The sequence below is a fragment of the Halodesulfovibrio marinisediminis DSM 17456 genome (assembly GCF_900129975.1).
Lineage (GTDB): Bacteria > Desulfobacterota > Desulfovibrionia > Desulfovibrionales > Desulfovibrionaceae > Halodesulfovibrio > Halodesulfovibrio marinisediminis.
The window spans coordinates 57,672-105,687 of sequence record NZ_FSRG01000009.1 but is presented as its reverse complement, the minus strand read 5'-3'; the positions used below and the strand labels follow the sequence as shown (position 1 = coordinate 105,687).

Here is a 48,016-nt window from a genome sequence, read left to right as displayed (position 1 = left end):
CGATCAGGTAAAGGCGTCGGGCTTGTTTTGCCTACACTTCTGAGCTGGAAAGAAAGCCTCATTGCCCTCGATATTAAGGGGGAAAACTGGGCACTCACTGCCGGATGGAGACAAAAGCAAGGGCACAGAGTGTTACGCTTTGAGCCGACAGACGAAACCGCCAGCGGTGCGCGTTTCAATCCGCTGCAAGAAATCCGCTTACACACTGCCCACGCGATCGCAGACACGCAGAACATCGCCAGCATGATCGTTGATCCAGACGGCAAAGGGTTAAAAGACTACTGGAACAAAGCCGCCTTTGCCCTTCTTGGCGGAGCTATTTTACATTGTCTGATTGTGACTCTTCAGAACAAAAAGCGCATTGCAAACCTAAGCGACCTTGGATTGATGCTCGCTGATCCAGAGAAAGATAACGCAATTCTCTTTCAAGAAATGCTTGTTGCTGAACATGCAACCTTCCTGCAGGAGGCACTCGGAGCAAGCAAAGAAGAAGCATTAAGCGTTCAACGCTTCATTGCATCCTCAGCTCGTGAAATGCTCAACAAGGCTGATAACGAGCTGTCCGGTGTCGTTTCAACCGCCGTTGCAAACCTAGCCTTGTATCGAGATCCGATCGTTGCAGCCAACACGGCTGAGTGCGACTTTCGTATTGATGATCTGATGAACTATGAGGCTCCGGTATCACTCTACTTGGTAATCCGCCCTTCAGATATCGATCGTCTTCGACCGTTAATCCGCCTTATCCTCAACATCATTCTGCGTCGTCTTACTGAAGACATGGAGTTTGAGGACGGACGTTCTGTTGCCGGCTACAAGCATCAGCTCCTGCTTATGATGGATGAGTTTACGTCCCTCGGTCGTCTGGAAATCTTCGAGCGCTCTCTTGCTTTCATGGGTGGTTTCGGCCTGAAAGCTTATTTCATCGTGCAGGACCTAACGCAGCTCCACGCAGCGTACTCCAAAGATGAAAGCATCATGAGTAACTGCCACGTGCGAATCGCTTATGCTCCCAACAAAGTTGAAACAGCGAAGGTGCTTTCTGACATGACCGGTAAAACAACAGTTGTCACAAAGAAAACATCTCTCTCCGGAAGCCGCTCCGGACACCTTGGCCGAGCCAGTGTGAGTGTAGGTGAAACTGGCCGTGCCCTTCTTACTCCGGACGAATGCATGAGGCTTCCTGGCGCAAAAAAAGACGCCAACATGCAGATCATTGAAGCCGGCGACATGCTCGTTTTCCCAGCCGGCTTTCCGCCAATCTACGGCAGACAGATCCTCTACTTCCTTGATCCTGTCTTCTCAGAACGAGCAAAGGTGAAGGCACCGCTGGCCTCCGATCGTCTTGTTCCGGAGAAAAAGAAGGCTGAAGAAAAAAGCGGATCTCCAGTTGTCTACACGGTAGAGCCAGCCACAACAAAAGCCTCTGAACCGGACGTTCCAGAGTGCAACGTGGAACATGAACCAGTCTTTGAAAAAGAGCCAACCTACGACGGTGAAGAACCGGATTTCGATGATCTTGGAATTGAAGAACCGGACTTTGAGGAGGAATCATGCGCGTAACTCTGTTCTTTGTTTGTGGCGTCACACTCCTTCTCACTAGTACCTTTCATTTGGGATATCGGATCAACCTCACCCACTCTGAGCCAATCGGACTCTACAAACTGGAAAGCGCTCCGCCGGCACGAGGTGACTTGGCAACCTTCTGCCTCCCCCCGGAGAATTCCTACAACGCTGTTTCAGCAGAACGAAACTATCTTGGCACAAGTGCTCTCTGCCCTTCAGGTCAAAAGCCTCTTTTAAAGGAAGTCTCGGGACTGGCCGGAGACTCAGTCACAGTTCATTCAAGCTTGATTCAAGTGAATGACATGCTCTTCATTCTCACAAGCCGAACACGCGACAGCCAAGGCCGGAAGCTGCCTCGCAAACTCCACAACGGAGTCATCCCTGAAGGAAAAGCGCTTCTGCTCTCCACCCACAACAAGAATAGTTTTGACAGCAGATATTTTGGTCTTGTGGATGCATCAAAGCTCCGCAAAGTAATTCCCATTTTCACCTTTAACTAATTGGAGTCAATCATGACAATTACCACAGAACAGTACCTACACGAAGCGGCATTGCAGTCTGACTCAGACGCAACTGAGCTGGCTGAATTCAATGAAGGCGTTCCTGTTGATCCGGACGTAGCCGATCACATGGGCGCGTTTGAAGAGGTAGCGCTGCGCTTCAAGGATCTGGACAAGCCACTTAATCGTGAGCTGCTGGAAAAAACCCTCAAAGAAATGAGGTAATCGTGTATGTCTGCCAAAAGAAAAACATTCCATCAGGAGTTTGCAGAGCAGATTATCGACGACTTAAAAAAAGGCACTGCGCCTTGGCAAAAGCCGTGGAAAGCCGGCGAATTCCATCCACCGTTCAATCCCATCTCTGGCACCGTCTACAGCGGTGTTAACTTTGTCTCACTTGCACGTGAAGGCATGGAAGACCCGCGCTTTGTAACGTTCAACCAAGCCAACGCCGAAGGTTTGCGTATCAAAAAAGGATCTAAATCCCGTCCTGTCGTCTTCTGGCAGTTTACAAAAGAAGAAAATGTCCTCGATGACGACGGCAAGCCAATTCTGGATGAGGAAGGAAAACAGCAGAAAGAAACGTTTCTGCTTGAACGCCCTATTCTACGCTTTGCAAGCGTGTTCCACGCCACACAAGTCGAAGGAATGCCGGAGTGGAAAGGACAGGATGTTAGCTGGAATCCGCACGAACGTAGTGAAGCGATTCTCGAAGGCTCCGGCGCATCCATTAGCCACGACCAGCGCGACCGCGCATTCTTCTCTTACACATTAGACAAAATCAAACTTCCTCCCAAAGACAAATTTGATTCTCAGGACAAATACTATGCGACGGCTCTTCATGAATTAGGTCACTGGACTGGTCATGAAAAACGCTGGAAAGGCAGTGAACGAACCTTCGGCCCAAAAGGCACTCAGGAGTATGCCAGAGAGGAATTGAATGCTGAAATCGCCAGCTGGATGGTCAGCATGGAAGTCGGTCTTGAATATGATCGCGGCCGACACCTCGCCTACGTAGACAGCTGGATTCAGGCTCTCGAGAAAGATCCTTACGAGATTATGCGCGCCTGCCAGACCGCAGAACGCATCAAAGGTCATATGCTCGGCTTTGAAAAGGGTATCAAAATGGAAGACCAGAAAGAAAAAAACATCACAAAAGAAAAGGTCAAAGAGCAAGAGCCTGAGCAAACTCTTAGCCAACTGGCTAAAGAAAAGACTTACCTTGCTGTCCCATATTCTCAAAAGAACACAGCCAAGAAGCTTGGAGCCAAATGGGATGGCAGAAAAAAAAGCTGGTACGCTCCGGAAGGCTCAGATCTGACATCACTCAGCCAATGGCTTCCTGACGGAAAACAAAAAGAAGAAAAGCCTCAGATGGCTCCTGAACAGGAGTTTGCTCAAGCATTGCGTGAGGCCGGTCTGATCGTGGAGGGCCTGCCTATCATGAACGGCGAACTTCAGCGAGTCCGCGTTGAAGGCGGCAAGCAAAACAAAAAAGACGGTGCGTATACCGGTTATCTAGACGGTCGCCCTGCCGGCTTTATTGAAAACCATAAAACCGGTCTACGAACAAACTGGAAAGCAAACGGACACAAGCTTTCTCCTGAAGCAATGGCCAAAATAAAAGCCAACGCTGCTATGAGGCAGGAGGCTCGCGACTTAGAGCGCAGAGAAGCACAGGAACAAGCCGCAAAACGTGCGTATGCCAAATGGAGAAACGCGAAAGGCTGGGCACCAGAAGATCAGCCGTACCTCAAAAAGAAAGGGGTAAAAAGTCACGGCACTAAAATCGACATGCACGGCAACTTGCTTATCCCAGGTCGCGACTCGAGCGGTCGAATCCAAACAATGCAAACCATTACCCCAGAAGGAAAACTCTTCGAGTCTGGAGCCAAGAAACAAGGCGCGTTCCACCTTATCTCGCACTATTCAGGCACAAACCCAAAACAGCCACTTCTTATTGCCGAAGGCTATGCCACGGCTGCGAGCATCCACGAAGCAACGCACAAGCCAGTCGCAGTAGCATTCGACGCTGGGAACCTCGAACCAGTGGCAAAAGAACTGAAAAAAGCCTTTCCTGACGCGCCATTCGTGTTTGTTGCAGACGATGACCATACCCAGAAAAAAAATCCTGGTATCAGCAAGGCTCGCGCAGCAGCAAAATCTGTAGGTGGAGTTGTTGTTAAACCAAAGCTGACTGAAGCAGAGAAAGCAAAAGGACTCACCGACTTCAACGACATTCACCAAGAGCGCGGTTTAAACGCACTAAAAGTTGAGTTGAATGCCGGTATTCGCAAAGCGCTCAGCAAAACACAAAGTCAGGAACTCATCCCGCAATAACACTTCAGCGTCCCGCAACTCTGCGGGACGCTCCTCTCCCCTCTATCCCACCAAACTAAAAAGGATACATCATGCGATTATTCATAGCTGAAAAACCCTCTCTTGGCCGAGCTATTGCCGAAGGACTAGGCAGCCCTCAAAAAAACGAAGGCTACATTACTTGCGGAGACGACACCGTGACATGGTGCTTCGGACATTTGCTCGAGCTTGCAAACCCAGATGACTACAAGCCTGAATGGAAGAAATGGGATGCAAACGCACTCCCGATCATACCTGACGAATGGAAGGTTCTTCCGCGCAAAGGTGTTGCTAAGCAGCTCAACGTCATCAAAAAGCTTCTGAAGAAAGCTGACGTTGTCGTCAACGCCGGTGATCCGGATCGTGAAGGTCAGCTGCTCGTTGATGAAGTGCTTGAGCATTTTGGATACGTGGGAAATGTTCAACGAATCTGGCTTGCATCCCTTGATGAAAAATCTGTTACAACTGCACTCAGCTCTCTGAAGGACAATAAGGACTTCGCCACGCTCTCACATGCAGCGCTTGCCCGTTCCAGAGCCGACTGGCTGACAGGGATTAATGCTACGCGAGCAATGACATTGCTTGGCCGATCTAAAGGAATGCAGGGTGTGTTATCTCTTGGCCGAGTACAAACTCCTACCCTAAACTTGATCGTCACACGCGACAAAACAATCTCTAATTTTAAGCCACAAAAATACGCGGTCGTTCAAGCTACATTGAATCACGAAAATGGATCTTTCAAAGCCCAGCTCCAGCCCTCTGAAGACATGACGGGATTAGACGAAGAAGGCCGTCTCATTGATACGGCAAAAGCTGAAGCAATTGCAAAAGAGGCGGCAAACCAGACAGGAACGATCGTTGAAGCGACTTCGCAGAAAAAGACCGTTCATCCACCGCTGCCGCATTGCCTATCCTCTCTGCAGAAGGCTGCTTCAGCAAAATTCGGCATGTCGGCCAAAGAGGTCCTGGACATTGCCCAACGTCTCTATGAAAAAAAGCTGACAACATACCCACGTTCTGATTGCCGCTACCTTCCTGAAGAACAATTTGACGATGCTCAACGCATTCTTCAGGCGCTCTCCTCTGCTCCAGTATTTGAAACAGCAAATCCTCAACTGAAATCAAAAGCCTGGAACACAAAAAAAGTGACAGCGCACCACGGGATCATTCCAACCGGACAAGTGCTGGCAGATCTTCCGGAAAAAGACGCTAAACTCTTTGAGCTGATCAGTACGACCTACGCACTCCAGTTTCATCCTCCTCTCATTTATGAAGCCAAAAAGATTGTGTCCGAAGTTGCTGGGTACCTTTGGTCTACGACAGGTCAGACAACGCTCGAAGCCGGCTGGACAACGTTTGACAAACAACCGGATGAACAAGCGCTGTCGGCAGTTAAAAAGGCTGATGAAGTGTCTTGTACGGAATCAAAAGTTGAGATGAAACAAACAAAGCCCCCTGCAAAATTTACAGAGGGCACACTCATCGCAGCTATGGCTAGCATTCACCGCTTTATCGATGACACAGAAGCAAAGAAGACGCTAAAAGAAAATGAAGGCATCGGTACCGAAGCCACACGCGCCGGCATTATCGAAACACTGAAACAACGCGGTTACATCAAAACCGATAAAAAGAATCTTATCTCAACCGAACTCGGCCAACACATTATCACCCTTACCCCTGAACAATTGAAAGATCCGATCACAACAGCGCTCTGGGAATCTCGCCTAAGCGCGATCGCAGCCGGCACGGAACAATTCGACACCTTCATGTCAGATCAAGCGCACCTACTGCCAGTCCTCATTACGCCAATAACTGAATCAGCCGGCACAGGGCTACAAGGGCATCCCTGCCCAGAATGCGGTAAAACACTCAGAAGGCTTCCTTCCAAAAAAGAAAAAGGTAAATTCTTCTGGGCCTGCTTTGAACACGACAAGCCTGTGTTTCTTCCAGACATAAAAGGAAAGCCTGGAACAAAACAAACAAAAACAAAACTTCTTCAAGCCCCATGCCCTGAAGAAGGCTGCGACAAAGTAATGCGCCGTTTTGAATCAAAGAAAAAGAAAGGCACGTTCTTTTGGGTCTGCGAGAACAAGGAGCATCCGCTAAGAAGTGATGATAATGAGACGCCTGGTGAGGCGATTAGGATGTAGAAAAATATTAATAGAAAAGCGGGAAGACATTCCTTCCCGCTTTCATGCCTGTTCAACTTATTGCTATGTTTTTAAGAAAGGTTGGTATTTCAGAATATTCATCAACCCAAATTGTCTTGAGCCCAAGATTTCTTGCGTCTTGTTCCTCAAAAATTTTTGCCATCCCGTCAAGAGCTTCGGTCGATGATAAAGATTTTTTAATGATATAATGCGCTGGAGAGGAACTTCCCTTTTTACGATTCGCGACATCAAGCAAACGGCGAAGATTAGGGTCAGTGAAGCTAAGTCCAATAAAGAGGCAGGTGTTTTCATTCAACTTAATTAGCTGAATCAAATTTGACCAACTAAAAGGTTCAATAAATTGAGTGTGATAGGAGTCTTCGCTGAAAACAATATCTATATCTTTAGGTAGCGGCCCAGCCTTAGGTAGATACCCATGAACATGATATATAGGCAACTCATTTGGACCATGAGTCATACCTTCTTTATAAATGGTTCTATAGGGTACATTTTCCCTTTTAAGATTTTCTTCAATTAACGAGTCAAAATTAAACGTAATAATAGAATCAAGTGATCTTGACGCTCTTTGTGGGCGGGAAAGATCAACTATCGAGTCAATTAGAGCACACCGTTCTGTTTTTTTTAAGTACAGCGAATTTCTTACTTCTTGAAGAAAATTATCACCAAAATGATTTTTCAGATACTTTCCGAGAATTAAGGAAGAAGGTGCATAGTCCTTTTGAAAATCAAACACAGAAGCCTCATCAAAAGGAATTGAACGGGCTTCTGAAGCATTCCTTATCATCGAGCTCAGAAGTCTAAATAAAAGATCGTCCCAAGTGGGTATACCTGCCCCAATCGATACTCCGGCTCCACAAACCAGAGTAAGCCTTCCTGTTTTTAATTTTTTACTCAATTCCTTGGAATAATGTAAGGTATTTTGTTCCTTAGCCCCTGAGGCACTCTCAAAAACATCCTTTTTTTCCCCTGTTGACAACGACTGAATTAATTTTTCAATTACCCCGTCAGAGCTTGTTGAATCTAAGTAATCATAGTTCGTCAAATAAGAAGGCATAGGAGAAGAATCCAATTTAATTGGAATAATTTTCTTTTCATTAGTTGAAAAGTCCTGGATAGCCATTGATTCTACCTCATGCCTAATCCATTTGCTCTTAAGAGTTGCCCAACTAATTAAAACAATTAAAGCATCCGCACTTTGTATATATCTATTCAGTTTTTGAGCAAAACTCTTACTCGAATTAACTTTACCCGTAGCTTTAATGATCTTGTGGCCAGCTTTAATTAAAGCATTCTCCAACAGCGCAGCATAGTGCCTATCTTCTGAGGCATAACTCATAAAAATATTCAAATCATAAAACCTTTATCTAGGATATTAAAAACTAATGAGAAAGAAAGCAGAACATCACTGTTTAATAGAAAATACAACGTATAAACGATTACATTTTTAGGCTCATAATTTATAACCACTTATAAACAAAATTTTTATTAGTTGAGAACCCGCTTCCCACAACATTTTCCTGTTAAATAGCCCACACCGCACGTTTTAAGTGTGCCTCTAAAAACAATCACAACTACGCCTACTTTTTGTTGACTTCCAACTGAAACTCCAAATTGCTAAAATTTAGCAATAACCTGTAAAGCATTACAAGTATGAGTTGCTAGTTTCACTCTTTTTCCTTTAGCTTTAAGACGGTATGCTTCCCCGTAGCGATTGAACAACTATCTTCCTAAAAACTAAGCACAACTTTTAAGTAAACAAATCACATCACCAAACCGCTGCTTCTCAACAGGAAGCAATCTCTCCAGTTGTTCGATATCTTTACAACAAGCTTGTGCAGGAGCTTTTTTAGGGAGCTTAAGGGCATATGACATAAGCTTTGCTCCAAGCCAATCCAGCCTAGTAGATTCATCCTCATAGGCTGCAGCTGAAAGCAGAATCGCGTATAGCCCCGCCTTTGCGTCCTCTGGACAGTCATAATATGGAGCTTCTGCTATAAGCCCCTTACAAAGTGACTCCGCTAATTCTGTTGAAGTTTGGGTTCCAGCTATACCAGCAAGAGAGTGCAAGACAAAAAAGTACCTTCTTTTTTCATCGTATTCAGAATACCGAATTGGTTTCTCTGAAATAGATTGAACAAGTTCCTCCAAGCCTTTCTCATCAAATCTACTGTAAAAAGTTAATGTTATTAGCTTAACAGCTTCTATTTCACTTCTAGAAGTCACAAATTTGCTAATAACATTATTAATAGCTTCATACGCTTTTTCAAACTCCCCTGTTACATACTTCCATTTCTGGTGTCCTTCTAAGGGCCCACAACAGTATGCTTTTATATGGGTTTGCTCAGACAAAGATTCAAAATAGGTTTCAACTTTCTTTTTGTGCTTTTGGCTAAAGCCAACTTTAGAAGAGTCGTTACAAAGAATATTTAATTGTCCTATTAATTCAGCATGCAAGGAGTAGGCGGAGAGGTCGATACGCATCCAAAGTGGCTCTTTATAGAAGTTTAAAAAATCACAGGTAGTAATCCCTGCAGATAAACTTCCACACCACTCCGTAAATTTCTTATGATCAACATAATTTTTCACAATTTTCAGTAAAGCCTGACAATGAACAAAAGCTGCTAAACGCTTCCAGTAAACAGGACAATCGAAAAGTTCTTCTTGTGTGTCGATTACCTTCAAGCAAAAACTCAATAGTTGTGGAAAAATATCATAGAATTGACAATCCACTCCTATCTCATAGCTTTCAGAACATAAGCGTTCGATGGCTTCGTCCATAAAACGACTATAGACACAGTCAGAATTTTTGCGCGCACTTACAATAGACAGTAACGCTAATAGCTCTATTGGAGTAAGATCATCTTTCTTATCTTCAATCCAATTGATAAAAAATGAATCTCCCAAGTACTCATAACACGCCGGAACGACAACATCATTTCTTACCGCAGCAGCTAAGCAATAACTCAATACTCTTTGTGGATCTTGCTTTAATAATGAGTCATGCAGTGGAAGAAGTGTATCACTTAAGTACTCATCAAAGTTTGCGGCATTAGTTACAGGTCCAATTAACATTTCATAATACTGTCTTGAGGATGGAAATAGTAAATCACTACTAATAGCCTCTCCAGCTTGAAGGCGTTTTTCAACTTTAGAAAAAAAGTTACCTGGAGCGTTGCTAATAATATCTATCAAATCTAGCATGTTACCTAATAAAGTGTGATTTTTTCCAACAAGTTCACGAAGTTCAACTAATTTGGGTGGGGTAAAAACACACATCGATGATGCGTTATTAATAGCTGATAGCCGTTCTGCAGAATTTTTAGACAGGTATACTAAGCCAGTGACATCTACTATTGGTTCATCACTATCTTTACTAAATCGTAACACTCCCTCTTCTTGATATCTTACTTCAACTGAGTCACCCTCTAAAGTTTCAATTAGATACGTCCTGTCTGTTTTTTCAACAGATTGATATGCTTTTACTAACGTTTTATGTGAGATTGTTCCAACTTGGTGTACCAGAAACCTTAAATGACAAAATGTTATTATTTCTTCTTGCCTATAAATCCGGTTGGCAAGCTCTTCAGGAACATTAGCCAAAGCATCTAATATGAGCTGCCGTTTATAAAACAGCAGTTCATCATCAGCAACTTCATTTTCAACAAGTAATTGCTTAGAATATTGAACAAAAGACTCTGCGACTTTCTTTGAAAAAGCATCAAGTATAGAAGCATTGGCAGGCAATAGCTTATTGAATATTTCTTGTTGAACCCAACGGCACCAAAGCTTAAACCTATCCAACTTACATTTTCTTGGCTTAAGAAATAATGGCTGAAGCACTCTCTCTACGATCAGTTCAAGTTGCTTTACTTGATCATCTTCAAACTCCTTAACCCTAGAAATCGGTGGGAAGATGTACTGTAGAACCCAAGAGGCTCGGGCATAGACGTCTTCATCCTTGCTTAAAGAAGCCCCCCAAATAGAATGAAGCAAATTCAAACTAGATATAAGGCAATTATCAAAAATATAAAGTCTTTCTTTCTTAGTTAGAAAGCTACTTCCTAATAAGAAATTAACACTTTCACGTGTTCTTTTTATTTTGGCATTTTCTCTTAACTTACCATCATGCATTTTGCAGTTTGAAATCTCACGAAAAAGCTCATCATGATCAAGAGGGAAAGGACCCCATCCACTCTCATAAAGAGATTTTTTGGCTTTTAGAAAGTCCTTATTCGTTACTTGTCCTTGTGCTTTCAAAATAAGAAGCAAGTCATAGGCATTAAGAATCGGAAGATTATTTTCAATATCTGATACCCAACCATAGGAATGCAAAAATCTATCGTCGAATGCTACAGCATCTAACTCACGCGCACCACTTAACGTATGGATTACGGCATTCACAACACCACCATAACGCTGTGCTCTTATATCATCTTCTGAAAAGTTACGTGGCATAAATTGCACTTTTTGGTACGCAAGAGCCTTTTGCAAAATTTTTCGTATGTTTTTAAGAGACCTACAAATTTTCTGTGTATGGTTCTCTAAAGCTAAGTATCCCCGCCATTCCTCGTAAATATGAGGATGAATAAAAACCTCCAAATCTGAATTGACTACTGCATCTATCAACTGCATTTGATGAAGGTAATCAACTGACAGTCTGTCTAAGTAGATAGGAACATCGTCAAAGTTTGTTGTCACTACACCATCTTCGATTTTCCCCCCATTACGTTCAAGAAAATCTAGAGCCTCTTTATAGATATCATCATCTATCTCAGCAGAGCGAAACAACCACTCAACGAGACAATATAAAGGCAAAATCCTGTCTTTGTATTCCCCTAATTCAGCTTCTTTATCCATTAATGACCCACTTTGATAAATTTTACCAGGATGGACAAAAAAACCTTTTCTTTGAGCAGCAGAAACAAGCAATTGAGCATCTTCAAGCCCTACTTCATGCAAAAGAAAATCTGGCACAGCAAAACCATCAACGGACAATACTCTATCCGACAAGATCCCTATTAGCTGTTTTGATTTTTCAATCACAGAAGGTTGATGGTGAGTTACGTAGCCGTGCTCACGATGCAATATAAACATAATATTAGGGGCAACCATCACAGTCTCAAAGTAATCAATTACATCATTCAAAATTCCCATCTGATACAACAACATAATTGTTGTAATATCTAACGATATCTTTTTAATCTTTGCTTTGGTAGCATGTTGCAATAAGGAAATGGCAGGACAAAGTCCTCTGTAACGAACATCACACTTTTGAGAAACAAGATAGTAGTTTGACAAGGGGAGTGAGAATTCTTCGACAAAAAAATGAACTGGAATTTCAGCTAACTGAAAAGACTTGGCCATTCGTTGACGATCATTACCACTTTGCTCGACAAATGAAACAACTTCAGATAGCGGGACTTTTTTAATCAACGAACTTTCACAGTCCATTTCGGCAGCGATATGAATCCATCTTGATGCTAAGTCATCATGTCCTGCCAACGATGCGATTCTATGTGCACCGATTAACACTTCTTGAGTGTCAGATGATTTTTTTACAGCCGCTGTAGCCAATTTGACTGCTTCTTCTTGAGCCGTATGAACAACAGCGTTACCCATAAAAAGTAAAAACGAGGCTGAATATAGAGAAAGTTCAGGCAACTCTCGTATAACAATCGAAGTCACCCTATCCCATTCACCAAGAGTCAAAGCAATATTGATCTCAAGCCAAACAGTTTGTTCTGTTTTGTCACAATATTCTAATTGGGGGAAAAATCGTTTGGCATCAACAATTCTCCCTAAATCATATAGGCACGACGCCTTATAGAATTGCAACATGGGAGACATTTTTACCAACTCAGGGCACTTGTCCAAAAACTTCAAAAGAGATTCATTACCTCTTCCATTTCGCCATGCACACTGAACATAAGCAAGAGCATTTTTTACCTTAGACTCCACTCTATATAGCTCAAGGGTGTATCTTTCCAGTTCATCAAAATTATTTGAATCCTGTAGCGCTTTGATAAGATTTTCTAAATTAACAATCGTTCCATTGTTAGAATAATTATTAAGAGCCTTCTCTACAGGTGTATCCCCTGTCACATCTTCAAATTTCAATTCCAGTTGAGCTAAAACATCATCAGGTACCAAATCGCGATAGTTGACAAGAGCTGACTTAGCTTTTGAAATTTCCCTACTGTTTATATAGCAATCAATAAGTCTTGGAGAAAAAAAACTTTTATCCTTATCAGATAAATCGATCCAATAGTCTTCAATTTCTTGGATCACAGTGCTGTACAATTCACGATGATTACCTACAGCAGTATGCTGTGACAGTTCTTCAACAGTAAACCTTCTAACACGCATAATGTCTTCAAAATACTTATCAAATCGTTCCCAATCTACTTGAATAGAAAACACAAGAATATGCTCTAGCCAAATAAGATCTTGAGGAAATTCTTTAAATTTTGACTGCAGTCGCTCTCGCTCCTTAGAGGACTGTTTTGGATCTATTAGACGCAACAAACTCTGAATATAGTCAAGTTCTGCTAGAAAATCGCCTAGACGTAATTGTCTCGCCTGATTAAAAGCTTTTTTAAAATAACAAGATGCCAGTTCTAAATACTTTGATTGTTCCCCCCCCTCACCGGCATGTTTAACTACTTCAATCAATCTTCCATCCAAAATTGAGGGATGGAAGCACTCAGAGAACATTTGGCACAATGCAAAATTGCCAATCATACAATTCATAGCAGGATATTTTTCAAAATTTTTCAAAAAATTACTCTGCAGAAACAACTGTATTTGTTCGCAACGCCTGTTCTTAATTAATAGCGGTAAGAGATTTAACCATCCAGCTAAGTTAAAAGTTTCATCACCCATCTCCAATGAATCAAACCAGTCTAAGGCTTCATCTTCGCTCCTGTAATTCATAAGAATAAACAACAAACAACCATATGCGTCTGCTGTCTTATCTTTCTGTAATATCCCGATGGCCTCATCAACCGTGCCTAATGAAATAGCAATTAATGCTTTTAATATTGATATGTTATTTTGAGTTTCTTTCGTGCCTGACAAATACTCCTTTGCTAACTCAATACGACCTGCACTAGCTTCTATTCGAGCAATCCAATACTCAATATCCTCTTTTATATCTGCCGCTGCAGCTAGCCTCCCTGTTTTTGAAACATCTTTTTCTAATCTCTTAAGCCAATCTAAAGTGGTTGAAGTAGAAACGCAGAAGCGACTCTCAAGTATCCTCTTTAATTCTTTCTTCGCATCTTCCGAATGATGAGCTTGGATTGAAACTGCAGACGTTAATGGCCAGGCTTGTTCCTTATTAGTCTTTTGAAACTCTTCATCCAAACGTTCCAAAATAACAGCTACATCAGCGCGATTTTGAATTGCATTCTCCACTTCAAGTGACAGATATTTTATTACTGTCAAAACAGTTCCACTTACAATGGACTCATTCTCACCAGAATGAGAACTTAAAGAAATTATCAAATAACTAAGGGAAGCTTCATCTATCGGACTTCCAATAAGGGAAATTCTAGCAGCAGTTAGCGCCGCAGCTTGAACATCAGGAGACGACAGCCAGTCCCGAACGTATGGTTGACGCAGAAAATTAGGAACACGATATCGTTCTTCAACAAAATATTTAGCTTTTCTCCACAACGAAGCATCAGGTGACAACTCTAACAATCGATCCAACGCTGTCTTCAGATGATTGTTTAGAACTTCCGTCGCAAAACTCTGACCACCCAGCTCACTAGCACCTAGCTGTTTCTTTACATCAGTGAAATGCTTATATCCGGCTTTACCAACGGCTGTTGCAGCAGGTACTAATTTTCCTAAATTTTCTACGGGCATTAATATCACTCCAATTAAACTGACTAACGAGCTAATACGCTATTAAATTCACCCATCTTCATCAAGGCAACACTCTGAAATTCTAATCTTTTCAAAAAAAAATCTAACATCTCGGCAGCAAAAAAGGAGGTTACAAACACAACCTCCTTTTCATATTCCCGTCCAGTTTTTTTCACGCTCAGTAATAAAATATCAACGCCTTCCCTAAAATCTTTCGATACGGACAAAACTCTTTGCAATAACCGAATTAACAAAACAGAGATTTTCGATAACGCATCTGTTTATCATACGGCTAGTTCAATGCGAAAACCTCGATTTACTCAACACCAATTCATCAGAATTCTCAATAGAATTGAAGCCAGAAGAAAGGTTGTCGATCTCTACCGGGAACATGGCCTCGATTCTATGACATCTACAAGTAAAAATCGAAACATGGTGGAATAAAAACATCTGACATAAAAGAAATGAGAAAACTTACAGAGAAAAACCATTGACTAACTTGAAGCGCCAGCTGAGAAACGTAGTAGATAGATTTTATGACAAAAAAACATAGTCTGAGAATTCAAACGTCCTAAGCCGCCCAGAGCCGGTGCGTTCTATATACAACTATTAAACCTGATCAACGAGACGATGTGCCCGTAATTAAATTACAACTTTAACTAGCCAGAATAATCCCCATCACCCAACGCCCCCTACGAAAAATAAATAACCTGGTCTGAACTTTTGGAGTTATGATTTCTGAAAAACTCAAGTTATGCTCAGCAGTTGAGATGGAAAGATATAATAACAAAAGTTATTACTGAACCAACAAACACTAGTTCCCAACAAAGAAAAAAGAAAATTTTCAACAGTTCCATGCTTAGTTACCAAGAATTGTTCTTTTTGCGGTCAGCTACCCCGTTAAACTCTTTAAAATATCAACATATCCTTTTCGTTCAGCGAGTGATACCGGTGTATCAAAATCAGCATCTACAACATCACTATCCGCATTAAATTCACACAGCACTCGAACCCCCTCTTTCCATCCATCATAAACAGCATGATGGAGTGGAGTAGATTTGTTGAAATCCTTTGCATCAACCTCAGCCCCAGCCTCAAGTAACGCAATCAAAACACCCAATCGTTTATTATGAACAGCGAGATGAAGGGGGGTAAAGCTATCCATATGTTTACATTCTAAATCAATACCAAAATCGATCATTTTTTTTACATTAAACGTATCTCCTAAAGAAGAAGCACGACATAAATCCTTCTCGTCATATGCCCCTTTTTCAGAAGTAAAAAACAAACGTTTAATAGCAGTATAGTCCATGCGTGATGCAAGTTCAGCTGGTGTAACCCCGAGGGCACTTACGTCACTATTTGCCCCAGCATCCAGCAATATTAAAATTGCAGAAGGGATATTCGCTTGTACAGCAAGATGAAGTGGGCTTAGCCCATTTTTAATTGCTGAATTCACATCTGCTCCAAATTGAATCAACACACTTAACACTTCTAACTTGTTATTAACGACAGCTAAATGTAGTGGAGTCCAGCCGTCAGTATCCGACAAGTCAACTTGCGCCCCAGCATTAAGTAAGCTCATTACTACGTCCAAATGTCCTTTCTCAGTAGCATAGTGCAGAGAGCTCCAACCGTTTTTTGTTACAGCAGTCAAATCTGCACCATGGCTTAGCAGCATACTTAATAAACTATTATGCCCACTCCAACAGGCAAGGTGTAATGGGGTTCTCCCTACAAAATCAGTGCAATCAATGTCAGCATTAGTTTTTATTAACGTTGTAAAGTAAGCTAAGTCCCCAGCAACAGCAGCTTTATGTATATGACTCCATTCTAAATCATCCTGCTTTTCGCCAGCATTTATCTGAGCCAGATTTTGATAAAAGTATTTCGCGGTTCCTGATGACCTATCACTTTCAATCATACAAAAACGGAAAAAAGCTCTATCCTTTGGCTCAGTTCCCTCACCCCACTTATTGCTATTCTTAATTCTCCCAATACGATCAATATCTAAAGAATCTCTTGAACCATACGGTGACACACACCATTCCCATCCAGAAGAAAAAACATCATGCAAACCGAACTGATTGCATATGGCTTCTTTTCTATTAATTTTTTTTACAAAACCGGCAGGATACCCTTCCCTTTGATTCCAGCAGGCATATTTCCATTGCTCGGCCGTTGGTAACAATAATTTGTCATAACGATTGTTGAGATTATATTTCTTCAACCAGTTAAGACAATCAGCTCTAGAAACCCCCACACCAACTCTAGCTTTCTCCCTCTTTCTTTTTGCCCAAGTTTGTGCCCCAATTCTTGCATCTAAAAGCCAAAACCCCTCTTCGCATACCAATTCATTTTTTTGTTCCGATACAAGCAAACCTGGCCTAATCCAACGCATTAAGCACACGTCATCACTCACAACGCAAGTCGCCCATAACCCAAAATTATCTTCTCCCCAAGCTACAGCCCAGTTCGGAGGAAAAGATGTAGGTCCCTCTCCATTGTCAATAAACTTATATACTATAGTCATTCAAAACTCTTAGCTACAATCGTTCTAAACAATCGCAAACCTAAACCCCTGACTCCCAAATTTCACGTCTAGATCCAAACGTCCTCGGCTCGCCGATCGAATACCTGAAGCCGTTGAAAAGTAGCTTCCTCCTCTTAAAACATGCTCGCCCCCCTTTACTGATCCAGTGTAGTCAACAGATTTTTCTTTAGGGTACGGAGCATACCAATCAGCACACCATTCCCAAACATTTCCATGCATTTGAAATAATCCCCATTGATTACAGGGAAATTCTTTTACAGCCTTTACCCCACTTCCACCTTGCCTTCTGTCACCAGTCAACTCCTCCTCATAAAAATTTGCCTGCGTATCATCAATGTGATTTCCAAATGAATAAGCCGTATCAACGCCTGCTCTACATGCATATTCCCACTGTGCTTCAGACGGCAAGACAAAGCCATAATCACCTATTAGGTGGCTAAGCCTACTTAAAAAAATACGACATTCTTCCCATGAAACGCCTGTCACAGGTAACATTCGATTTGAATCACTTATTACCGCCTTTTCTTCCATTACAGCAGTCCACAGAGCATTCGTACAAGTAGTGTCAGCCATCCAAAACCCGTTGGTCAATATCACGTAAAACTGATCTTCAAATTCAGTTCTACCTAATTCATCTAACGAAGATCCCATCAGAAACTCACCAGAATTAATCCAACGCATTCGTTGAACAACTCCCAAAAGTTCCATATCTGCAAAAAGTCCATACTGATCTATTCCACTGTCAATAGCCCACGACATGTTTAAGTCCTGAATTCCCTTAAGCCGTTCAAGTTGGCTTATGTTTACCCAGTCTCCCCTCTCAACAATTGCCAACTGCTTATCGCTCTTCCCTAATAGGGGATTATATTTTTCAACTTCTTTAAAAGAATTCATTATCCATTTTATCTTAGAGTCGTTAAGGGGAAGAGTAGCATATAACCCATCTAATAATTGATAAATTGACTCGGCCCAATCAGGTTTTTGCATCGCTGACAATTCTATGACTTCTTTTGAACTACGTAAGGAGATGCTTCCATTACGAGGAAGATCTACTTCGATAGCATCTTGTACAAGCAATCTTTCAGTGTTGTTTTCTCCTTTCTTTATTTCCAAGCGTTCTTGAACTTCTATTTCTATAAGTACAGGATTCTGCCCTTCTCCACTCTGTATGTTTTCAGCTTCCAAAAGCAAGCTCCCTCCAACTTGCTTTATCTGTAATGTTCTAACTAGCGCTTCTTGTCTATTTTTAGCAAAAGCTAAATCATTCTCAGAAATAACTTCAGGGAAATCACTTGTAACGGAACTCTCTTGAAAAACCTCTGCAAGATATTGAACTAATATATTTGCCCCACTAACTCCTAACACTGACTTATGCTGACGAAATCCCATTCGTTTTGCCCATTCTTGGACCGACTTATTTTGTTTCACCTTTTCTCTTTGAAATTTCATCCACCCAAGATAATGTTTTGCATTTTTCGAAAGAGCTAATTCATAATGACAATCCACCATTTCCCCACGCATGTTAAGTATCCCAACTTGAGTTACTTCCTCTTCCAGCTGAATTTCCGGAGGTAACCAGCCGTGGTATAACTTAATAATTTCTTTTGCTTTAAAAACTAGTGAGAGAGGGAAGTCAGATTCTATTAATAAATTTTGATATTTTTTTCGAGCTGACAAAGATAGCGAGCAAGCCAAGCAAGCTGTATCCATATCAATATGATTCCAGCAAACTCCTTCAATCCCTATATCCGAGTTAGGAATCAACTGTCGTAATGCCCGTAATAATTGTGGTTCAACTCTTACTGCGAGAGAACATAAACTCAACAACTGTTCTACAAGCTTCGGCTCATTTTGATTTAATATATTAGAAGATGAATCAGAAAACTCTATCACATGCATCGTTTTTGCTAAATGCACATTCCAAGCTCTTTTCGGCACGGGAGTTAACACTGTCGGTTTAACACGTTTTTGATGAAACAAATCCGAATAATGCTGCCAAAGTATGCGCTCAGCGTCTTCCCCATAAGCGCCTAAATCAGAAAGAATTAATAGAACATCTTTTTCAGACAAACATTCAAATATATTTATCTGATCGGAATCATTAGTCAGCAATGTTAAATCATCTGTTCGAGAATAAAAGACTTTCACACGATCTTTTCCCAACAACCGAGTTAAGTTGGCAATGACCAAATTATAGTCACTCCAAAAAGGAAAATTTCGTTTAGAATAATCTACGATAATAGTTAGTTGCCTAGCCCATTTTTTGCGTTTTTTCCTTGGAATACTACTTAAAGCTTTAGCAGTGGCAATCAGTTCAATCACCCGTTTTTCTTCAAGATCATGTGAAGAAACTTTTTGGGACAAAAAATTTCTTAATTTTGGCCAAACCGCAGACCAAGATTGAATTGGAACAAAAGGTGGGGGGGGGATCTTTTTTAACTGAGGGAAATGTCCATCCCCTAACTCTTCAATCATTAGGGGAGAACTAGAAGGTTCATCAACTCTTTCACGCAGTACAGGATACCAATAAAACGCTTTCAATTTACTTTCAGTTAACCCGCGCTCATCCTCGAAAGTTTCCTCAACTTTATGTTCAATTATTCTCTGACGACTGAATGCTAAGGTAGGATTTGTAAAATCCCTTTTGTTCCTCCTTAACCTTTTATAATATCCCAACATCTCCGCTATGTGAGTAAAATTCTCTTTCGGAAACATTTGAAGCAGTAAAAACAAATCGGCACGACTCACCATTCCACGACGTTTTTTAAAGCTTTTTAAATTCATTCTATCAGCTTACATCTTTATGAATTGCAAATGAAAACATCTCCTTAACCATCGAGCTATCTTGCAATATATTAATTCCCCCAATCTCCTCTTTATAGGCTGCTAAAAGTTGGGCTAAATCTAAAAACTCACTAAGACCAGGGCGATGATTCGCTCTATATATTTGGCGATCCTCTATTATGATAGATGCCACGCGATATAGTTCATCATTTGATAGCCCGAAATTATTATAGACAGTCGCACGATCTAAAAGCCACTGAATCCCAGCATCTCCGTCAGGCAGCTTCATCTCTAAGACGAAGCATCTACGCAAAAATGCAGCAGATAACTGACGCTCTTCGTTGGTTGTTACTATTACAAGAGGCTGTTCGATAGAGCTATCGAGACACACAGGCTCATTAAGATACGGAACAGTGAATTGATTTTCAGAAAACGCTTCCAACAATGAATCAGGCACATCTGAATCTGCCTTATCAATTTCATCAATTAAGACCACCCAACCTTTCTTACTGTTTTGTCTATCCAGTATTCTTAGTTCATTCAAAGTAGCTGATGAAGGAAGACACGCCGATGAACATTTCTCAATACGTGTTAAAGCATCAAATGGTTGATATGCCCACCACAACACGCCAGGAGTAACATAGTTTTTTGATGCTAACATATCATTTTTTCGAGATAATAAAGTATGAGAACCATCCTCTACTAACTCGAAAGCACATTGGATTTGAGCGTCGCTTAATCGCTGCACACCATCATAATACCACAACAGATCATTGGCTTCAGTTTTGCTTGTTACAACGGTCGAAATGTAATAGCGATTGAATTTTAATGCTGCAGCACGGGCTAACGAACTTTTTCCAATCCCTGGTTCTCCACGAATTAATAAAGGGCGTTTTGCGACTATGGCCGCCTTTACCGTACGCAACACATCATCTTCCCAAAAATAACTATCTTGCACTGCCATCGCCTCCTGTAAAAACCTTCAATTTAAACTCTAACATTTTGAAATCATTAATTGACATAATCCTAAGAGCAGTATCATTTTTTGTTTTATTCACGAAGGCAACATCTACAAAAAACGCAGCCAATTTCTTCGAAGCACTCACATGCAAATCATCATTTATTATCAACACATAAGCGGGAGAATCCGCTCGTGTTCTGGCATCTGCAAACTCCTGCTGTAGTAGCTTCATACAATCAAACGAAGAAGAACTATCGATAAAAGGGAAAGAACTTGATGTCTTAAAAACATTGTACGCTAACATGCAAACATCTTGTTCAGCTCCGTCACTAGTAAAACCTGACTCGATCCCATCCAGTTCGTAATAGTACCTTGATATTGTTTCTGGTTTATATTCTTTATCAAGAAGCGGAGACATCATAGCATCTAAATCTCTGTATTCATCATCAAAGTAGTCGCATTCAAAATAATTTTTAGCAGCTTCTCTCGCTTGCAACTGTTTTTCTCTTGCAACTTCAAGATAACCTGACTTCATTACAAGGATTAAATAAAATAAGCTTTCAAGCTGACTGGCCATCTGATTAACACTTCGCCCCCCATCATCTCTCAACTCCATCGCTGCATTAAAGACATCTTGCAATATATTTTCAGTAGAATTTTTCTTAAGGTATAAATCAACCTCTTTAAAATAATTCGTTGAGACTTTAGTTTGTATAACCTTACATAGTATTTTTTTGATATTATCTGATATTAAAAAATGAAGTGCACTTAAAAACACTCTTCCTTTAATACAAGAAACATCATATCTTACCAAATCACCATTAACACAGTGTTTTGACAACTCTTCTAATCGATCTTCAATAATTTTAATTGAAGACTCAAAAGAATCTACTTTATCTTGTATCTGTTCCAATCCACTTAATGTAACTCTCTCAACATTTGTTATAGGCAGAAAAACAACAAAACAAAGTAAGGGAACCAAGTGTTCAAGAGCAATATATATTTCGTCCTTTCTATCTCCTAATTCATTCTCACAATTACTTACAATCTTGTTTAAACAGTGCGCACTCTTCTTTTTACATTCAAGCCAATTACTTGTTTTAATATACTGAGAACACACTTCGGTTAGCAAAACCAAATTGTCTTCTTTTTGTAATTCATCAAAAAAACTCTCTTTATTTCGGATAAAGTCTGTCAATCCAAGCCGATACATCATCCGGAGAACAGGAACCTTATCGTTTCCTGACAAAGTACAAAGTACTTTTTTCAATTCATGACTGAGCTTGTTGCATTGGCTACTATTACCTATCTCAACTAATTCTCTAGCCATTTTCAAATATTTATACCCAGGCACAATCATTTTTATAGCTTTATAGAGATTTGAGTATGGAAACCCCTCAGAACTTAACACATCCCCTCTCTTCAGTAATTCGATATAAATTCAAAGGGACTACACTTAATAAATTAAACATTACTTTTCAATATATTACACACGACATACAAACATTATCTCCGTATCATTCTCACACTTATAAGGCTTAAATTAACGCATATGCTTCCGAGTAAACCTTCTATTCTTCAACTCCTCTGCAAATCTCTTAGCTTCTACATCGCTGCTCGCATAAATGTCCTTACGACAATCTCGTACTACACCACCATTCTTAAGCTTATAGGTTATGTTACCTTCGTTATCGACTGTATAAGTCATTCCTTCCAAAAGATTATCTACTGGGCGCTCGTTATGGGCTGCCTTCTCTTTCGTCTTTGAGGATTGAAGGACAGCTAATGCCTCCATGTTACCGGCCTCTGCTTTTTGCCGTAAAAACTCATTCCAGTTCCCATATGGGATTTCCTCTTTGATTTTGGCGCGCCGGTTCGCATACTTTTTCTTGAGCAATTCTTCGTGGCGGAGCTGCTCTGCCTTGATTGCGTTGACTAAGTACCTTTTTTCTTTCCAGTTCAGCGTACTATCGATCCGGTACTTTTTAATTTTTATTTTCCATTTAAGCCTCTGTTCACTTGCTTCTTGCTTTCTTTGCTCCTTCTGCTGTTCAAACATTTTTTTCCGCTTTTTAATGCCTAGTTGGTACTCTTGATACAATTTCCCTCGCTCCGGATCACGATGAAGGGGCTTGCTCTCGTACCCCTTTTTAGGGGTACTCTTCCGCCCTTCGTTCAGTCTCTCCAGCTTCCCAAAATCAGCCTCCAATCTGGCCCTGGAATACTCTCGCCCTAAGCAGCTCAATTTCGCATGAGGTTGACTCTTTCCTCTTGTTCCCAAATCGGCAACAACAGCCCCGCGTCCGCGTTCTTTGATGGTGATATTTAACTCGTCCTGAAGAATGTTTTGAAATTCCTGCCAGGATAATGCTGATGCTCGTGCAGAATCGATAATGTCTTTATGCCGCTTAAGATATCCATCGAAACTTTCCTGCCCTGTATATGCCTCCATGACCTCAGCTTTTTCATTCTTATCCCTCTGCTCATCCTGACTACTCGGAATAAACTCTTCCTGTGCAGGATAGAATTTTTTCTTCGCCTGGTATGCTCCTAAACGTTCTTCGAGTTTTTGCTTATTCAAAGACACATGGACGTCATGCCCTACAATTCTGCTCCCTCTTGAGTTTTTTTCGAACGGCGCAATCAAAAGCTCTTCTTTACACGACACCGACAGCCCATAACTAGCCATTGAAGCATGAATATCTTCCCAAGTTCGTGCTGCGGCCACAGCAGGAAGGATACTGTTCTTTTTATCCACGACATATTTATGCAGCTCTTGCCGCCGCTTTCTACCTGGATCAATTGTAATTTTGTATTCTTTCTCAAGCTTGCGGCATAACTCATCTCGCTTCCAGTAATCATAGTAAGGAGCATGCCGTGTCTTCTTTTCTGGGTGGATCATGTTGTAGGCAACATGCATATGAGGATTGGCAGTATTAATATGAACACCGCAATGACGCTGGTGTTCCTCAAAACCTAAAACTTCAGCAAAACATTTTTCGATGTCTTTAAAATCATCTGTCGAAAGTTTGCTTTCATCTTCAGGTCTAAAGGACACAATAAGATGATAGGTCTTTTCTTTAGTGGTTCGTTCATTACATGCCTGCGTTGCTATGACTTCTGAAATTCCCAATTGATAGTCATCATCGGCAAGACATCCTGCGTTCCATGTGGCAAGGCACTTTTCGCCCTCATGAGAAGCGTCAGCAATATAGTTAGCTAAACGTGCATAATCATCGTTTTTAGGCTTAGGGGAAGACTGCCTAGTTGAGATCATCACTTCACCCTCTTTGAAGAACGCTTCAGAATGACCTTTTCAGCGAGTACTATCAGTCGCCTAAGCTCTTCCTGTCTGTCTTCAATCTGATACAAAATCCTGCGTATATCTTTGTAGCTCATCACTTTTTGCACCTTCTCCGTCAGTGCCAGTTTAAACAAACCACCTAGACGTCCAAGATCAGCATTCACTTTCAGCAAATCTAAAAAAGCTTCTTTATCTATTTTGGAGTTAACTTCCAGACCTAGTACAACACGACGTATAAATTCAGATACAGAAAGACCGCATTGTTCAGCCAAAGTTGCAATGCGGTCACGTTCTGATTCAGTCATGTACGACTTCATGCAGACTTTACGGACTTTCTCCGGAGATTTTTTATTCATCTAAATTACGACTCCTTTTTCTTACGTTGAGCCTGTAGGCGAATAAGTTCTTCCCCACCTTCAGGTGGCAGGCCGTGAACTAGTCCCACTTGAAAAGTGGGACTAGTTCACATGTCCTGCCTTCGGACTCCAAAAGAGTAAAGCATAATTAAAAATATTTTTCGATAACTATATGTAATGTATCACTATTTATCACTAATCACTACAGTATCTTATTGTTTATCACTGTCTATTGTTTACTATTACTTATCAAAACGCTCTAATGATGATTGTCTAAAAAAAAAGCTCTAACTTATATCGCTAGAGCCTTTATGTTCAATTTATGACACAAGCCACAAATAATCACATTTATCATTAGTAACATCAAAATCAAGGAGACTAGCACCTGCTTAGTCGTTCAACAAAATAAATTTACCTAAAAAGATCATGCTAGGAGACTAGTTGTCCTTCCCCCATCGGTAATGCTTTTGAAAAATGCTGAAAATCCCTTTGAGCATCTGCGTTTAAATAGTGTCCCTCAACTGCTTGTTCCATTAACCTTGAAGAACACTCAACTGCATCACTAATTCTTCCTCGATAAAATGCTAGCCAAGCTGACACCCTTAATCGAATAAGTTTTTCTGCATCGCTCAAGGCACATTCCTTCTTCAAGATAGCATTAGCAATATGATGAGGCTCTTGCATTAGAGCACTAACTAGAGCAGCATTCCAAGCTGCTATGTTTTTACAGCTAACATCTTCCACAACAGTTTGTTCTATAGGATAACCCTGACCAACAATTGCTAAGTTAATGCATTTAGCAAAATCATCATTCTTAAATCTTGAGATTAAACGTTTATACATCTGTTTTGATTGCTTATAATCACTTTTTCTTAATGCAATGAAAGCAAGATTTAATTTTGAGATTAGGCACTTGCTTTCACAACGATCAAACATTTCTTTTGCTCTATCAAAGGACTCTAAGTTCATTAAACAAAAGCCATGATTATTAACATCATCTACATGAGTATAGGGAATCTTGTCCTTAAGCCTAGTACTCCACTGACATATTTTCTCTAGCACTATTGCACAAGAATCAAAATTCCTCTTTCGAATCATCTCTTCGACCTGATCGTAGCTATCGGTTCTATCAAGCACTAAAATCGGAGTTAACGCACGATAAGGAACCCAAGAAAGTATAACGCTTTTAACAGTTAAAAGATACTGATCAAACTGATAGTTAATACTTGATGCAAAGTCTTCGACTTGATCATAAACGACCTTACATTCATGCTCCTCTTTAACAGGACACAACACTAACACAGTTCTATCTTTGCCTTTAACGGTTAATTCTGCACGCGCTGCATAATAGCCACAATACCCATGAAGAGAAGCCCAATATGCCGGAAGCTCTAAAGAGTGCTTCGCTGTAATTGAGTTGATCTTTTCTTTGACACTAGAAGAAAAATCTTTTTCTGTATCAATATCAGCCAATCTCTTAGTATCACTAACAAATTCACCTACGCCACTATTGCAACCATATCCAAGACGATGGAAAACCCCTTCTCTATCAATTAACTCAATCTCTATTTTTTGAGGCAGCAGTTCATTATATAGAAGCAAAGCAAACTTATTAGCCAAACGATCTTCAAACTTTGAATGCTCTTCTATCGTCAGACGCTCACCCATAATTTCTTCGTAGACATATGATACATAAAGGTTATCGATTGCATCACCGATAAAACTATAGTCAATGCTCGCAAGCTCTGCAGGAGAATAGTTACGAATAGTTGAAAGCAGCAAGTCACTTTTGAAACTAAAGAGCGAGAGTTTATAAATATCATCAAATTTATCAAAAAACAGATCTCGAGTTTGAAACTGAACATCGCTTGACAATGGGTTAAATGCATTTTCTAACAACAAGATCGAGCGAATACCAACTCCCTGATACCTATAAATGTAGGCAAAAGATGATAGGTCATCGAAACTACAAGATTCTAGCGCCATTTTTATTCTACGGCTATTTTCTGAAATATTTGAATAATACTCCATTACTGAATCCATCACAGCACGATTCAAAGTGAGACGCTTTAGTGCTAAATCATTACTAAATGCTTCAAACATTTTTGCACATAACACTCTAATATGTAATGGATTTCCGTTACTTCGAGTAACAACCTCATTTAAGGCCTGTTTATCAAAGCATGACAGCGCTTCGTACCTTGATAAGCGCGCTTTCTTTCTAAGCGGTTCAAGCACTAAATCTAAGGCCTCAGAGGGATTAAGGCCATCTAAAATTTGGGACTTAGCTGTTCGACAAAACTTATCAAAATTACTGCATGAAAGCATTGAAGGTAGACCAGCGCCAATAACGCTTAATCGTGGTATATTTTCACTTAATTGCCTAATAAAGGAAAGAAGTGTGTTGTTCTTTGAAAGTTCTTGAAACTCATCAACAATGATAACAAGCCCTTCATATTCAGATTGAGATAGAGCTTGAACTACTTTCATGAAATCTTTTTCTAATGACTTAATTGAAAGCTTAGTATTGTTATTAGAAATGAAGCTTGAAAAAAGAGTCGGAAACCTGAGCTCCCTTTCTAAGTAGCTTGAAGGATGAGCATCTAAACTTTCGGTTAAAGTAAACCATATTTCTTGTTGAAATGCAGAAAGACATCCCTCTTCCATGGGATCAACTTCTGAATAAATATGATCAAAGACTTCTTTAAAAAACTGAAACTCGCAAACGGAATCACTAACAGGAACTTCATGATGAAATACAAAAAAACCATAATCTTGTAATAGCAAACGATATTGATGTAACAACGACGACTTGCCGATAGATTTATCGCCAGAGATTATCCAATTTGGAATCTTCCTTTCTTGGGCAAATCCTTCTAAAACATTTTCGAATTCTTCTAACAAACCACTACGACCTGCAAACTCACGACGTTTTAAGATATGCGTATTGTGATCATAAGGGTTCGTTAGTTCTCTCAACTTACTCGTCATTTAAGCCACCATCCCTTGCAAATCATTTATAATCCCAGTCTTAGCTAAATACTCCCAAATAAGTGCAGCCTGACCGGGACGTCGCGGCAATTTATTATATGCTTCAATTTTTTTATAAATTGTACTTTCTTTAGTTACCCCAAGCGCAATTTCAATCTCCCTAAGAGTGCTTCGAGTAATGATAGTTCCCTTTTCAAGCTGCAAACAAACTGAGTCTACAAGTTCTTGATTCTTTTCATTATTTGAAAATATTTTTTCTATAATACCTTTTACTTTCAACACATTAGGTTCATTATCAGCCAATGCACCGCTCTGCATAAGGACTGAATAAAGCAGTTCAAGGGCATCAAGCAGTTCTTTTTCACTAATTTTTCTCTCGACAACATCAGTCGTCAGCTTCTGCGCAACGTGTTCATATCCATAACTTTTTTCATTACTAACCATATTAACAAGTAACGAACACCCACTACCAGCCACCAAACTTTGAACATCCCCCACACCACACCCAAAACAAGTCCCTGCAATAATTAATGATACCCCATACAACAATTCTTTTTCACTAGATAAATATTGCTCCGCTCTAACCGCTGCTTGCAAAAATGCATCTTTCATCTTGTCTATCATACGACCACCATTCAAATAAGATATCCCTTTCATGACAAGAGGTTGCTGTTTTTTCAAGCATTCTAATTCATTTAAATTTTTAGTTCACTTTTTACGCAGACTAGTAACGATAACTTACTTCCTGGAAGTCATGTTGGAGGACCTTCTAGGTCAAGTGCACTATAGGAAATTTTGTTAACTCATTAGAGATGACAATTATGGCTTATTTAATCGTAAGCCAGCTCAGCTCTATTTATCCTCCTATGACTTGGCCAAAATGTAGCAAAAAAGCGATAGCTACTATTTACCTATCGCTTTTTTGCTACCCTCTAATTCTCTATTACTATTTATCACTCCCTATCACTATTTATTACATACAACATGCTTAAATTTCTTACTATTTCTTCAAATTACAGTCTTGACGTTACGCTGTTTTGCATATAGTCATTTAGATACGCTACTGCTTCACGTCCTTGATGAGGGGCTAAGTGGGCATAACGCATAGTCATTTTTATGTCACTATGACCAAGCAATTGACTTACCACAGCAATTGCAGTGCCCCCTTGGACCAACCAAGATGCGAATGTGTGACGTAGTGTATGAAAAACGACGCGCTGACGACGATCTTTAATGCCGTTATTTAAATCGCAGGCTTCGACAGCGCGTCTAAAGAGTTTACCTGCAAACTGAATTTTATTTCCGTATATAGTAGTGAAGAGATATGATCCCGTATTACGGGCGAGATAAGTTTCAGCGATTTCAAGAGCAGCCCCGTTTAACGGCACTACTCGGTTGACTGACTTAGTATCTACTACAGCGACAGTCTTTGCTGAAAGATTGATATGCTCAGGAAGTAAGTTGAAAATTTCACCGGAACGTAATCCGGTAGATAGTGCGAATAGACTGATGTCATGCCAGAGATCGGAGCGACGTTTTAGCTCTGACAATAGAACATACGATTCTTCTCTTGTAAGAAACCTTGTTCTATCATTATTCACTCTCGGCATTTCAAAGATTGGCAAAGGGCCTGGGTATAATTCCCACTGAATCGCTTTTCTAAGGATTCTTCGAAGTAGCCCTAAAATATGATGAACAGACTGCGGACTTAGTCCTTTAGCTTCTGCTTTTTTTCGTAAGAGAAGAATATCAATACTCTTAACCGAATCCAATTCTTTGGCACCTAAGTACGGGGCAATATGCATTTCCCATACTCGAATGTCAGTTTTTGGTTTACGGATGGAAGGCAGTTTCAGCTCTTTGTATAGGCTCCACGCAGATTCGACAGTATTTTTCATATGTTTGCCCCCAAGTTTAAAGATTTTACTTGAAACTTGCGAAAGCAAAAACTATGTCTATTCGATATTTGTTTAACCATAAAAAAAAGTCCTTGTAGAACAAGAACTTTCTAGACTCTTTTATAGAGAAATGGTGCGCCTGACAGGAGTCGAACCTGTGGCCTGCCGCTTAGGAGGCGGCTGCTCTATCCAGCTGAGCTACAGGCGCATGCGAGATGGGTCTTTTACTCTCAATTATAGATAAAGGTCAAGGAAAAGTCTGTAATGATTACTTTTACCTTGCCTAGCATCTCAACTACTGCACTTTGTCTTTCCATTTCAACTAGATAACCTACGCCCGTCTCTTTTTTAACTATTTTTTCTGCGACTTTCGGTGGCTCATCCCACTCTTACACCTACTTTTATTCTGACAAACTAAAAGCCACCCTCTCCAGAAAGTTGTTTCATGGCCCATTCTATGCCGCTCGCCTGAGGTGTTATGAATCAGACCATCTCGGTTCTTGTTAGGATGCTCTCCATCTCAGGGCAGTCATAGGTGGTAAGATTTAAACCGTCCCCCCCTCTTACGTACAACACACTAACCACCTTTAAAATAGAGATAATTTTTATCTTAAAAATTACCCTCTAGGATATTCTCCTTGCACATCTAATCTTAGATTGTGTTCTGCGCTCTTTCTTGATACTGCGCGATTTCGGCTATCATATACTTTGATAGCTGTTGGCGTTTGTTATTTACGTTTTCTTGAAAATGCTGATGTACTGTACTCCTGCAAGGCTACCTTATTTAAATTTCCACCCAATTTAATATGTTAAAGCGCGCTGTCACATGCAAGGTACGATACTCTTTTTTCTACCCTAATAATGTTTTGTACAAATAACGAGTGTACATAATGATCCGTTCAAATTCTTCTTCCGCCCTGCTTAGCGTTGTAGCAGGAGCAATTTGTATTAGTTTTTCCGCTGTGTTTGCAAAACTTGCTTCCACAAGTCCGGACGTTTCTGCATTTTACAGAACCTTCATTGGCGGCACCTGCCTGCTTGCTCTCTCTTTAGTTCAGTGTAGAGAAGCGCTATTCCCCCTGCTTAAGAAACACTCCGGTCTGCTCTGTGCTGGTGGTCTGTTCCTTACGCTGGACCTCATGGCTTGGCATCGCTCCATTAACATTCTGGGTCCCGGTGTCGGAACAATTCTTATCAACTTTCAGGTGTTCTTCCTTGCCATTGCAGGCTGGATGTTCTTCAAAGAACGCCTTACAGCTCGCTTTGTGTTTGCCGTACCGCTTGCACTTGCAGGACTCTGCATGCTCATCGGCATTACACTCGACAGCTTCCTTACAAGTGAATTCTCCGGTATCGGACTCGGGCTTGCAGCAGCGCTCTGGCTCGCGCTCTATACTCTCATGGTTCGCTACATCCAGATGCGTAGCCCAGAAGTATCTCCAATTGCAGTTGTAGCGCTTGTTTCGCTTGCCTCCGCTGCCAGCATGGGGATTTTCTTTATGTGGAACTCCACCTCCATTGCTATTCCAACAGCAACAGACGGCATGTGGTTGTTCCTCTACGGACTCATAAGTCAGGCCATAGGCTGGCTGCTTATTTCACGCGGCTTACCGGGCATCCCGACTTCTCAGGCAGGATTAACAATCCTCATCATGCCAGCGCTATCGTTCATCTGGGATATCATCTTCTTTGCGAGACCAGCAGGCATTATGGAACTTACAGGTGGTCTCCTAGCCCTTACCGCCATTTGGCTCGGCACATCCTCTCAGGCGTCGGCTAAGTAATACTTCTTTGCCTCCGGCGGCTGGGGGAAACCTTGTTGAAACAAGGTTCTCCCCCAGACCCCCTTCCAAAAACTTTTATTCGCGAGATCACCACGTCATATATGACTTCTCGCGGCTGACGCACCACTAACTTAACTAAGAAAAAAATGCTGCCCTTCATATGAAGGGCAGCATTTTTTGTTTCATAATCCTCTTTAAGAGTACTTGATTAAATATAACAAAAAGTAATGACGCATAAGCCGCATAACTCAATAACCAACGGAGCGACCTCGCGAATGAAAGTTTTAGGAGAGTCCAGAGAAGCCCTTTTTCAAAAGGGTTCTCTGGCCGCCGGAGGCAAAACAAAAATCTACTGCGTCCTAAGCCTGAACATAACAGCTGCGGCGGGCATGGTGACGGCAGATATTAAAAGTAACGGCCAGATAAAATGCCATGTAACGGACAGATCTGCCCCCATGAGGAAAATCTCACGTAGCGCCTGAACAACATATCTGAGCGGATTGATGAGCGTACCTGTCTGCAACCACTCGGGCATGTTACTTATGGGCGTCGTAAATCCCCCAAGAAGCACCGACGGCATGATGAAAACGAACGCTCCTAGTAGCCCCTGTTGCATGGTTACAGACATGGAAGAAATAAATAGCCCCACACCTACAACTGCAACCAAGAAGGCAAGAAGAACAACGATGAGTGCTGAAATTGTTCCTCTGAACGGTACGTCGAACCAATAAGAAGCGCCTAGAGACAAGATCATTGCGTCAGCCAGTCCAAAAAAAACACATGGTACAGCTTTGCCGATAAGTATTTCATATGGCTGAAACGGTGCAACAAGAAGCTGATCAAACGTACCGAATTCTCGCTCACGAGCTACCGAAAGCGCTGATAGCAGCATGGCGATAACCATACTGATAATCCCACCCAGTGATGAAACAATGTACCAACGTGTTTCCAAGTTCCTGTTAAACCATGCACGGCTAACAAGCGAGGTATGCAGACCAGATGAAAGAAGCTCTGTCTGCAAGGATGTACCATATTGCTGCGTAATTTCCTGAACATACCCAAGTGCGACAGAAGCAACGTTTGAATTTCGCCCATCTGCTATAATCTGAATGACTGCCGTTTCGTGATTGATGATTTTGTCTGCAAAATCTCGTGGAATATGAAGCACAAGACGAACTTTTCGTGTGTTAATCAGTTCTGGAATCTGTGCTGTGGTATCTAAGGTATGAACCAGTTCAAAATGTGGTGATCCATTAAAATGGTTGAGCAACGTGCGGGACTGCTCAGTCTTCGACTCATCCAACACGGCATACTCCACGTTCTGTAAATCAAATGTAGCCGCGTAGCTGAAGATAACAAACTGAAACATCGGCGGTACGATGATGACAAACCGACTCTTCGGATCAATCAGAATCAACATAAATTCTTTGACTACGAGAGTCCAAATCCGCTGTAGCATTTCGATCATTGTGGCAACCTACGTCCTAACTTTTTGCGTGCAATCAACAACAGGACAACACTCATAAGAACCAGCACAAGGCTTGCCGGAATCAATACAGACCAGACATTACCAGCTAAGAATAAGGTTTGCGTAATGGTTACAAAGTACTTTGCCGGCACAATGGTACTTATATACTGAACGGCTTTAGGCGTACTTTTTAAATCAAACATGAGGCCGGACAAAAAGAATGCCGGAAGGAATGCGGATAAAACGGACCCCATTGCCGCCACAAATTGAATACGAGCGGCAGAGGAAATAAACAGCCCGAACCCAAGTGATGCGAGCAAAAACACACTGCCCAGAAGAAAAAGAAGAAAGACAGAACCTCTAAGCGGAACATCGAATAAGAAGACTCCAAGAAGAATGGAAAAGCCCATGCCTATCATACCAAGACCATAGTACGGCACCAACTTTCCTAAAAGAATTTCGTTTGACCGGATAGGCGTGCTTAACAGTGCTTCCATCGTTCCCCGCTCCCACTCTCGAGCAATAACCAGTGCGGTTAACTGCGTGCCTATGAGCGTCATAATCAGTGTCAGCAGTCCGGGGATAAGAGAATACGTACTAGTTGCCGCTGCATTAAACCAAATGCGCGATTCAATCATAATCGGAGGCGAATACTCTACACCAGCTTGCATTGCAGCTCGTTGCGCCCACAAGCCTATGGCATTCTGTATATAGCCTTCAATAATTCGTGCCCTGTTCGCATCTATTCCGTTGAGAATAAGCTGAATGGGTGCTTCTTGTCGGGATAACAAAAGCGATAAAAAATTTGAGCGGACATGAATGATACAGTCCACCTCACTTGTTTGCATAAGCTGAACAGCTTCCGACATGGAATGCACAGTCACCGGCGAAAAGTAACGGGATAGCTGAAAACGTGCTTTCAAATCCTGCGTCACCTGACTTGGTGAATCGACCACAATCGCAATAGGCACATTGTTTGGCTCCAAGGAAACGCCGTAGCCAAAAATAAGCAACAGTACCACTGGCATAACAATCCCCAACAAAATGCTACTGGGATCTCGCTTAATTTGCAGCAATTCCTTTCGGATAAAGCCACGGAGCCGTAAATAGGATAGTCCTGCCATGCGTGTATTTCCTTCCTGTTCTACTCACCTGCTAGTTTAATAAATGCATCCTCAATTGTCGGATCAGGAGTTTCTTTACTTACTGCCAGTTCTCTAATTTGAGCAGGCGTTCCCGCTGCAAGCTGCTGCCCCTGTGCCATAATTAACATATGGTCACAGTATTCTGCCTCTTCCAGAAAATGCGTAGTGACGATGACTGTTACTCCCTCACGGGAGAATTTGTTAATTCTCGCCCAGAATTCGCGCCGCGCAAGCGGATCTGCACCGGATGTAGGTTCATCCAAAAACAAAATTTCCGGCTCGTGCAACATTGCAGCCGCCATTGCCAACCGTTGCTTAAAACCAGCAGGCAGGCTCTGCGTCACCGCATTCTTACGATCTTCCATATCAAACTCACGCAGCGCCCAATCCAGCCGCTGTTGTAAGTGCGAACGATGCAAGCCGTAGGCTTTGCCGTAAAAACGCAAATTTTGCTTAACCGTAAACTGTTGATAGAGAGAAAATTTCTGCGCCATATAGCCGATACGAGACCGTGCTCTTGACGGTGCCGTACGCATATCGTTACCAGCCACATTGATTTCGCCACCGGAAGCCTTTAACAACCCGCACAGCATACGGAATGTGGTGGTCTTACCCGCCCCGTTGGCACCAAGCAGCCCAAAGATTTCACCCCGACATACGGAGAAAGAAATGTTTTGCACCGCTGTAAATGCACCGAACTGCTTCAACAGATTCGACACAACAATAGCCGGTTCTTTTCGCGCTATGACCTGTTTTTCCAGACCATGCACGATTTCAACTGACTTCTCCTCAGCGGGCTTCTCAATAGCAGCCCCGTCCTGATGAAGCATATCTACAAAGACATCCTCAAAACGTGGTGGCACCGGCTCCAAGTCTAATTTTGAAATCTCTTGGTGAGCCTTGTCCTCTGAAAGTAGTGCTTGAGGCCGTACAGGACTGTCTTTTGATAAAACAACTCGCACCACACCGGACTGAATAGAAGCATCCACAACATCACCCCGTTGCAACATCTCGCCATGCAGCGTGCGCGCGGTTTGCGGAGCTTTTGGTGCTATAGAAAAAACACGTCCCTCAACTCTGCTGTAGAAACTTTGCGGCGTCCCTTCTGCCAACTTAACGCCATGATGCATAACAATAACTTCGTTACAGCGTTCAGCTTCGTCCAGATACGCTGTAGATACAACTACCCCCACGCCTTCTTCTTCAACCAGCTGGTACACAATGCGCCAGATGTCGCGCCGCGAAACAGGATCAACACCTACTGTCGGCTCGTCTAAAATAAGTAGCTCAGGCACTTTTACCAAACAACACGCAAGCCCAAGCTTCTGCTTCATACCGCCGGAGAGCTGCCCTGCACGTCGTTGAGTAAATTCTCCAAGATCAGTCATATCCAGAAGACGCGCAAACTGCTCTTTTCGGGCTACCATCGGCACATCTTGCAAGTCTGCATACAAGTCCAGATTTTCTTGAACTGTTAAATCTTCATACAGCCCGAACTGCTGAGGCATGTAGCCAATTCTGGAACGCATACCGTCTGCTTCTTGAACTACGTCGTAGCCAAGCACAGTCATACTGCCGGACTGTGGAACAAGTAGTCCTGCGGCAAGACGCAGACAGGTTGTTTTACCTGCACCATCCGGCCCCACCAGCCCAGTAACGCTTCCCGCTTCTACACTCAGACTCAAGTCATCCAACGCAACAATAGGACGCTTGCTTTTGGGTTTGAAAACAACACGGATATTCTCCGCCAATAACAGCGGCTGCCCTGCCTGAACTTCCTGCATCGGCATAGAGTTACTGGCTCCGGGAACCGTTGTCTGGCTTCGGATCAGCATCAGGGATTACTGAGGAAGAAGTATCCAAAGCAATAGTCACAGGCATCCCCAATTTTAGTCTGTTATCTGGATCATCCACCCACACCCGCACTTCGTATACGAGCTGTGTTCGCAACTCTGTTGTTTCCACTCGCTTCGGCGTAAATTCTGCCTGCGGTGAAATAAAACCAACCCAGCCTTTGAAAGGCTCTGCAAAGGAGTCCGAATATACGGAAGCTCTCATACCTTCCATCACGAGTCCAAGTTCAGGTTCCGGTAAATAGGCGCGCACCCACTTAGGTTCTGTAACAGCGAGGGTAAATGCTACACGCGATGGGGAAGCAAGCTCACCAAGCTCTGCAATGCGGTTCTGAATAATGCCATTCACTGGCGCAACAAGCTTCAATTCACCCATGCGAACCCATAACAAATCTACAGATGCTTTCAATCCCTTCAACGTTGCTTTGGCCTCTGCAATATCTTCCTTGCGATAACCTTCCTCAGCGAGGCTTAATCCGTTTTTTTCAATCGCCAATTCCGCCTGAGCAAGCTTCACCGAGGTTACGGCATCATCAAGGCTTTGACGTGTACTTGCGCCGGAAGGCGTTGTGGTTTTCACACGACGAAGCAACGCCTGTGCATTTTTCAACTGAATCTCTGCAGCCTGAACTTTTGCCCTAGCCTGCAACACCTCCTGCGGACGCAAACCTGTTGTAAGGCGCTGAACAACTTCTTCCTGCGCCTCCACACGTGAAATTGCTTCCTGCAATTGAGCAGCGAGGCGATCTTTCTTAAGCACAGCAAGCACCTGCCCGCCCTTAACGACATCGCCCTCATCCACGTACATTTGTTCAATATATTCCTGCTCACTGAACGACAGCTGTACAGTTCTTAAGTCAATCTGACCGTAGAGGGTTACTTCTCTTTTATTATTCACCAGCTTGGAAGGATTTAAATACCACCAAAACACAAGTGCGATGCAGACAAGCAGTAAGATCAACAGCAGCTTTTTCTTATTCATTCATCAGCTCCTTATCAGCACGAACCTCTGCGTTACTGTTTCCATTACCTATGCGCTCCACATCATTAGTAGGCACAGCCTTCGAATTATTCTGAGCCACATCCCAGCCACCGCCGAGTGCCCGATACAGATGTATGACCTCACCAAGCTCCTGCTGACTTGCAACCACAAGAGCATCTTCAATTTCTATCTGTTCAAGCTCCCGCGCCACAACCGTATCTTTGCTTGCAAGTCCCCCCGCAAACAGCTGTCCGGCAAGAGCCGTAGCCTGCGTCAACTCCTGCATAGCACATGATAGTTCCGCAACCTGGCGTCTTGTTTCGGCAATGCCGACAGCACTGTTTTCCACTTCTGCAACTGCTTCAACAACCGTCTGCTGCAACTGGAACTTGCGCTGCTCTGCTAGAGACTCCTGCACTGCTACCTGTGCATCGATACGTCCACCAGTGAAAACCGGAGCCCAAATGCCAGCACCAAATGTATATACAAGAGTGTCTGCATGAAGCAGCTTTTCGAAATCAGTCGACTGGAAGCTTAAGACACCGCCCAACGAAATTTTAGGGTAACGCTCTCCTTCTGCTGCACCAATACGGGCTACAGCTGCGGCGTATTCCTGCTCAGCCTGACGTACATCCGGTCTACGTGAAAGCAGGCTTGCCGGAACATCCATACCGGCAACCACAGGTACAGCAAGCTGACAGCCCTCAGCATAGGAAAATTCACTCGGCGGCATCCCCAGCAGCACCGCAATACTGTTTTCTGCAACCGCTTTTGCCTGAATAAATGCATGCAGTTGTGCTTTTTCCTGCCGGACAACGGTTTGTGCCTGCAAATAATCCTGACGCGTTCCCGTTCCAGCGTTAAACCGCGAGCCAGTTAGTTGGGCTTGCTGTTTCAGCAATAACATTTTTCGTTCTAATATCCGGATACGAGACTCCAGAGTACGCAAATCAACATAGGCAAGTGCAAGTTCGGCCACCAGTGATACAGCCGCATCCCCATACGCTGCACGGTTTGCCTCAATAGTACTGTCAGCAGCTTCAACAAGGCGTTGTACACGCCCCCATAAATCGAGCTCCCAGCTTGCAAGGGCTGCACCCGCAAACAAGTTTGTCTGAATACCACCCGGCACCCCAATAAGTCCCTGAGCATCTTCCGCGGCACGAGTTCTGAGCCCATAGCCGCCCAGATACGCCTTTGGCAGTAAATCAGCACGACTTACACCGCGCTGCGCCCGCGCCTCAATTATCCGAGCACGAGCTATCTTGAGAGAAAAATTCTGCGTCAGTAATGTATCGACCAGCCGTTCCAATTCTGCATCGTTAAACTGCGTCCACCAGTGAACAGCTGTACTTTCCGGCTGCAGCATTGGAGTGCACGCCTTCCACTTTGTACCGTGGAAGGCCGAAAGATCCGGTGCAACGTAGTCTGGTCCCACCTTCCAACAACCACTCAACGCAACTGCTGCAAAGATCAAACAGACAAACTTCATAACGCCTTCAACAACCACTTGTTTCTTCATGCACGCCCCAACCAACTGTGGTTTATAAGAAAATTATTTGCATACTAAGACATACACTTTTTTTAGTTTTTTATTAACATGTTATAGGGATTTTATGTGGTGGGCTTATGATAAGTCTTCGGTGACGCTCAAGAGCGGGCTGCCTCCGGCGGCCTAAGAGCCTTTCTGAGTAGAAAGGTTCTTAGGAATCTCCAAAGACTTTTATTCGCGGGGTCAGCCCGTTGATTATGACATCACGCGGCTTATACATCACGACCTTTTCCGTTACGTTAGAAATAGGCTTTCAATAAAAAAAGGCTGGCCTTCGTATGAAGGACAGCCTTTTCTACTATCAGAAAGGTAGGATATCTAAGCCACGAGACTCCATAAACAGACTTGGCTCGCGGTTCAAAGTTCAGCTAGAGCTATTTCATTTGCTCCAAGCAGATGTTCAGGTTTTGCTGACATGCTTTAGCAATTTCAGAATCTTCCTGACCAATACGCTTACAGCATTCAATAGCTTCTTCAAGCGCAGTTTTTGCTTCTGGAAGCTGTTGAGCAAGCATAAGCGCAAGACCTTTGTTCATGAGTGAAAATGCGGTCTGCTCGTGGTCACCGTAAACCTGCTTTTTAATATCAATCGCCTGCTGATGCAGTTCGATAGCTTCTTCAGGTTTACCCTGCTCTTCACGCAGACGTCCGAGGTTGCCAAGACAGTCAGCTACTTCTGCGCTGTCATGACCCTTTTCAGTTGTCCAAATGTTAATAGCTTCCATGAGCACGAGTGCTGCATTGTCGAGATCTTTCTTCGCATAAAGAATGGAAGAAAGGTTAAGGAATGCATGTGCCATGTCATCCGCAGTAGTGCCCTCTGCAGTCTGCATAATTTGAATGCCTTCGTTAGCAATGGCTTCTGCCTGATCCATGTCACCAGTATATAATAAAATGCGGCTCGCATTCTGAATAAGCTTTGCTCTGAGAAGCATGTTTTCAGGCGCAACTTCTTCCTGCAATCCAATACAGATCATTGCAGCCTCAAGTGCTTCTTCCATCATACCGGATTCAGCAAACTCTACAGCGCGTTTCTGGAGTTGAGTAATCTGCTCCAAGCCTTCATTTTCAGTAGTTGTCTCTGTGTTAGTCATAACATTCTCCTGAGCGAAAAAATGCAAGAATCACGCCGTATCCGAGCGTTTCCTGCTTGTGTGTCTCATAGTTAGTATCCCACTGAAATAGCCTCGATCTCTTGTATCCACAAGCTTTTTAGCGTCGCCCGCAATATTGCAGTGAACAAAAAAGATGCGCATATGCAACGTTTACTGTTGCATATACGCATCGCATAATTCGAAAAACACGTCTCGTTATCCATTGTTTTCCATAAAGCACGGCACAAGTTTAAAGATCGGGAAGAATACGTCATCCACAGGAATATCCATTCTTTTAGCAAGATCTTGTTTGCGATCCAGAATAGTCTGCTTGTTTTTTGATTGTTCCAGAATCCATGTACGAATACGAAACATTTCCCGTTCTGTCGGCATCTTGTCTGCAATATATCCCACCCAAGTTGCGGCGGGCTTTCCGTCCCAACCAATTGCTTCCGGCGCATAGGTCATATCCAGAACCTGCGGGAAAAACTCTGCATAATCTTTTGAAGGATAGAGCTTTACTACTATCACCTGCATTTTACTCTGATTATGCAGATCAAGCGCAGCGGCTTTCGCTGTGTCTACCAAGTCCTCTTTCGAAAGCAAATGAGCCTCCGGCACCACAACGATTGCGCGCATGCGACGCATATTTGTCTTTTGAACATTCTCACTTTGCACTGCAACACACTTAAACTCTTTAACCTCTGCCAGACAGCTTTGTGCGATTACTAACGTTAACAACACAGCAATGGCAGTACAGAATTTCATAGGCATGGGTGAATCCTCTAAAGTGGTGTTATGCGTTGCTCCCCCTCGCAACACGGGACATCATCAGAAAGCTTTTGTTTTGCACCTGCAACAAGAAGTTTCTTTTGTAACACATTAGATAGAACTACTTCAATATGTTGATGATTTTCTAATTAACTGTATTTTTCCTTCTGAAACATGGTAGACATACAAACTTTGAAGTCACCTACTCACTCTATCAACGTAAGTACAACTGCGCATAGACAGAACACTATCTTTTGCAGACAGCATAACACTCCTAATTCTATCAAAAACCGACAGATAGAGTCTTATGCTGGACAAATTTGTAATTTTCGGTACAACTAATTTCCACATTTTTAGCAAGCACATGCAAAGGGACACATTCCCTGCTGTCGGCGTCAACCGCAGGTTTCCGCCATATTGGTGCTCTTTTAACGCACTGTAATCTTGTATAAATACAACACCTGTGTAATGACTAATCAAACGAAAGTTTACACGATTTGTGTTGAGAACACAGACTCAGATAATTACTCTGCTGTGTTACGTGTTTTTCTTTACTGCCTAAGTAAAACACACAACCCACAGCACCATTACTTTATTTCAATTACGAGCGAGTAAACCATGAATGCTATGAAAAAGTTATGTACTGAGGAAAATGGACATAAAACAGTCCTGCAGGGGAACATCGCCTTTGCTGCTGGATGCGTACGCAATGGCATCCATGCTGTAGACGGCTACCCTGGGACTCCTAGTTCTGAAGTAATCGACAAGGGCTTGTCACAAGTTCAGGACATGATCACTGTTGGCTGGTCCGTTAGTGAATCTGTTGCACTTGGCGTTGGACACGGCCACACCCTTGCCGGTCGCGACTGTGTTGTAACCATGAAAATTCCGGGACTGTTCCAGGCTGGTGACGTATTCACAAGCCTTGCAACCTTCTCCGTTCCTCGCGGTGGTCTTGTTCTTTATGTAGCAACAGACTTTACCCCAAGCTCCACTCAGCACGTAATTGACCCGCATCTTTTATACAAAAGCTCTTTTGTTCCTGTATTTGAACCTCGTAATCATCAGGAACTGTACGAGTCTTCCAAAATTGCGGCTGACCTTGCACGCAAGTTCAACACCGCAGTAATTATCCAGCCAAGTGGCGTACTCTGTCACAGTGAAGGTCTGGTAACACTTGCTGAGACCGAGACTCGCGATATCGCAGAAGTTGCGCCAATGAAGCAGCTTAACGCACTGCCTAACCTTGCACGCATCAACTACGACCGCGTTATGGATGAGCGCATGCCTGCACTCACCAAGTACATCGAAGAAAGCCCGCTCAACGTTCACATTAAAGGCAACGGCAAACGCGGCGTTATCGCATACGGTGTAAACGCTCTGTACATGGAAGAATACAAAGAGCTGTACGACAATGACATCGATGTACTCTCCCTCGGGTTCACCAACCCGCTTCCAATGCAGAAAATTAAAGATTTCTGTGCATCCATTGAAGGTGATGTATACGTTCTGGATGATGGCTACCGCTACTTACAGGACGAATGTGCAGCTGCCGGCCTAAAAGTAATCGGCAAGCCTGAATTCAGCAAAGTAACAGAATGGACTCCAGCAAGCATTGCTGCATTCCTTGGTGAAGACATCACCACAAAAACTGTTGCTGCTCAGCCAGTACCGCGTCCGCCAATGATCTGTGCAGGTTGTCCTTACCGTCTGTTTGCTCAGGTTGCATCCCGCATGAAAAAGAGCGGTCAACTTGAAGCTATCTTTGGAGACATCGGCTGTAACACTCTGCTCTACTTCATGAACGCACTCGATACCGGCCTTGCAATGGGCGCAAGTGAAAGCAAACGTACTGGCTACGTTCTTTCCAAGCCTGAATCCGCAAGCAAATGTATCAGCCTCATTGGTGACGGTACCGAATGTCACAGCGGCATGGACGCAACCCGTAACGCTGTATTCAGAAACGTAGCCGGTGTTAAAGTTCTTCTCGACAACGAATGGACTGCTATGACTGGCGGTCAGCCAAGCCCAAGCTCCCCTGTTAACCTCGCAGGCGATGAAAACCGCTTTGTGATGACAGAAGCACTCCGTTCTCAGGGCACTGATGTTGTTGCTGTGAGTGCATACAACTACAAAGAAATTAGAAAGAGCTTACGCAAAGCACTTGCAGATGCAGAAGAAGGCAAGTTTACCACCCTCGTTGTTCAGGGTACCTGTATCCGTAAAGTGCCAAAATCTGCTTACGGTCAGAAGCTCACTGTTGATACTGAAAAATGTATCGCATGTGGCGCATGTAACATCTGTTCCGGCTTGAGCCTTGATGAAAACGGTCAGCCAGTATGGAACAACATCTGTTCCGGTTGTGTATCCCAGACTCCGGCATGTATGCAGATGTGTCCAAAAGGTGCTATCTCCGTTGTTGATCCTAGCGATGTGAAGGTAGAGAAAACAACTGTTGAGCTCCCTGAGCCTCCACAGGACATCACTGTACCTGCCCTTTCTGATGAAGAACGCCCAGAGCGCCTTTCTCTCTCCATCCGTGGTGTTGGTGGTCAGGGTAACCTCTTCTTCGGTAAGGTTCTCGCTCAGCTCGCGTTCACCGCAGGCTACGGCGACAAAAACATCATCAAAGGTGAAACACACGGCATGGCTCAGATGGGCGGCCCAGTTATCTCCACCTTTGCATGTGGTAATGTTCGCAGCCCGCAGATCATTCCAGGCACAGCTGATGCTCTTATCGTGATGGAAAAGAGTGAACTTCTGCGCCCGGGCTTCCTCGGTATGCTGAAAGATGGCGGAACAATCCTCTTCGCCGACACAGCTATCGTTCCACAGGGCTTTGATGCTGAGCAGTACCCTTCTGATGAAGCAATTGCAGAGCTTGTAGAAGGCTACAACGTAATCAAGCTCGACATCCTCAGCGAAGCAATCAAACTTGGCGATTCAACTGGCCGCAGTGCTAACGTTGTAATGCTCGGTGCCCTCAGCACCGTAGCACCATTCAACACACTGCCTAAAGAATGCTGGTTAAGCGCACTTAAAAACGTAACCCCTGCTAAAATGTGGGCTGGCAACTACGCAGCCTTCATGGCAGGTAAAAACCTTATGTAGTAAAGTAGCCGCTCGGCTATTTTCAGACTGAACGAAGCTCCCCATCGTATTGTGCGGTGGGGAGCTTTTTTTGTTACCTCACTAGCCGCAATCTAGCACTATCCTAGAGTAATCGTTGCACTAACGAGAAAGGCTCTAGGATATGCCCGACTTACTCTCGCACAATATTCCTGCTTCTTGGAAATAACGATCTAACCATAGCAATACAACACTCTCTCAATACGGATTTGTCCGGCCTATGTGATTATGTTAACTTGTAAAAAGCACAGCATATTCCCGTTTTCGAAATACCAATTGCCCAGCCCTGCACTTTGTCGTACGGTTACGTATGATCAGTACTCTGTTAACGATCTGATTTTGTATGAAGAATAGCGCTTGAGATAGCTAAATAGCTAACTTCAAAGCGCTGACATTCATGCATTTATTCTGCACAATGGAGGAGTTGGGATGTATTACGAAATTACGCCGGACGGCGCAGGATTTTTGCCAAGAGAAGCAGCAAGGATGGATGTAGACGGTCTTTACCTCCGCTCATTGTCTGTTGTTTATTATCTCACGGGAAGCGCAGGAGCTTTGTTGATAAATGGCAGCGCATCACTCTCTCCGCTAAGTGTTCTCAAGCAGGCACCGTTACTCGGCACCCCGCAAACGCTCCATATTTACCAACGCCACGAAGAAGAAACTATCGCTGCAGATTCAGTAAAAGCGCTGTTCAATCGAGATTATCCTTCTATGGCCATCACGCATGAAAGCACGTCGATGGATGCCCTTATACTTCTTACTGACGGAACAATCACGGCTGATCTCGTTCATCTAACCGAGGCCGAATTTTCCACAATCACCCCGCCGCAACGTGAACAACGAATAGCTATAAACTGCCTTAACAACCTGTTTGCGCCACTAAAACTGCTCGATGTACATGTTGATATGCAGTTTAATGGAGAAATGTATTTACCAATTCCCGACCTGCAACTTTCCCAACAAGAGATGAAAGAGTTGGCAAAAGCGCAACCGCGTCCTGAACCCTACAAAGCAGCACTTACTATCGGACTCTGCGTGGGACTTTTTGACATTGCTCCGCCTTATACGAAGTCTACACAACCAACAGGTTGCTAACGTAGCTGAAACAAAATAAATGAACTTATCCCCAAGAAATTTATAGTTAATTGAAGCCTTTTAACCACAGAGGAGTCTATGGGGATTTTAAGAAAACTATGGCGAGGCGAACTGCCACTATACGTTGCCTTTTGGTTCTTTGGTGTAATTCTCGGCATCATAATAATTCTTTGTGTGAATGAATTTACATTTGAAGCAAAGGATGTCCCAACCTCTTTTCGCCTCGGCTGGCTTTTGCTTGCGTTGCTGTACACTGGATTTATGTGCATTGCGCTGTGGCGTAGCGCAGACAAATATAAGGGTCACCCTATCTGGTCCATAAGCGTCCGCTTCTATTCGGCTATCTTATTTATGACGTTCATAAGCTTTGTTGTGACTACCATACAAATCATCATCAACACATAACGGTTTGATTTTAAAGATTTTGAAAAGAACCCCCACCTGTATCCATCAATGAAGATTGATTTATTTTCAAAATAGTTAAATTTTTACTTGCTAAATTAGGCACTCATCCGTAAAAGTCTTCTCCGTTGCTGGAAAACATTTCCTTAGACAACATAATCAGGTGGGGTTCCCGAGTGGCCAAAGGGAACAGACTGTAAATCTGTCGGCGTATGCCTTCGGAGGTTCAAATCCTCCCCCCACCACCACGAAAATTTAGCCAGTCGAAAGACTGGCTTTTTTTATGTCCGAATTTTGCGCTCCTCATTCCTCTTCCAGACCGAATCCTACCTCCCCCTAAAAGTTCTCTTTCAAAAAAGCACAAAACTCTTCCTCTTTGCAGCGCATAACGTTCAACCTCTTATTCAATCCGCTTGCACATCCCCAAAAAAGGACAGGTAGTAAAAAACCACTTTCTAGATACTGAAAACAGGCTAAAACGCAGAAAACCTCTCCCTATCAGCCCGCCGAAATAATAAATTTCATTTTTTTTCATTTTTTGCTTGCCAAAACCTTCCAGTGTCTATAAATCCTGTCTTCGCTGCTGGCGTAGCTCAATTGGTAGAGCAGCTGATTTGTAATCAGCAGGTTGCGGGTTCAAGTCCCATCGCCAGCTCCAGCAGGTGGGGTTCCCGAGTGGCCAAAGGGAACAGACTGTAAATCTGTCGGCGTACGCCTTCGGAGGTTCAAATCCTCCCCCCACCACCACGAAAATCAAGCCAGTCGAAAGACTGGCTTTTTTTGTGTCCAAATTTCTTTAAGCGCGTCATTGCATAACAATCCGCCCTTGCGTCCCATTTCGATAAAACGACTCTTGCCGAACTCACCAGCGTTTGTTTTCTACACGCTAAAAAGTCTATCTCCTTCCTATCCCATACTGCCCTACTAGCCTAATCTCTTTCTATCCTTCTTTGCACGTGCCCAGCTCTTATGCATAAAAAAAGCCCTTAGTGGCTAAGGGCTCTTCATAATCTATTTCAGATAAAACTTGATAGTCGAAACTACGCGTATCGTTTTGTATCGTGAGAACTTCTCCATATACATGTCACTTGAATTCCTTGGATACAGCTGGAATACGCCTTGGTTCGCTTGCTTAATTGCACCTACCTCCGCTCCGGAGTCTTTAGCAAACTGTTCGGCACTGCTACGGGCATTGACGGTAGCCTCATGAATCATTTCAGGCTTAATTTCATTCAACTGTGTAAAGATATATACCGGGTTGCCTGATTCAGGGTGACCTTCTTTGATTATGCTGACACCTTTTTTAATCAACTCACCCACATTTTGATACGCACGATCAATAGCATCAAGATCATCTGTCTGAACCGTAATAATTTCGGAAACTATATAGCGCTGTCCAACAGGCCCCTCTTGTCCATATGTAACAGCAAAACGATCCTGAACGTCTACTGTCTTGAAGAGCTTAGCATCCTTAGACAGTCCCTGATCCAACAGGAACTGCTTAATGAGGTTTGAATTTGCCTCAATCGTAACCTGTAATGCTGAAAGATCATCACCAGTAACGACATGTTTGATTGACCATGAGGCAGTATTTGCCTCTACATCTTTTAAAGCAAGCCCTTTTACGGTCACATAACGTTCTGACCCGCGAAAATTAATAAGCCCCAACATAATGACGGCTGCCGCCGCAACAATTCCGAAAGCTAATATAGTCGCACTAAGGGGTGATATTACTTTTGAGACTTTTCCATTTCCATTTACCATATCATCACCTGTCCTTTTATAACTGCTTAGGGTGAAGCTTTGTAGTTTTTTGATAGCTAAGAGCATAGCACTTTAGCTTTTGCGACTGAAGAAAAAAACGCTGAACTATAAATATAGCACTAAAGTCAAAACAGTTATCAATTACAAATCATTTCTGCACTATGCATATTTAGATTATCACATTGCAGGGTCAGATTATCATCATTACTTCATAACGAAACATCTTATTCTCTGATAACGAACGTTGGCAACTTTGTTTCGAAAGATTTTGTTCAACAATATTCATTTCTTGAAAAAAAATTACTACAACCATTTGTTACCAGTTAGAAAAATAATACAATTCGAAGTTGCTTGCAGAAAAATTCACAACACCAATCTAAGGTTTGGATAAAGGGTTCTGTTATGAATAAATTTATCTATGCAGCAATATTTGTCTGTTTATTTTGTATAAATGCTACAGCGGCTGATAAATCTGAAGATACAACATGGTCACCACCTCCTACAAAGATCCTCAACATTGACACTTGGCAAAAAGGATTACGTGGGGAAGGACTCGCAAACCTGCAACACATCATGCCCAACTTAATGGCTGTGAACGCCCAGGATATATTCCCACTCAACTTTCAAGCTACTAATTATGAACTATATGAGATTCCCAGCGTAGCAAAAGTGCTCGCGCATCCCGCTGTCTCTGCAGTGGTTGTAATCACTCATGATGGGAACGTCTTACTAGAACACTATAAAAATGGGCATTCCCGCTCCTCAACGTTTTCAGATCAATCTAGTACCAAATCAATTGGCTACATATTGCTGAATCAAGTCTTAAAAGAAGGAAAAATTTCTTTAAACGAATCAATTGAGAAGTTTATACCCAATATTGGTTCTGGGTTCCGTGGTCGAACTGTAGGCGACGTTGCCTCCATGGCAGTGAATCACAATGTCGCGGAATTGGCTGCGTATCTCAACGACCCTCAAGCGTTGGAAATGTTCAACCGTGACGAACGAGTCATAGGGTTACAACGAAACGACGAACGAGAAACTATTAGTCTTTTCGTGCAGGATATAGATATCGCCCCCAACTCCAAATCAAACAAATGGAAAGGCGAGATAGCTAACTATGCAACAATTAACACGACCGTTCTTGGGATGGCGCTGGCGAATGCAGCAGGAACCCGTTTAGAAGACATGGTACGCTCTCTTCTTCACCGTATTGGTGGTCAAAATACAATCTACATGGGAACAGATTTTGACGGCACTCCTGTAATAGGAGCCTCTTTATTAAGCTCAACAGTTGACTTTGCCCGCTACGGTCGACTTCTTATTGAAGACAAAGCACAAGCAATCGAAGATATAAAACAGGCCGAAACTCAAGGACAACCTGTTCCTGCAGAACTGACCAGCATTAAAAGCTACTATTACAAGTCTATGATCTCAAACCAATATGGATTGGGACACAGCGGATGGGGAGGCCAACTTATTTGGGCCGACCCAGTATCTGGAATAATTGTCGCCATAAACAGTCAGCTCACTAGCATGCTTCCAGCCCCTTACGATCACTTCAACAAGCTCTACAAAGCGACCCTTGATATAGTGAAGCACTACAGATAAGAGCCAGCAACCGTTTGCCGGTCATTACATCCACAATAATTACAAAAGGCTTAC

General features: G+C 42.7%; 29 protein-coding genes and 4 tRNA genes. 13 read left to right on the top strand and 20 right to left on the bottom strand.

Annotation, left to right across the window (positions count from 1 at the left end; genetic code table 11):
• From BUR09_RS16355 to BUR09_RS16335, 5 genes are all read left to right on the top strand, one after another.
• On the top strand, positions 1 to 1,560 hold a 1,560-nt coding region (locus BUR09_RS16355; protein ID WP_074218017.1), incomplete at its 5' end, for a type IV secretory system conjugative DNA transfer family protein.
• Positions 1,551 to 2,063 (top strand): conjugative transfer signal peptidase TraF, encoded by a 513-nt coding sequence (gene traF, locus BUR09_RS16350; protein ID WP_074218016.1) that lies wholly within the window; start codon positions 1,551 to 1,553, stop codon positions 2,061 to 2,063. The genes BUR09_RS16355 and traF, both read left to right, overlap by 10 nt.
• Positions 2,064 to 2,075: 12 nt before the next feature.
• On the top strand, positions 2,076 to 2,288 hold the full coding sequence (locus BUR09_RS16345) for a hypothetical protein (RefSeq protein ID WP_074218015.1): 213 nt from the start codon (positions 2,076 to 2,078) through the stop codon (positions 2,286 to 2,288).
• Between the two features lie 6 nt (positions 2,289 to 2,294).
• Positions 2,295 to 4,403, top strand: a complete 2,109-nt coding sequence (locus tag BUR09_RS16340; RefSeq protein ID WP_074218014.1) for a zincin-like metallopeptidase domain-containing protein — start codon at positions 2,295 to 2,297, stop codon at positions 4,401 to 4,403.
• A gap of 71 nt (positions 4,404 to 4,474) precedes the next feature.
• The gene (locus BUR09_RS16335) at positions 4,475 to 6,571 is read left to right on the top strand and encodes a DNA topoisomerase III (protein ID WP_074218013.1); all 2,097 of its coding nucleotides are present in this window, start codon (positions 4,475 to 4,477) and stop codon (positions 6,569 to 6,571) included.
• A 52-nt stretch (positions 6,572 to 6,623) separates the two neighbouring features.
• Here BUR09_RS16335 and BUR09_RS16330 read toward each other — a convergent pair whose 3' ends face one another.
• From BUR09_RS16330 to BUR09_RS16270, 12 genes are all read right to left on the bottom strand, one after another.
• Positions 6,624 to 7,940 (bottom strand): SIR2 family protein, encoded by a 1,317-nt coding sequence (locus BUR09_RS16330; RefSeq protein ID WP_074218012.1) that lies wholly within the window; start codon positions 7,938 to 7,940, stop codon positions 6,624 to 6,626.
• 386 nt (positions 7,941 to 8,326) lie between these two features.
• Entirely contained in the window at positions 8,327 to 14,464 is a 6,138-nt protein-coding gene (locus tag BUR09_RS16325) for a hypothetical protein (RefSeq protein WP_074218011.1), read from the bottom strand.
• An 892-nt stretch (positions 14,465 to 15,356) separates the two neighbouring features.
• Positions 15,357 to 16,997, bottom strand: coding sequence for an ankyrin repeat domain-containing protein (locus BUR09_RS16315; protein ID WP_074218009.1), 1,641 nt, complete (start codon positions 16,995 to 16,997; stop codon positions 15,357 to 15,359).
• 24 nt (positions 16,998 to 17,021) lie between these two features.
• Positions 17,022 to 19,802 (bottom strand): formylglycine-generating enzyme family protein, encoded by a 2,781-nt coding sequence (locus BUR09_RS16615; RefSeq protein ID WP_084539536.1) that lies wholly within the window; start codon positions 19,800 to 19,802, stop codon positions 17,022 to 17,024.
• A gap of 4 nt (positions 19,803 to 19,806) precedes the next feature.
• Positions 19,807 to 20,760: an AAA family ATPase gene (locus BUR09_RS16305; protein ID WP_175566057.1), complete on the bottom strand. Its 954-nt coding sequence runs from the start codon at positions 20,758 to 20,760 to the stop codon at positions 19,807 to 19,809.
• The gene (locus tag BUR09_RS16300) at positions 20,750 to 22,174 is read right to left on the bottom strand and encodes a hypothetical protein (protein ID WP_074218007.1); all 1,425 of its coding nucleotides are present in this window, start codon (positions 22,172 to 22,174) and stop codon (positions 20,750 to 20,752) included. The genes BUR09_RS16305 and BUR09_RS16300 overlap by 11 nt, the downstream gene beginning before the upstream one ends.
• A gap of 132 nt (positions 22,175 to 22,306) precedes the next feature.
• Positions 22,307 to 24,040: a relaxase/mobilization nuclease domain-containing protein gene (locus BUR09_RS16295; protein ID WP_074218006.1), complete on the bottom strand. Its 1,734-nt coding sequence runs from the start codon at positions 24,038 to 24,040 to the stop codon at positions 22,307 to 22,309.
• Entirely contained in the window at positions 24,040 to 24,423 is a 384-nt protein-coding gene (locus BUR09_RS16290; protein ID WP_074218005.1) for a plasmid mobilization protein, read from the bottom strand. Before BUR09_RS16290 ends, BUR09_RS16295 begins: the two co-directional genes overlap by 1 nt.
• Before the next feature lie 429 nt (positions 24,424 to 24,852).
• The gene (locus BUR09_RS16285; RefSeq protein ID WP_074218004.1) at positions 24,853 to 27,414 is read right to left on the bottom strand and encodes an ATP-binding protein; all 2,562 of its coding nucleotides are present in this window, start codon (positions 27,412 to 27,414) and stop codon (positions 24,853 to 24,855) included.
• The gene (locus tag BUR09_RS16280) at positions 27,415 to 28,038 is read right to left on the bottom strand and encodes a hypothetical protein (RefSeq protein WP_074218003.1); all 624 of its coding nucleotides are present in this window, start codon (positions 28,036 to 28,038) and stop codon (positions 27,415 to 27,417) included.
• Positions 28,039 to 28,427: 389 nt separating this feature from the next.
• A complete protein-coding gene (locus tag BUR09_RS16275; RefSeq protein ID WP_074218002.1) occupies positions 28,428 to 29,312 on the bottom strand; it encodes a tyrosine-type recombinase/integrase in 885 nt (294 codons plus the stop codon).
• Positions 29,313 to 29,443: 131 nt separating this feature from the next.
• A tRNA-Arg gene (locus BUR09_RS16270) sits at positions 29,444 to 29,520 on the bottom strand.
• A gap of 682 nt (positions 29,521 to 30,202) precedes the next feature.
• On the opposite strand from BUR09_RS16270, the gene BUR09_RS16265 reads away from it, so the two are divergent.
• The gene (locus BUR09_RS16265) at positions 30,203 to 31,096 is read left to right on the top strand and encodes a DMT family transporter (protein WP_074218001.1); all 894 of its coding nucleotides are present in this window, start codon (positions 30,203 to 30,205) and stop codon (positions 31,094 to 31,096) included.
• Between the two features lie 349 nt (positions 31,097 to 31,445).
• Here BUR09_RS16265 and BUR09_RS16260 read toward each other — a convergent pair whose 3' ends face one another.
• The 7 genes from BUR09_RS16260 to BUR09_RS16230 form a co-directional block, all read right to left on the bottom strand.
• Positions 31,446 to 32,564, bottom strand: a complete 1,119-nt coding sequence (locus BUR09_RS16260; protein ID WP_084539535.1) for an ABC transporter permease — start codon at positions 32,562 to 32,564, stop codon at positions 31,446 to 31,448.
• A complete protein-coding gene (locus BUR09_RS16255) occupies positions 32,561 to 33,688 on the bottom strand; it encodes an ABC transporter permease (RefSeq protein ID WP_074218000.1) in 1,128 nt (375 codons plus the stop codon). Before BUR09_RS16255 ends, BUR09_RS16260 begins: the two co-directional genes overlap by 4 nt.
• A gap of 20 nt (positions 33,689 to 33,708) precedes the next feature.
• The gene (locus BUR09_RS16250) at positions 33,709 to 35,544 is read right to left on the bottom strand and encodes an ATP-binding cassette domain-containing protein (protein WP_245796754.1); all 1,836 of its coding nucleotides are present in this window, start codon (positions 35,542 to 35,544) and stop codon (positions 33,709 to 33,711) included.
• Positions 35,504 to 36,544 (bottom strand): efflux RND transporter periplasmic adaptor subunit, encoded by a 1,041-nt coding sequence (locus tag BUR09_RS16245; protein ID WP_074217998.1) that lies wholly within the window; start codon positions 36,542 to 36,544, stop codon positions 35,504 to 35,506. Before BUR09_RS16245 ends, BUR09_RS16250 begins: the two co-directional genes overlap by 41 nt.
• The gene (locus BUR09_RS16240; protein WP_074217997.1) at positions 36,537 to 38,066 is read right to left on the bottom strand and encodes an efflux transporter outer membrane subunit; all 1,530 of its coding nucleotides are present in this window, start codon (positions 38,064 to 38,066) and stop codon (positions 36,537 to 36,539) included. Before BUR09_RS16240 ends, BUR09_RS16245 begins: the two co-directional genes overlap by 8 nt.
• Before the next feature lie 404 nt (positions 38,067 to 38,470).
• On the bottom strand, positions 38,471 to 39,190 hold the full coding sequence (locus BUR09_RS16235) for a tetratricopeptide repeat protein (protein ID WP_074217996.1): 720 nt from the start codon (positions 39,188 to 39,190) through the stop codon (positions 38,471 to 38,473).
• 216 nt (positions 39,191 to 39,406) lie between these two features.
• Positions 39,407 to 39,964: a DUF4875 domain-containing protein gene (locus BUR09_RS16230; RefSeq protein WP_074217995.1), complete on the bottom strand. Its 558-nt coding sequence runs from the start codon at positions 39,962 to 39,964 to the stop codon at positions 39,407 to 39,409.
• A gap of 615 nt (positions 39,965 to 40,579) precedes the next feature.
• Here BUR09_RS16230 and BUR09_RS16225 point away from each other — a divergent pair.
• From BUR09_RS16225 to BUR09_RS16200, 6 genes are all read left to right on the top strand, one after another.
• On the top strand, positions 40,580 to 43,072 hold the full coding sequence (locus tag BUR09_RS16225; protein WP_074217994.1) for a 2-oxoacid:acceptor oxidoreductase family protein: 2,493 nt from the start codon (positions 40,580 to 40,582) through the stop codon (positions 43,070 to 43,072).
• A gap of 447 nt (positions 43,073 to 43,519) precedes the next feature.
• Positions 43,520 to 44,188: a hypothetical protein gene (locus tag BUR09_RS16220; RefSeq protein ID WP_074217993.1), complete on the top strand. Its 669-nt coding sequence runs from the start codon at positions 43,520 to 43,522 to the stop codon at positions 44,186 to 44,188.
• A gap of 78 nt (positions 44,189 to 44,266) precedes the next feature.
• Positions 44,267 to 44,593 carry a hypothetical protein gene (locus BUR09_RS16215; protein WP_074217992.1) on the top strand — a complete coding sequence of 109 codons (327 nt, stop codon included), beginning with the start codon at positions 44,267 to 44,269 and terminating at the stop codon, positions 44,591 to 44,593.
• Between the two features lie 159 nt (positions 44,594 to 44,752).
• A tRNA-Tyr gene (locus BUR09_RS16210) sits at positions 44,753 to 44,838 on the top strand.
• A 334-nt stretch (positions 44,839 to 45,172) separates the two neighbouring features.
• Positions 45,173 to 45,248, top strand: a tRNA-Thr gene (locus BUR09_RS16205).
• A 3-nt stretch (positions 45,249 to 45,251) separates the two neighbouring features.
• Positions 45,252 to 45,337: transfer RNA gene (locus tag BUR09_RS16200), tRNA-Tyr, on the top strand.
• A 264-nt stretch (positions 45,338 to 45,601) separates the two neighbouring features.
• Here BUR09_RS16200 and BUR09_RS16195 read toward each other — a convergent pair.
• Positions 45,602 to 46,354 carry an SIMPL domain-containing protein gene (locus tag BUR09_RS16195; protein ID WP_074217991.1) on the bottom strand — a complete coding sequence of 251 codons (753 nt, stop codon included), beginning with the start codon at positions 46,352 to 46,354 and terminating at the stop codon, positions 45,602 to 45,604.
• Positions 46,355 to 46,756: 402 nt separating this feature from the next.
• Between BUR09_RS16195 and BUR09_RS16190 the strand changes: the two genes are divergently transcribed.
• On the top strand, positions 46,757 to 47,962 hold the full coding sequence (locus BUR09_RS16190) for a serine hydrolase domain-containing protein (RefSeq protein ID WP_074217990.1): 1,206 nt from the start codon (positions 46,757 to 46,759) through the stop codon (positions 47,960 to 47,962).
• Positions 47,963 to 48,016: the final 54 nt, after the last annotated feature.

Excerpts from the sequence above, each read along its gene's own strand:
- traF (WP_074218016.1), top strand. The coding sequence starts at position 1,551 with ATGCGCGTAACTCTGTTCTTTGTTTGTGGCGTCACACTCCTTCTCACT.
- BUR09_RS16345 (WP_074218015.1), top strand. The coding sequence starts at position 2,076 with ATGACAATTACCACAGAACAGTACCTACACGAAGCGGCATTGCAGTCT.
- BUR09_RS16340 (WP_074218014.1), top strand. The coding sequence starts at position 2,295 with ATGTCTGCCAAAAGAAAAACATTCCATCAGGAGTTTGCAGAGCAGATT.
- BUR09_RS16335 (WP_074218013.1), top strand. The coding sequence starts at position 4,475 with ATGCGATTATTCATAGCTGAAAAACCCTCTCTTGGCCGAGCTATTGCC.
- BUR09_RS16325 (WP_074218011.1), bottom strand. The coding sequence starts at position 14,464 with ATGCCCGTAGAAAATTTAGGAAAATTAGTACCTGCTGCAACAGCCGTT.
- BUR09_RS16315 (WP_074218009.1), bottom strand. The coding sequence starts at position 16,997 with ATGACTATAGTATATAAGTTTATTGACAATGGAGAGGGACCTACATCT.
- BUR09_RS16615 (WP_084539536.1), bottom strand. The coding sequence starts at position 19,802 with ATGAATTTAAAAAGCTTTAAAAAACGTCGTGGAATGGTGAGTCGTGCC.
- BUR09_RS16295 (WP_074218006.1), bottom strand. The coding sequence starts at position 24,040 with ATGATCTCAACTAGGCAGTCTTCCCCTAAGCCTAAAAACGATGATTAT.
- BUR09_RS16290 (WP_074218005.1), bottom strand. The coding sequence starts at position 24,423 with ATGAATAAAAAATCTCCGGAGAAAGTCCGTAAAGTCTGCATGAAGTCG.
- BUR09_RS16285 (WP_074218004.1), bottom strand. The coding sequence starts at position 27,414 with ATGACGAGTAAGTTGAGAGAACTAACGAACCCTTATGATCACAATACG.
- BUR09_RS16280 (WP_074218003.1), bottom strand. The coding sequence starts at position 28,038 with ATGATAGACAAGATGAAAGATGCATTTTTGCAAGCAGCGGTTAGAGCG.
- BUR09_RS16275 (WP_074218002.1), bottom strand. The coding sequence starts at position 29,312 with ATGAAAAATACTGTCGAATCTGCGTGGAGCCTATACAAAGAGCTGAAA.
- BUR09_RS16265 (WP_074218001.1), top strand. The coding sequence starts at position 30,203 with ATGATCCGTTCAAATTCTTCTTCCGCCCTGCTTAGCGTTGTAGCAGGA.
- BUR09_RS16260 (WP_084539535.1), bottom strand. The coding sequence starts at position 32,564 with ATGATCGAAATGCTACAGCGGATTTGGACTCTCGTAGTCAAAGAATTT.
- BUR09_RS16255 (WP_074218000.1), bottom strand. The coding sequence starts at position 33,688 with ATGGCAGGACTATCCTATTTACGGCTCCGTGGCTTTATCCGAAAGGAA.
- BUR09_RS16250 (WP_245796754.1), bottom strand. The coding sequence starts at position 35,544 with ATGCTGATCCGAAGCCAGACAACGGTTCCCGGAGCCAGTAACTCTATG.
- BUR09_RS16245 (WP_074217998.1), bottom strand. The coding sequence starts at position 36,544 with ATGAATAAGAAAAAGCTGCTGTTGATCTTACTGCTTGTCTGCATCGCA.
- BUR09_RS16240 (WP_074217997.1), bottom strand. The coding sequence starts at position 38,066 with ATGAAGAAACAAGTGGTTGTTGAAGGCGTTATGAAGTTTGTCTGTTTG.
- BUR09_RS16235 (WP_074217996.1), bottom strand. The coding sequence starts at position 39,190 with ATGACTAACACAGAGACAACTACTGAAAATGAAGGCTTGGAGCAGATT.
- BUR09_RS16230 (WP_074217995.1), bottom strand. The coding sequence starts at position 39,964 with ATGCCTATGAAATTCTGTACTGCCATTGCTGTGTTGTTAACGTTAGTA.
- BUR09_RS16225 (WP_074217994.1), top strand. The coding sequence starts at position 40,580 with ATGAATGCTATGAAAAAGTTATGTACTGAGGAAAATGGACATAAAACA.
- BUR09_RS16220 (WP_074217993.1), top strand. The coding sequence starts at position 43,520 with ATGTATTACGAAATTACGCCGGACGGCGCAGGATTTTTGCCAAGAGAA.
- BUR09_RS16215 (WP_074217992.1), top strand. The coding sequence starts at position 44,267 with ATGGGGATTTTAAGAAAACTATGGCGAGGCGAACTGCCACTATACGTT.
- BUR09_RS16195 (WP_074217991.1), bottom strand. The coding sequence starts at position 46,354 with ATGGTAAATGGAAATGGAAAAGTCTCAAAAGTAATATCACCCCTTAGT.
- BUR09_RS16190 (WP_074217990.1), top strand. The coding sequence starts at position 46,757 with ATGAATAAATTTATCTATGCAGCAATATTTGTCTGTTTATTTTGTATA.